Origin of the sequence: Acidovorax sp. Leaf78, assembly GCF_001422735.1 — a bacterium.
GTDB lineage: Bacteria > Pseudomonadota > Gammaproteobacteria > Burkholderiales > Burkholderiaceae_C > Acidovorax.
On the sequence record NZ_LMLZ01000020.1, the window covers coordinates 540095 to 595627 of the forward strand.

The window sequence follows — 55533 nt, forward strand, 5'->3', positions numbered from 1 at the left end:
CCAAGCCATCTCCGCAGTCAAAGCGATTGCCATCGCCCAGGCGCAAGGCCAGCGCATCTACACGATCAACCAAAGCAACGCGGCTACAGCTTTGCCCAAGCTGCCGGTGGGTGGTACGGTGGGGCAGGAGATTCGATCAGCGGTGCTGGCGGGTAAGGAGGTGACGTTTCATGAGCGACAAATCAATGCGCACGGGTTCACGGGTTATGGGTATGTCATAACGGACCCTCAGACCGGGTCCGGGGCTTATCTAATTGAGGGGAAAGGAAGTGGAGGATGGTTCTCGCTAGTATTTAATGCTGCGACGGCATTAATTGTAATAATTGGAATTGCTGGATTTTTTGCTCTTGCTGGAATAATTGCTCCGATTGCATTTTTGTCATATTTTACTCTTGCCTTGGCTATGTTGGCTATAGCGTCTGTATACCTTGCAGGAGATGATTTTGATTCGTTTAATTGTGGCGGTTTGGCAAGCTGTAATATTCCAAATGTTATTCAAATAATTGTTGCGACTGTTGGTATGGTTGTTTTGTTGTCCTCGTCTTCGCCTCTGGGCGTTATCTTAGGTCTGTGGGTTGCATATGTTTATTTTAGAGGTGGGTATTTTAAATGAATTATAATTTCGGTGCGCTTTTTTATATTTTGAGTATTTTTATTTTTATTTTTATTTTTAGAATAATAGCCAAAAGAAGTTTGAAATCCACGATTGAATTAAGAGATGACGGATTTTTTTATAAAAACTCATTCATAGAAGCAACGGGGCTTTATTCAGGAATAAAAAAAATCTCTTTGAATAAGAATTTTTTCGGCGCTGATTTGCGTATTGAAGGTGCTATTGAGGTGCGTCAAAAATTCTTCGGAGCTAGCGCGAGAAGAGTAATTCAAATATCTGATTTAAGTGAGAAGATTGCGAGAAAAGTTTTTGCGGATATTAATTGTAAGATTATGGAGCGTGAGAGGTTTCAGTCCGAAGGAGGTTGAGCTCGGAGTTAACCGCTACAAAAATTTTGGCCAGAGCAGTTGACGAAGCTGCCATTGCCGCCCCCATTCCACAAATCAGTTCCCGGTCAGCAAGCCCAACAAGCTGTACAGAATCGTCGCCACGGAATCACGTTCCAGAGGCTAAACATGGACATCGGGCATCTGCAGCATGCCCGGTGGGTCAAAAACGACGACCCCAATGCCGCCATCAACAACAAACCGGAGCTGACCGCCAACGGCAAGACCGCAGCGCAGAATCGGTGGATCGCGTACAACAAACTGCGCGGGCAGTACAGCAGCGCCATGGAACACGCGGTGCCAGAGCAGTTCTGGGTGGACAAAACGCAATGCCGGTANCGGTGGATCGCGTACAACAAACTGCGCGGGCAGTACAGCAGCGCCATGGAACACGCGGTGCCAGAGCAGTTCTGGGTGGACAAAACGCAATGCCGGTACGACAACGAGCAAGGGGAGGTGCAGAACCCTGCGAAGCAGGAGTGCGCCCAAGCCATCTCCGCAGTCAAAGCGATTGCCATCGCCCAGGCGCAAGGCCAGCGCATCTACACGATCAACCAAAGCAACGCAGGCACGGCAGTGTCAAAGCCACCGGTAGGCCGCACAGTGGCACAGGAGATCCAGTGCGCAGTGCTGGCGAATAAGGCTTTGGTCAATGTCTACCGAGAGGCCGAGCCTTGTAGAAGGTCAATGGAAGGTCTTTGGCTTGGTTCAGCATTTGACGTTTGATCTTGCCCACCACGTGCATCTCGCACGGCTTGCAGTCAAAGCGCAGGGTGAGTTTTTCCTTGCCGTTGATCAGCATCAGCGGCTCGGCCTTGATGGTGCCCTGCACGCCCGTCACGCCCTTGGCCTGCTTGGGGCACAGGCTCATCGAAAAGCGCACGCAGTGCTTGGTGATCATGAGGCTGACTTCGCCTTCCTCCTCGTGCGCCTCGTAGGCTGCATCGATCACCTTCACGCCGTGGCGCACGTAAAAATCGTGCGCCTTCTGGTTGAACACGTTGCCCAGGAACGAGAGCGTGTCGTCGGGGTAGGGCACGGGCGGCTCCACCGGCACCGCGCGCTGCAGGCGCGCAAAGTTGCGGGCGCGGCAGTCTTCCAGGTCGGCCAGCGCGTCGCGGCGCAGCGCGTTGAGCACCGACGCGGGCACGAACCAGGGCTGGGACAGCTGCAGCGCGATGTCGTGCACCGCAAAGATGGTGGCGCCGAAGCGGCCCAGTTGCTCGCGCAGGCTGGCTTCGGCCTTGGCGGCATCGGTGGCGCGCTGGTGGGGTTGCTCTACGTCAGCGCAGCCCACGTTGCCGTCCTCGTCGGTCAGCATCAGGCTGAAGCCGGCCGGCGTCTCGCTCAGGTGCGCCCAAAGGCCGATGCGGCGGTCGCTCGACTTTTTCTCCAGCGTGCGCACCCAGTCCATGTCGCGGTTGCGGTTGACCTCGGTGCCCTTGCGCAGGTCCTTGAAGCCGTCCATCGGGTCCTTGGGGTACACGCGCCACTGGCCCAAGCTGCGCGCAGACACGGGCTCGGCCACGTTGATGGCCATGCCAACTAGTTCCTTGTGCAGGTCGTAGTAGCACAGGCCGTCGCCGTTGTGCAGCACGGTGGCGGGGTCGCTCACCTCCAGCTCGACGAAGTCCGGGCCCACCTTGGTCACCCAGCCGATGGCCTGGCCAGGGTTCTTGGGGGTGTCGAAGGCGCCGATGTCTTCCTTGCGGCCGGTCACGAAATAGTCGGTGAACTCGCGGTTGAAGTTCTGCAGCGGGTCGGGCGTGAAGGTGAAGGTGGTGGAGCCGCTGGACGAGCGCGACAGTGGCCTGCCCGCGCTTTCGCGCTCTTCCAGAATCTCGTCGATCAGCGTGCGGTAGTGGGCGGTGATGTTCTTCACATAGCCCATGTCCTTGTAGCGCCCCTCGATCTTGAAGCTGCGCACCCCGGCGTCGATGAGCGCGCGCAGGTTGTCGCTCTGGTTGTTGTCCTTCATGGAGAGCACGTGCTTGTCGTGCGCGATGAAGCGGCCCTGCGCGTCGGTCACCTGATAGGGGAGGCGGCAGGCCTGGCTGCAGTCGCCCCGGTTGGCGCTGCGGCCGGTCTGCGCATGGCTGATGTTGCACTGGCCGCTGTAAGCCACGCACAGCGCGCCGTGGATGAAGAACTCGATGTTGGCGCGGCCCGGCGCATCCACCGGCCCCAGCGCCTTGTGCACCGCGGCGATCTGCTGCACCGTGAGCTCGCGCGCCAGCACGATCTGCGACAGGCCCGCGTCCTGCAGAAAGCGCGCCTTCTCGGGCGTGCGGATGTCCGTCTGGGTGCTGGCATGCAGCTGGATGGGTGGCATGTCGTCCATCGCCAGCAGGGCCATGTCCTGGATGATGAGCGCGTCGGCACCGGCCTCGTACACCTGCCAGGCCATCTGCCGCGCGGCGCCGAGCTCGTCGTCGCGCAGGATGGTGTTCAGGGTGATGAAGATGCGGCTGTTGAAGCGGTGCGCGTGGCGTACCAGGCGCTCGACGTCCCGGATGTCGTTGCCCGCGCCGGCCCGTGCGCCGAAGGCCGGGCCGCCGATGTAGACGGCATCGGCGCCGTGGTTGATGGCTTCGATGCCGATGTCGGCGTCGCGCGCGGGCGAGAGCAGTTCAAGCTGGTGGGGCAGGAGAGACATGGGGCGTGATTATCCCAGCCATGCAGCGATATGGAGCATCCGGATGCGCATGTCCGACTGCGGCGTTGCCACTATTAGCCCGCTTAATGACCCGCCAAGTTGCTATGTTTACATAGCATTTATGCGCCAACAGCGTCTCAGGTGGCTAGGATGCGGGGCCGCGCTGTGCCCCAAGGTGGTGCATGGTGCCGGGCTTGACCCTTAGCCACCATTCTATTTCTGGAGACTTCCAACGTGTTTCGCCGTGCTTCCCGCCCCTTCGTGCAATTGACCATCGCCGCAGCCTGCGCTGCGGCTGCCCAAGCGGCTCTCGCCCAGGACGTCCAGACCGTCAAGATCGCCCACGCAGGCCCCGTGTCGGGCGGCATCGCCCACATCGGCAAGGACACCGAAAACGGCGTGCGCCTGGCCATCGACGACCTGAACGCGCAGAACCTGGTCATTGGCGGCAAGAAGATCAAGTTCGAGCTGGCGGCCGAAGACGACGCGGGCGACCCGCGCCAGGCCACCGCCGTGGCGCAAAAGCTTTGCGACCAGAAGGTGGCGGGCGTGGTGGGGCACCTGCAGTCGGGCACGTCCATCCCTGCAGCCGCCATCTACGACAAGTGCGGCGTGCCGCACATCACGGCGGCGGCCACCAACCCGGACCTGACCAAGCCCGGCTACAAGACCACCTACCGCCTGATCGCCAACGACAGCGCGCTGGGCGCGGCGCTGGCGATCTTCTCCGCCGACCACTTGAAGCTCAAGTCCGTGGCCATCATCGACGACCGCACGGCGTACGGCCAGGGCGTGGCCTCGGTGTTCAAGGCCACCGCGCTGCAAAAGGGCCTGAAGGTGGTGGGCGAGGAGTTCACCAACGACAAGTCCACCGACTTCATGGCCATCCTCACCTCCATCAAGAACAAGAAGCCCGATGCGATCTTCTACGGCGGCCTGGATGCGCAGGCCGGCCCCATGCTGCGCCAGATGGAGCAGTTGGGCTTGGGGCAGGTCAAGTTCTTCGGCGGCGACGCGCTGTGCACCGAAAAGCTGCCCGAGCTGTCGGGCAAGAGCCCCGCGCTCAAGAACGTGACCTGCGCCACGGGCGGAGCGTCCGTCGACAAGATGCAGGGCGGCGCCGACTGGAAGAAGCGCTACGACGCCAAGTTCCCCGGCCAGTTCCAGATCTACAGCCCCTACGCCTACGACGCCGCCATGGTGCTGGCCGACGCGATGAAGCGCGCCAACTCGGTGGACCCCAAGGTGTACATCCCCTTCATCGGCAAGACCGAGTACAAGGGCGTGACCGCCAACATCGCCTTCACCGCCAAGGGCGAGCTGACCACGCCTGCCGTGACGCTGTACACGTACAAGGACGGCAACCGGGTTGCGCTGAACTGAAGCTCTGCGTGGCGGTGAGCGCTTCCCCACCGGGTGGCGCTCTCGCCGCAGCCGCCGCCTTCGCCGAATGCGCCGCTGCCGACGGTTGGCGGGGCATCCCGGTTTACAGTGCAGGCCTGCACAGCATCAGGAGCACAGGCATGCGGGGATTGTTCGGTTTGGTCGGGTTGGTCGTGGTGCTGGGCATCGTCGGTATCGTGGCCAAGAAACAGCTGTCGGCCACGCGCGCGCCGGCCGCTGCGCTGCAGCAGGCGCCTGCGCCGGGCACCGGGGCGTCGGCCCCCGTGATCAACCCCACGGGCAATGTGCGCGAGCAAAGCCAGCAGGTGCAGCAGCAAGTCCAGCAGCAGCTCGACGACATCATGAAGCAGCGCACCCAAAACCTCCCTGAAGCCGACAAGTGATGCGGACATGACAGCCGCAGCAGTGTCGAGCGACGAAGACGGCATGCGCCTGGCGCTGGCCGAGGCACAGGCCGCCTTCGACGCGGGCGAGGTGCCCGTGGGCGCCGTGGTCGTCAAGGATGGCCAGGTGATTGCCACCGGCCGCAATGCCCCCGTGCAGTCCCACGATCCCACGGCCCACGCAGAGATCGTGGCACTGCGGGCTGCGGCGCAGCGCCTGGGCAACTACCGGCTCGACGGCTGCACGCTGTACGTCACGCTGGAGCCCTGCGCCATGTGCAGCGGCGCCATGCTGCATGCGCGCTTGGCGCGGGTTGTGTACGGCGCTACGGAGCCCAAGACTGGCGCCGCAGGCTCGGTGCTGGACCTGTTCGCACACACCGCCATCAACCACCAGACCGGCGTGCAGGGCGGGGTGTTGGCGGCCGAATGCAGCGCGCTGCTCACCGGGTTTTTCGGCGCCCGGCGCAACCAGCAACGTGCCGACGCACGGGCCCGCCACCCCTTGCGCGACGACGCGCTGCGCACGCCCGATGCCGCCTTTGCCGACCTGCCGGACTACCCGTGGGCACCCCGGTACGTCAGCGACCTGCCCAGCCTGTCGGGCCTGCGCATGCACTACCTGGACGAAGGCCCGGCGGATGCGCCGCGCACCTGGCTGTGCCTGCACGGCAATCCGGCCTGGAGCTACCTGTACCGGCGCATGCTGCCGGTGTTTGTGGCCGCGGGCGACCGCGTGGTAGCGCCCGACCTGATCGGCTTTGGCAAGAGCGACAAGCCCAAGAAAGAGTCCGTGCACCAGTTCGAATGGCACCGCCAGGTGCTGCTGGAGCTGATCGAGCGGCTGGATTTGCGCAACGTGGTGCTGGTGGTGCAGGACTGGGGCGGCATCCTGGGGCTGACGCTGCCCATGGCCTGCCCGGACCGTTTTGCGGGCCTGCTGGTGATGAACACGGTGCTGGGCACAGGCGACGCGCCGCTGCCTGACGGGTTTGTCGACTGGCGCGCGATGTGCCGCGACAAGCCGCTGTATGGCGTGGGGCGGCTGCTGGCGCGCGGCAACCCGCACCTGACGGCCGCCGAATGCGCGGCGTACGACGCGCCGTTTCCGGACAAGGGCTATCGCGCAGCGCTGCGCGCGTTCCCCGAGCGCGTGCCGGACCGGACCGATGCGCCCGGCGCTGCGATGTCTCGCCAGGCGCGTGACTTCTGGCAGCACCAGTGGCAAGGCCAGAGCCTGATGGTCATCGGCGCGCGGGACCCGGTGCTGGGGCCCGCCACCATGCACGGGCTGCACCGCCACATTCGCGGCTGCCCCGCGCCGACGGTGCTGCCTGACGCCGGGCACTTCGTGCAGGAGCAGGGCGGTGCGATCGCCCGGCAGGCTGTGGAATACTTCTCGTTTCCCGGGGCCGGCCGCTCTGCCGGCTGACCTGGCCCCGCACGACCCCTCTTTTTGACGGAGCAGGCCCCTTCACGGCCTGAGCGCTTTGCACGACCACGCACACGATCACCACCACGATCACGACCATTCCGAGTGCAGCCACGACCACGGCCCCCAGCACATCTACATCTACTCGCCCTCCAGCGCCGTGCGCGACAAGGCCGCGTTCAAGCGCGGCATCGCCCGCCTGAAGGCGCTGGGCCATGAGGTGGAGGTGGACGTGGACGCGCTGGCCACGCACACCCGCTTTGCAGGCGACGACGACACGCGCCTGGCCGCCATCCACCGCGCGGCGGCCAGCGGCGCCGATGTGGCGCTGATCTCGCGCGGCGGCTACGGCCTGTCGCGCATCCTGCCGGGCATTCGCTACAAGGCGGTGGCCAAGGCCATCGCGGGCGGCATGCGCTTCGTAGGGGTCAGCGACTTCACGGCGTTCCAGATGGCGTTGCTGGCGAAGACCGGCGCGACCTCATGGGCGGGCCCGTCGCTGGGCGCCGACTTCGGTGTGGTGGGCGAGCCGGACGACATCATGGAAGCCTGCTTCGACGACCTGCTCACCGGCCACGGCGAAGGCACGGGCTGGCGCATGAACAAGGAAAAGCCCAACGCCAACACCGGCAAACCCGCAGTGCCCAACGTGTACGTGAAAAGCGCCACGCTGTGGGGCGGCAACCTGGCCGTGCTGGCCTCGCTGGTGGGCACGCCGTACCTGCCGGCCATCAAGGGCGGCGTGCTGTTCATTGAAGACGTGCACGAGCACCCCTACCGCATCGAGCGCATGCTCACCCAGCTGCTGCACGCCGGGGTGCTGGCCCAGCAAAAAGCCGTGGTGCTGGGGCAGTTCACCAACTTCAAGCTCGCGCCCCACGACAAGGGCTACAAGCTGCAGTCGGTGGTGGACTGGCTGCGCACGCAGATCAAGGCGCCGGTGTTGACCAATCTGCCGTTCGGCCATGTGGAGACCAAGGTGCTGCTGCCTGTGGGCGCCACGGTGTCGCTGTCGGTGGAAGAGCGCGATGCGCTGATCTACTGGGGGCACCAGAGCTGACCCAGCCCGGCGTCTGGCCGCGTCGCGCCTGAGCGGCGCTCAGTGCATGGGCGGCAGATGGGGCGCCTGCGGCGGGCGCGGCGACCGCGGCAGTTGGCCTTGGAACAGGATGGTGAGCTCATCGATGGTCCGCTGCGCGCTGATGTCGCCGCGCAGCAGTAGCAGCGTCTTGAACAGATCGATGCGCAGGTACCACAGCGCCTCGATGTCCGCGGCATAGCGCAGGCGCATGCTCATCCGGGCGACTTCGCACCCTGTCGTGCCCATCAGGCTTTGCAGCATGGCCCGGCGCACGTCCTCCAGGCCCTGGTCGCGCACCCACGCCGTGGACGACGGCTTGTCACGGCCGAGCAGGTCGTGCAGGTTGTTGCGAAGGTTGGGCTTGTTGAACCGCATGGCGGGTGCGCGTGAAGGGTTTATGTAACAGGGCCGGCCAAATTAAGCGGGAGCACCCATCGGCGCAAGGGGAGTGCTCCTTGTTTTGCGTAAAGACAACAAATCAACCCGCTTTATTGCGAACTTTTCCTCCATTCGGGTCACTGGAGGCTGAGCATTCCCACAATGCGCCGGGTGGAGTGCAGGACAGCGGGGGCAACCTGTATCGCGTTGAGCATGGCACGTTGCGTCAAAGCGCCGGGTGGTTTCATCGCCCTACGGCGCCTCGGGCCGCGCAGGTCGCCGCAACCATTGTTGACGCTTTTCCCTGTGCGTCAAAAGAAAGCTTGGTCTAAACTGATTCACATGATGTTACTAATAGGCCAGCGTTCATGAGTGTGCTCTCAACGATGGTCTTCGCAGACATATCGGGCAGTGCGGCGCTGTACGAAGCATTGGGCAACGAGCGGGCCGCCGAGGCGGTGACGCAGGTCACGCAATGGATCAGCACCACCATACAAACCCACGGCGGGCGGGTGGTCAAGTCGCTGGGCGACGGCGTGCTGGGCGTGTTCGGCGATGCGGCCAGCGGTGTGGCGGCCATGGCCACCATGCTGCGCCAGCACAAGCTGCGGCAGGACCGCTGGCCCCAGCCGTTGCGCATGGATATCCGGGTGGGTGTGGCCAGCGGCGAAGTGATCGACGTGGACGGTGACTGCTATGGCGATGCCGTCAACGTCGCGTCGCGCCTGTGCGAGCGCGCCGGCCCCGCCGAGATCTGGGCCACCGAAACCACCGTGCTGCTGGCAGGGGCCGGGCCCGACGTCTGGTACCGCAAGCTGGGCATGATGGAGATCCGCGGCAAGGCCGAGTCGCTCATGCTCTACCACGTGGAATGGCGCGAAGACGAAGCACCCGACTCGCTCACCATGCAGGCCGCGCTGGTCAGCAGCTTTGCGCCGGCCGATTCCATTCTGGGGCAGATCCAGTTTTCGTGGCACGGGGTCGACATGTCCTTCACCTCGTCGGACGCGCCCGTGCATGTGGGGCGGGCCAACCACGCGCAGCTGTGCATCAACGACCCGCGCGTGTCGCGCCTGCATGCCCGCATCGACTGGCGCAACAGCGGGTTCGTGCTGACCGACATGAGCAGCTTCGGCACCTGGGTGCGCTTTGACGGCAGCGATGCCCCGGTGCGCCTTCGGCGCGATGCGTGCATCCTGCACGGCACGGGGCGCATCGCGCTGGGCGTGTCGTTCAACGAGCCCAGCGCGCCGGTCATGAACTTCCAGGTCGCAGGTGCGAACGTCCACCTGGGTTGACGGCCGGGCCACTCTTTCGGCATGCGCGCACCCGCCGCGCCGGCCCCTTCAAGACAGTATCGGAGACAGATCAATATGGCATGGATGAAGCGGACCGCCGTCGGCCTGGTGGCGGTGGCGTTGCTCGCCGGGACCGGCGCAGCGGTGTATGTGCAGCGCAGCTTTGCGGCGCTGGACGGCAAGCTCAGCGTGGCGGGCCTGGCGCAGCCGGTGCAGGTGCAGCGCGATGCGGCCGACGTGACCCATGTGCGGGCCCAGACCCCGCAGGATGCGTGGTTTGCCATGGGCTATGTGCACGCGCAGGAGCGCACCTGGCAGCTCGAGTTCAACCGCCGCGTGATGCACGGCGAGCTGTCCGAAGTGTTCGGCCCCGCCACGCTGGAGACCGACAAGCTCATGCGCTCCCTGGACATCATGGGCGTGGCGCGCCGCCAGTACGCCGGGCTGCCGCTGTACGCCAAGGAGGCGCTGCAGGCCTACAGCCAGGGCATCCACGCCTTTCACAAAAAGCGCCCGCAGGTGCTGCCGCCGGAATTTCTGCTGTTGGGCGCCAAGCCCGGGGGCGACCGGGGTGCCGTGTGGGAGCCTGAAGACAGCGTGGGCTGGGCGCTGATGATGGCGCTGGACCTGGGCGGCAACTGGGGCACCGAGTTCGCGCGCCTGTCTGTTGCCCGCACGCTCGACACCGACAGGCTGTGGCAGCTGATGCCGCCATACCCTGGCGAAAAGCCCGCCGCATCGTCAGACCTGGCAGCGCTGTACCGCCAGCTGGGCGTGTACCGGGCCGCCGGTGCAGGGCCCACCGCGGCCGGGCAGGGCAATGTAGTCACCGCCACCGCAGCCACCAATGCGGCGGCAAGCGGCAATCACCCAGGCCCGCTGTCGCGCCAGATCAGCGCCAGTATGCTGGCCTGGGCCGACGAGCTCACCCGCAACGCAGGCACCAACGAAGGCAAGGGCAGCAACAACTGGGTGATTGCCGGCACGCGCACCGTGAGTGGCAAGCCGCTGCTGGCCAACGACCCGCACCTGGGCCTGTCCGCCCCTGCCATCTGGTACTTCGCGGGGCTGCAGGCACCGGCGGGCAAGGCCGCCGACGGCACGCCGATTGCGCCCATCGACGCCGTGGGTGCCACCTTGCCGGGCCTGCCCTTCGTGGTGCTGGGTCGCACCGACAAGGTCGCCTGGGGCTTTACCAACACCGGCCCCGATGTGCAGGATTTGTACCTGGAGCAGATCAACCCCGCCGACCCCACGCAGTACCGCACGCCCGACGGCTGGGCGCCGTTCACGGTGCGCAACGAGACCATCCGCGTCAAGGGCGAGGCCGATGTGCAGGTGCCGCTGCGCAGCACGCGGCACGGCCCGGTGCTGAGCGACGCGCAGAAGTCGCACGCCGAGGTGCTGGACCTGGGCAAGTACGTGCTGGCGCTGCGCTGGAGCGCCCTGGACGACGACAACCAGACGGTGGTGGCGGGCTTCAAGACCAACCAGTCCAAGAGCGTGGACGAGCTGTTTGCGGGCCTGGAGCACTACCACTCGCCCATGCAGAGCGTGGTGGCGGCCGACGACCAGGGCACCATCCGCTTCAAGGCCGCAGGCCGCGCGCCGCTGCGCGATGCCGCCAACGACATCCGCGGCGTGGCCCCGTCGCCGGGCTGGGATGCGCGCTACGACTGGAAGGGCTGGATACCGTACGACCAGACCCCGCAGGACGACGGCAGCAAGGGATGGATCGCCACGGCCAACCAGCGCGTGACGGCCCCCGGCTACCCGCACTTCCTGACCCAGGACTGGGCCTTGCCCTACCGCTACGACCGCATCGCACAATTGATCGAAGCCACGCCGAGGCACGATGCGGCCAGCATGCAGGCCATTCACCGCGACATCACATCGCTCGCGGCGCGCCGCCTGCTGCCGTACTTGCAGCAGGCACAGTCATCCCATGCATTGGCAGCCGCAGCGCAGAAACAGCTGCTGGGCTTCGATGGCTTGATGGACGCCAACAAGCCGGCCCCGTTGATCTTCGCCGCCTGGACGGACGAGCTGGCCCGCGGCCTCATCGTCCCGCGCATCGGCGAAGACCGCTTCACCGCCACCTATGGCAAGCGCGACTACCGCGCGGCGCTGGAGGGCATCCTGGAGCGCAACGACACCTGGTGGTGCCAGCCCGCGACCTGCGCCGAGCAGTCCGCCGCCGCCCTGGGCCGTGCGCTCGACCGCCTGCAGGCGGACTATGGCGCAGACCCGGCGCAGTGGCGCTGGGGCGCGGCACACCCCGCGCTCAGCGTGCACCGGCCTTTTGGCAACGTGCCGGCCCTGGCCCGCTTCTTCGACGTGAGCGTGCCCTCGCATGGCGATGGCTACACGGTGAACGTGGGCCAGTACAACGCGGGCGAGGCCAGCGGCCCGTTCGTCAACCGCCATGCGGCATCGCTGCGCGCGGTGTACGACCTGGCCGACCTGGAGCAGTCGCGCTTCATCTACCAGACGGGCCAGAGCGGCTTGGTGTTCTCGCCGCGCTACCGCGACATGAGCGCCACCTGGGCGGCCACCGGCTACCGCGTGCTGCAGCGCGAGCCCGCACGCTGGGTGCATACGCTCACGCTGACCCCCGACACCGCTGCGAAGTGACGCGGCCTGCAAGGAAGAATCCATGGGTTTCGTACCGTTGATCGACGTCAGCCGCGGCGGCTTGACCGAGTGCCAGCACTGGGGTGCCGTGGCGGTGGCCAACCGCGATGGCCGGGTGCTGGCGCAGGTGGGAGATCCGTACACCGTCACCTTCACCCGCTCCACCATCAAAGCCTTCCAGGCGCTGCCGTTCATGCAGGCAGGCGGCGCCGCCGCACTGGGCTGGGGCCAGGGCGAGCTGGCGCTGCTGTGCGCCAGCCACAATGGCGAACCGATGCACGTGCAGCAGGCCGAGCGCATGCTGGCCAGCGTGGGCAAGGACTACCACGCACTGCAGTGCGGCTGCCACCGGCCGCTGTTCGCAGAGCTGGGGCTGGGCACGCTGCCCGCAGGCTTCGTGCCCGACGAGCGCCACAACAACTGCAGCGGCAAGCACGCGGGTTTTGTGGCGCACTGCGTGCACCAAGGCTTGCCGCTACAGGGGCACCTGGACCCGGCGCACCCGCTGCAGGTAGCTATTCGCGACCATGTGGGGCAGGCTGTGGGCCTGGCGCCCGACCAAATGCCCATGGGCATAGACGGCTGCTCGGCGCCCAACTACGCCATGCCGCTGGCCCACCTGGCGCGGGGCTATGCGCGGCTGGCAGGCGGCGCGCCGGACACTGACCTGCACGGCAGCCTGATTACGCTCGCCGACGCGATGGTCGCGCGGCCAGAGCTGGGCTCTGGCACCGGGCGGCACGACCTGCAGTTCATGCAGGTGGGGCAGGGCGACTGGGTGTCCAAGACCGGCGCTGACGGCGTGCAGGTGGCGGGCAGCCGCAGCCGCGGCGAGGCCTTTGCGCTCAAGGTCATGGACGGAAACATGGTGGCGCAGGTGGCGGCTGCCGTGGAGGTGATGGACCAGCTCGGCTGGCTGGATGCCAGTCAGCGCGAGGCACTGGCCCCGCGCCGGTCCGCACGCATCTTCAATGCCAAGGGGCTGCCGGTGGGCGAGCGGCGTGCGGTGTTCAAGCTGGAGCCTGCCAGCGCCTGAGCCGGGTGTTTGACAGTGGTTCTGCCGGGGCTGTCGTGCGGGCCACTGCGCTGCGCGCGCCGGAATTTGATTGAAAAATGCCGCTACCGATTGACTAGTAAGCGCTAGCAGCTACAAAAATGGTAGCAAACGGCTCCGTGTCGGGCAGCACATAGATCACGCCCCGCGACTGGCCGAACAGCGGTGCGATGAACTGGTTGTAGAACGCCTCGGGCGCATTCACGCAGCCGTAGCTGATGCGCTTGTCCTGCGCACCCTGGCTGGCCAGGCGCTGGTGGCGGCGCTCGGCGGCGCTCACGCTGCGCACCCGGTGCAGCGACACGGCGGCGTCGTAGTCGATCCAGACGATGTCGTCGCCCTTCAAATTGCGCCCGGGCTCGGTGACGAAGCGCCCAGCGGGCGTGGTGCGCTCTTCGGGGCGGATCTGCGACAGCGGGCGCTGGCCGATGTCCGGCGCCGACCGGTCGCCGAGCGCCGCGCCCAGCAGCACCGGCGAGCTGCCCAGCCACTGCCCCTGTGCCGAAAACACATGGATGCGCGCGGCAGGCTTGTCGATCACGGCAAACGGCAGGCCCTGGTGGTCGGCCGTGTCGGTGGCCCAGCGCACCAGCCGGCGCGCCGTGGCCGAGGCATCATGCGGCAATGGGGCGGCTGCCGCGGGCACGGCTGCCAGCACACCACCAGCCGCCAGGGCATTCAGAGCAAAACGGCGGTTCACAGTCACAAAAAACATGTCTTCATCCAAAAAGCGTGCTCACACGCACAACCGCCGAAACTGGCGCGCACCCGGCCAGTGCACCCGTGGATCTGGCTTCGCCAGTCCACCGGGTGCGTCCCCCTCTGGGGGAAGGCGCCGCCAGGCGACTCAGGGGGGCTTTCTATCCACTGCAATGCCCTCAATAATGCCTGCACCTGTGACTCTTGCGAAGCTTTGTGCTTCGGCCCAACATGTTTGACCGTCTCCGCAAAGCATTCAGCGCCACTGGCAGCTCCTCGGGCGCCCCCGGCCGGCCTGTGACCAACCGAGATGTGTCCCGCTGGGCGGCGGACCAGCGCCTGCCCATCGTCGCCCACGCCACCGACGGGCATTTCGACCTGGGCGGCGACATCCACGGCCACCCCTGGCGGCTCGAGTGCAGCACGCCCACGCGCGACTACGTGCAAGGCCTGGAGCTGCGCGGCCGCGCCGACGTGGGCGCCGACCCTGACGCCGCGGTGATGGTGATCAACCGCCCCCTGCAGGAGGTGCTGGAGCGCACCGCCTACGACGAGATCACCGACACCCTGCAGACGGCCATCAGCACCAGCCTGCCCGAAGAAATGCGATGGCTGTCGATGTACGAGGAAGTGACCTGGCCCGGCCTGCCCGCGTCGTTCCGCGACCATTTCACCGTGGTCGCCGAGCGCATCGAGCAGGCCCAGCGCTGGATCCACGCGCCCGTGGTCTCGCAGCTGCTCAACGCGGTGGAAGGCGAGGGCGGCGCCGAACGCGCCAAATCCCCCATGGTGCTGATGCTCGCGCGCGGCAAGGTCTACCTGCGCCTGGAACACACCCAGCGCAGCCTGGCCGAGATCGCGCACGCCAAGCAACTCCTGCTGGTGGCCGGCCAGGCCGCGCTGCAAAACCTGCCCCCCATGTCGGTGGCGGGGCCGGATGACGAGGCGGGGTTCGGCCGCTGACATCGCACACGCGCTTCAAAACCGAAACGGAAACGGAAACAAAAACGGGGCCTATGGCCCCGTGTTTTTTGGTGCGACACGCCCCCGCCCTCCGAAACTGCCACGCCCCCGGCCAGTGCACTCGTGGAACTGGCTTCGCCAGGCCACCGGGTGCGTCCCCCTCCCGCGCGCAGCGCGAGAGAGGGGGAAAACGCGAAGCGGCTCAGGGGGTGCTTACTTAACTTCCGCGAGTGATCGGCACACCCGCATCGCGGCCATAGGCGCCGTACTTGCCCAGCTCCCACTTGGCGATCGCGTTGCGGTGCACCTCGTCCGGGCCGTCGGCAAAACGCAGCGTGCGTGCACCGGCGTAGGCGTATGCCAGCGGGAAGTCGTCGCTCATGCCGCCGCCGCCGTGCACCTGCATGGCCCAGTCGATGACCTGGCAGGCCATGCTCGGGGCCACCACCTTGATCATCGCGATCTCGGTCTTGGCGACCTTGTTGCCGGCCACGTCCATCAGCCAGGCGGCCTTCAGCGTCAGCAGGCGGGCCATGTCGATCTTGCAGCGGGCTTCGGCAATGCGTTCCTGCGTCACGGTCTGCTGCGCCACGGTCTTGCCGAAGGCCACGCGCGACGAGGCGCGCCTGCACATCAGCTCCAGCGCGCGCTCGGCCAGGCCGATGAGGCGCATGCAGTGGTGAATGCGCCCGGGGCCCAGGCGCCCTTGTGCGATCTCGAAGCCGCGGCCTTCGCCCAGCAGAATGTTGGAGACCGGCACGCGCACGTTCTCGAAGGTCATCTCCACGTGGCCGTGCGGCGCGTCGTCGTAGCCGAACACGTTCAGCGGTCGGATGATGGTGATGCCCTTGGCATCGGCGGGCACCAGCACCATGCTCTGCTGCGAGTGGCGCGGCGCTTCGGGGTCGGTCTTGCCCATGGTGATGAACACCGCGCAGCGCGGGTCGGCCGCGCCGGAAATCCACCACTTGCGGCCGTTGATCACGTACTCGTCGCCGTCGCGGTCGATGCGGGTTTCGATGTTGGTCGCGTCGCTCGAGGCCACGTCGGGCTCGGTCATCGCGAAGGCCGAGCGGATCTTGCCTTCCAGCAGGGGCTTGAGCCAGCGGGCCTTGTTGGCCTCGTCGCCGTAGCGGGCGATGGTCTCCATGTTGCCGGTGTCGGGCGCGGAGCAGTTGAACACCTCGCTCGCCCATGGCACGCGGCCCATGATCTCGGCCAGGGGCGCGTATTCCTGGTTGGTCAGGCCCGCACCGTCGTAGCCCGAGGCTGCGGCGCTGTCCACCGGCAGGAACAGGTTCCACAGACCGGCAGCCTGGGCCTTGGGCTTCAAGTTCTCGATGGTGGACAGGGCCGTCCACCGCTTGCCGGCCGCGGTGTTGGCGATCAGCTCGTTCTTGTACGCCACCTCGTTCGGATAGATGTGGTCATCCATGAACTGGAGCAGCCTGGACTGCAGTTCCTTGGTTTTGGGCGAGTAGTCAAAGTCCATGGGTGTCGTCTCCGTTGGTAATCGTGGGATCGTCAGGGCGGCGTCGGTGCCGCTCTATCGTGTGGGTTTCGGTGCAGCTGGGGTGTGGTCTTCATCCGCGCTGCGCGAACGACCAGGCCAGCTCGGCCATGGGCCGCGCCGTGTCGCCCGAGGCCTTGGCCTGCGCGCTCGATGCGGTGCCGGCCTCCACCCGCTTGGCAATGCCCTGCAGGATGGCCGCGATGCGGAACATGTTGTAGGCCAGGTAGAAGTTCCAGTCGGCGCGCAGTGCGTCGGGCGTGGCGATGCCGGTGCGCTCGCAATAGCGGCGGATGTAGCTGTCTTCGTCGGGGATGCCCAGGGCCGCCAGATCCTGCCCGGCGATGCCGCGGCCCATGGCGGCGGGGATGTGCCAGCTCATGCAGTGGTAGCTGAAGTCCGCCAGCGGATGGCCCAGCGTGGACAGCTCCCAGTCGAGCACCGCGATCACGCGCGCCTCGGTGGGATGGAACATCAGGTTGTCGAGCCGGTAGTCGCCGTGCACGATGGAGACGTGCCCCTCGTCCCGCGCGCTGGCGGGCATGTGGGCGGGCAGCCATTCCATGAGCTTGTCCATCTCGGGGATGGGCTGCGTGACCGAGGCCACGTACTGCTTGCTCCAGCGGCCGATCTGGCGGTCGAAATAATTGCCGGGCTTGCCATAGCCGGCCAGGCCCCGGTCGGCGAACTTCACGCTGTGCAGCGCAGAGATCACGCGGTTCATCTCGTCATAGATCGCGGCGCGCTCGGCAGGCTCCATGCCGGGCAGCGACTGGTCCCACAGCACGCGGCCCTGCATGCATTCCATGACGTAGAAAGCGCGGCCGATGACCGATTCGTCCTCGCACAGCACGAACATGCGGGGCACGGGCACATCGGTGCCGTACAGCCCGCTCATCACCGCAAATTCACGCTCGATGGCGTGGGCCGAGGGCAGCAGCTTGGCCACCGGGCCGGGCTTGGCGCGCATCACGTAGCTGGTGCCGGGCGTGATGAGCTTGTAGGTGGGGTTGGACTGCCCGCCCTTGAACATCTCCACCGTCAGGGGGCCGGCAAAGCCCTCCATGTGCTGTGCCAGCCAGGCCGTCAGCGTGTCGATGTCGAACGCGTGCTGGTCGGAGACGGGCCGGGTGCCCACGAAATGGTCGAAATTGCTCATGGGTGGGCGAGGGGTGTGTTGTCGTTCTTCAGTTGTCGGTTTCGGCAATGCGCATCAGCGCATCCCGGTCGCGCACCACCAGGCCGCCCGGCTCGATGCGGATGGCATCCTCGCGCTCCATGGCCTTGAGCTCCTGGTTCACCCGCTGGCGCGACGCACCCAGCAGCTGCGCCAGTTCTTCCTGCGCCAGCTGCAGGCCGATGCGCATCTCGCTGCCGTCCGACAGGCTGGGCACGCCGTAGCTGCGCACCAGGTGCACCAGCTGCTTGGCCAGGCGCGAGCGCAGGGGCAGGGTGTTGAGGTCTTCCACCAGCCCGAACAGCTGCCGTATGCGCCGTGCATGCAGGCGCAGCATGGCTTCGTACAGCTCGGTGTGCGCCGCGAGGATCTTCTTGAAGTCGGCCTTGGCCACGCACAGGATCGTGGTGTCCCCATGTGCATAGGCATCGTGCGTGCGCCGGTCCCCGTCGAAGATCGCCACGTCGCCGAACCAGATGCCCGGCTCCACATAGGTCAGCGTGATCTGCTTGCCTGATATGGAGGTGGAGCTCACCCGCACCGCACCGCGCGCGCAGGCAATCCACTCCTCGGGCGGGTCGCCGCGGGCGGCGATGAGGCCGCCGTCCTTGAAGCGTTTGACGTATGCACATCGCAGGATGTCGTGGCGTAGCGAAGGTGAAAGGGATGAAAACCAGCGACCTGAGTTGATCGCTTCACGTTCTTCGATAGTAAGAATCGGGTCGTCCATGGCCTGTCTTTTGCGTGACTAGAAACAGGACCATTGTCGCGTGAGGGACCTTCGCGCTGCGTCAGGGTTGTCACCTGCGCGTCTGCACGTGCGCGCAGAAAAAAACCCCTGGGTGCCGATGGGGCACGCAGGGGCTTGTGGAGTGCTTGGCACGCGGCGCGGACACCGCCGCGGCGCAGGGCGCGCGGTCACTCGTATCGCGGCGCGCGCTTTTCCAAAAAGGCGGTGATGCCTTCGCCGCCGTTGAGGTGGTGCAGGTTCTTCACGAAGTGGTCGCGCTCGTGGCCCAGGTGCTGGGTCAGGCTGGCACCGGGCGCGTCGTTGAGCAGCTCCTTGATGCTGGCGAGCGCGTTGGGTGCCTTGCCATTGAGTTGCTCGGCCAGCGCCAGCGCCGCATCGAGCGCCGCCCCGGGCTCGGCCACATGGTTGACCACGCCCAGCGCGTGCAGGCGTTCGGCGCCGATGCGGTCGCCGCCCATCAGGATCTCGGTGGCCGCCTGCCGGGGCAGGGCCTGCGACAGGCTCCAGCTTGCACCTCCATCGGGCGACAGCGCCACGTTGCTGTACGCCATCACGAACACCGCGTTGCGCGCCGACACGATGAAGTCGCAGGCCAGGGCCAGCGAAAAGCCCGCACCGGCCGCCGCGCCCTCAACCGCTGCGATCACGGGCTTGGGGTAGGTGCGGATGGTCTCGATCCAGTTGTGCAGGCCTTCGATGCTCTGGGCCTGTACCTCGGGTGGCTGCTGGCGGTTGGCCAGCAGGCGCTGCAGGTTGCCGCCGGAGCAGAACATGCCGTCCGAGCCGGTGATGATCACGCTGCGGATGTCGGCGCTGCCTTCGGCCACGCTCAGCGCCTCGATGCCCGCCGCGTACATCGACGGGTCGATGGCGTTGCGCCGTTCGGGATTGCTGAGGGTCAGGATCAGGGTCTGGCCCTGGCTGGTGCTCTTGAGTTCTGCGGGCATGTGCGTGACCTGGTGGACAGTGGGGGCGGTGGCTGTAACGACTGCTGAGGCATCCGGTCAGAACCGGAGTGCCTCATTCCTCTACGTGCGTGAGGCTCAGGCCGATGGCGCCGCGCCGGCGCAGCCAGGGGCTGGGGCGGTAGCGGGTGTCGCCGTACACCGTTTGCATGTTGAACAGCACCTCGAGGATGTTGGTCGGGCCCCAGCGGTCGCCCATGGCCAGCGGGCCCAGCGGGTAGCCCAGGCCCAGGGTCACGGCGGTTTCCAGGTCCTTGGGCGAGCAGATGCCCTGCTGGCAGATGTCGGCCGCGATGTTCACGATGGTGGCCACCACGCGCTGTGTGACAAAGCCGCCACTGTCGCGGATCACGCTCACGGCCTTGCCGTCGCGGGCGAACAGGGCGTGCGCCGCGTTGCGCATGTCGACGCGCGTGGCCGGGTTGGTGGCGAGCACGCGGCGCTTGGTGGCGGCGTCCTCCACCAGCATGTCGATGCCGATGGTGCGGGCCGGGTCCAGCCGCTCGACCACGGCGACGGTGGTCACGTCAAAGCCCAGCGGCGCGACCAGTGTGAGGGCGTGGGGCGAAGGCGACTGGCCGGTTTCGATGTTCGCGCCCAGATCCTTGAGCAACTGGTACAGCTCGGCACGCCGCGCGGCGCGGGGAGACACCCACACGGGGGGCATGTCGGCCACTACGGGCACGGGGGGCTCGGCGGGCACCTGGGCCGCGCCGTCTGCGTACTTGTAGAACCCTTCGCCCACCTTCTTGCCGACCATGCCCCCGGCCAGGCGCTGCGCGGTGATCACGCTGGGCCGAAAGCGTGGCTCGTCGTAGTACTGGCGGTAGATGGATTCCATCACCGGGTGCGACACGTCCAGCGCCGTCAGGTCCATCAGCTCGAAGGGCCCGAGCTTGAAGCCCACCTGGTCGCGCAGGATGCGGTCGATGGTGGCGAAGTCGGTCACGCCTTCGCCCACGATGCGCAGCGCCTCGGTGCCAAAGCCGCGCCCGGCGTGGTTGACGATGAAGCCCGGCGTGTCCTGCGCCTGCACCGGGGTGTGGCCCATCTGCTTGGCATAGGCCGCAAGCGCGGTGCACACTGCCGCATCGGTCTTGAGCCCGGCGATCACCTCGACCACCTTCATGAGCGGCACGGGGTTGAAGAAATGAAAGCCCGCCAGGCGCTCGGGCCGCTGCAGGCCCGCGGCAATCGCGGTGACGGACAGCGAGGATGTGTTGGTGGCCAGCACCGCGTCGCTGCGCACCACGGCTTCGAGCTCGGCAAACAGCGTCTTCTTGACATCCAGGCGCTCCACGATGGCTTCGACCACCAGATCGCAGCCCGCCAGGTCGGCCACCGCCTGCACCGGGTGCAGCCGCGCGGCCAGGGCCGTGGCCTCGTCGGCCTCGATGCGGCCCTTGGCCACCAGCTTGGCCCACTGCTCCTGCAGCGCGGCCTGGGCCGCCTGGGCTGCGCCGGGGTTGGCGTCCAGCAGAAATACCTGGCTGCCGGCCTGCGCGGCGATCTGTGCAACGCCCCGACCCATGGCGCCGGTGCCTACGATTCCGATGTTGGGAAACTGAATTTTCATAGCGCCATTATGGCTCTGGCGTTGAGCGGGACTTATGTGCAAGAATGGGCCGCACCATAAATAGAACTTATTGTGAAAATCCGTAACACCGTACTTGGAGCCGGGCTGTGGGTGGTTGCTGCGGGCGCCGGTGCACTCTCGCTTGGCGGCAGCAGAGGCACAGTGGTGTTGGGTGCGCCCCTCGATGTGTCGTTCGACGTGCAGCCGGACCCCGGCGCTGATGTCGCATCGTCGTGCGTGTCGGCCCAGGTGAAGGCCGGCGACACCCCCATCGGCGACGCCAGGGTTCGCATCACGCCGCTGCCCGAGATGCGCGGCCGCTCGCCAGCCGTGCGTGTGCAGGCCAGTGTGGCCATCGATGAGCCTGTGCTCACCGTCACGCTGTCTGCAGGCTGCAGCAGCAAGATCACCCGGACCTACACCTTTCTCTCCGAGCTGCCGGCCACCGTGGCGCGATCGACAAGCCCGGTCGATGTGGCCAGGCTGTCGTCCGCGCCCCTGAGCTCGTCGGACGCAGCACGCGCCGCAGCGGGTGCCAACGCTGCCGCAGCGCCCGGCGCTGGTACTGCAGCACAACGTGCATCCGCAGGCTCTGCACCCGATGCAGCGCCCAATACGACGCTAAATGCGGCGCCCAATGCTGCAGCCGGTACACCCCCCACCCGCGCCGCAGCGGCCAGCCGGCCTGTGGCGCCGCGTGCTGCCGCCAACCCCGCGCCGGCCCGCAGCGTGCCGTCGCGCCAGCCTGCCGCTGCAGCGCCCAAGGCCGCCGAGCGCTCACGCCTGGTCGTGGAGCCGCTGGACCTCTGGCTCGACCGCCCCGTGGCGTTGCGCACGTCCCCCGAGCTGCTGGTCACGCCGTCGGACCAACCCTCTGCACAACGGGCCCAGGCCGCCGCCGTGTGGAAGGCGCTGAACGCGCAACCCGAAGACATCAACCAGGACGCGGACCGCCTGAAGGCGGTGGAGGCCGACATGGCCGCGCTGCGTGCCCAGGCCAGCCGCGACCGCGCCAGTGCCGCGCAGGTGCAGCAGCAACTGGAGCAGGCCCAGGAAGAGCGCTTCCCGGCGATGGTGGTGTATGTACTGGGCGGCCTGCTGGCCGCCGCGCTGCTGCTGGTGGCATGGGTGCTGGTGCGGCTGCGCACCAACTCCGAAAAGGCCATCCGCGACTGGCGCGATTCCGTCGCAGCGCTGGGCGGGCGCGACCCGGCACTTGCCGCCCGTGAAGCGGTGCTGGGCCTCACGCCCCATCCGGGCGATACCTGGTTGCCACCGGACACCACGCCCGGTGCCGCGCAGCAGGCGGGCCCTGCCGCGGCACCGCCTGCGCGCGGGCCCAAGCTGAGTTCTGGCGCCGCGCCGCTGGTGCCGTCGTTCGTGGACACCAATCCAGCACCCACTGCCACGGCGCCGACGCTGGCTAGAACATCGGGCGTCGCCCCTGCCATCGCACCCGCCGTGGCCACGGGCGCAGCCCCCGCGGTGGCTCCTGCGACTGCCAGCAAGACCGCATTGCACATCGTCAGCCCCGAAGAGCTGTTCGACATTCAGCAGCAGGCCGAGTTTTTCATCTCCGTGGGCGAGCACCACCAGGCCATCGAGGTGCTCAAGAAGCACATCGCAGAGCGCGGCGACGTCTCGCCGCTGGCTTACCTGGAGCTGCTGCGGCTGTACCACACGCTGAGCCGGGTGGAAGAGTTCGCGCAGCTGCGAAAGCAGTTCATGCAGTCGTTCAATGCGCAGGTGCCGGAGTTCACCGGCTTTCACCGCACGGGGCGCATGCTGTACCACTACACCGATGCGCTCGCCGAGATCGAGGCGGAGTGGACGTCCCCTTCCGTGATGGCGCTGCTGGAGAAGTTTTTGTTCCGGCGCGATGGCGTAGGCGCCATCGAGCCCTTCGACATGGCCGCCTACGACGAGCTGCTGCTGTTGCTGGCCATCGCGCAGACCACCCCGGCTTCTGCACGGGGCGATGCGGCGTCGCCACGCCAGCGCACCACGCCGCTGGCACCAGACCGCATGGACTCGGTGGTGATGCCCGAGCCGCCTGCACAGCCTGCCGCCAAGCGCGACGACCTGCCGCTCGATTCGCTGGCGGCCAGCCTGGAGTTTGAATTTGACGAGTCGCTGCGCACGCCGCGCGCCGTGCAGCCACCAGAGCCGCCAGCGGCCACGCGTCCCCCCGTGGTGGCGCCCGGCGTCGCGGTGGACACACGGGGCGCGCCGCTGGACCTGGACTTGTCCGAGCCTCCCCACCTCACCCTCAGCGACTTGCCGGCCGTGCCGGTCACTCCCCCTCCGCCATCGGGCGGGGCCGTCGGCTTTGGCATGGGCAACGACCTGATGGAACTGCGGCTGGAGCTGGAGCACAAGGAAAACTACCCCAAGGGCCGTCCCTGAGCCTGAGGGGCTGACGGTGCGGGGCTGAAGGCTCGCTGGCCTGTGCTGGGTGCAGCGCACACCGGGCTGGAGCGCGCTACTGGGCATAGGTTCAGCGGCCCAGCAGTTCAGCAGCTTGGTAATCTATCCATGCCGCTCCAGCGGGCGATATACCCAACGCCGCCGCGGGCCGCAGCCCGCAGGGCCCTCTGGTTCAGGCGGCGCCGCCTGCCACCTGCATCGCGCGCATCAGCGCTGTGGCTTCGGCCTCCGGGTCGGGCGCATTGACCAGCGCTCTCACCACCGCGATCGACCCCACGCCGGTCGCCAGGACCTCCGCGAACTGACCGGCGCCAATGCCGCCGATGGCCACCTGCGGGTAGTGGCGCAGCAGCCGCGCGTACACGCCCAGGCGGCCCACGCCCTGGGGCGCGGTGGCCATCTTCTTGAGCGTGGTGGGGAACACGGCGCCCATGGCGATGTAGCTCGGGCCCACGGCATCCGCGCGCACCATTTCGGCATAGCCATGGGTGCTCACGCCCAGGCGCAGGCCGGACGCGCGCAGGGCCTGCAGGTCGGCCGCGCTGAGCGCATCCAGGTCTTCCTGGCCCAGGTGGATGCCGTAGGCACCCGCGGCGATGGCCGCCTGCCAGTGGTCGTTGATGAACAGCAGCGCGGACGTGCCCAGCACGGCCTGCACGGCGGCCCGCACTTCGCGGTCGATGGCCGCCGCGTCGTCGGACTTGAAGCGCAGTTGCACCGTGGGCACGCCCGCGCGGGCCATGCGGCCCACCCAGTCGGCGTCGGGCAGCACGGCGTACAGGCCCAGGTGCTGCGGGCAGGGGGCGAATGCCTGCGCGCGCGGCACGGGCTGCAGGTCAAAGTCCTCGGGCGCGTCGGGCCAGATTTCGGGCTGCACGGCGCCGGTGCGCTCGGTGCGGGCCTGCCAGGCCTGCGCCACGCATTCGGCGTCGTGGGCAATGAAACCCAGCGTGCTGCAGGCCTGCAGTGCCGCCAGATAGGCCGGGTCCTGCCGGGTGGGGGCAGGCGCCGCCTGGGGCGCAAAGCCCGCGAAGGTGGCGGCGTGGTGCGCAACGATCTGTTGCGCCAGGGCTTTCGTATCAAGCATCTTGAGCATGGTGCCAAAAAGGGGTGCCCAGCACGGGCGTGCTGGGCTGGGCGGCATCCTGCGCCGACATGGCGCCGGCCCGGCGCGCGGTGCGCCCGGCGTTCACCGCGTCGGCAAACGCGCCGGCCATGGCCACCGGGTCTTGCGCCAGGGCGACGGCGGTGTTCAGCAGCACGCCGTCGTAGCCCCATTCCATCACTTGGCAGGCGTGCGACGGCAGGCCCAGCCCGGCGTCCACCAGCATGGGCACGTTCAGCCGCTCGCGCAGCGTCTGCAGCGCATACGGGTTGACGGGGCCGCGCCCGGTGCCGATGGGCGCGGCCCAGGGCATGACGGCCTGGCAGCCCACGTCCACCAGGCGCTGGCACAGCACCAGGTCTTCGGTGCAGTAGGGCAGCACCTGAAAACCTTCCTTGATGAGGTGTTCGGCCACGCCCACCAGGTTGAGCGTGTCGGGCTGCAGGGTGTAGTCGTCGCCGATCAGCTCCAGCTTGATCCACGGCGTGTCGAACACCTCGCGCGCCATCTGCGCGGTGGTGATGGCCTCTTGCGCGCTGTGGCAGCCGGCGGTGTTGGGCAGCACCGGCACGTTGAGCTTGCGCAGCAGCTCCCAGAAGCTGTTGCCGCTCTCGGCCGGGTTGCTGCCCTGGCGGCGCAGCGACGCCGTGACCATGGCCGGCTGCGCGCGCTGCACGGCGGCCTCCAGCACGGCGGGCGAGGGGTAGCGGGAGGTGCCCAGCAGCAGCCGGCTGGCAAACTGCTGGCCGTACAGCACCAGGGGGTCGTGGGGCGTCGGGGTGGTCATGTCTGTACTATGAATTTGATAGCTGTTGGCGCTTGCTGGATCAGCGGTAGGGGCCGATTTTGCTCGAATTTGAGGGTGGATCAGCCCCCCGTCACGGGCGAGATGACCTCCACCCGGTCGCCCGGCTGCAGCGTGTGGGCGGCATAACGTGTGTTGGGCACAAAGGTGGTGTTCACCGCCACGGCGAACGGGGGCCGCGCGGCGATGGCGGCCACGGCGTCGGCCACGGTGGCGCCCTCGGGCAGGTCGTGCGGGGTCTGGTTGATGGAGATGTTCATGCGATGGCGCGGGCTGCTGATTCTGTGGCGCCGGCCGGGCCCTGTGGGGTGGGCTCCAGGTCCAGCGTCAGGTCAAAACGTTGCGAAAGCTGCGATTGTCCCGCGTTCAGCACCTCCAGCGTCACATCCAGCAGGGCGGGCGCGATCATGAAGCCGTGGCGGTACAGGCCGTTGATCTCCAGCACGCCGGGACGCGGCTGGCGGATAGCGGGCAGGTTGTCGGGCAAGGTGGGGCGGCACTGCGTGGCCAACTCCAGAATACGGCCTTCGCCAAAACCCGGGTGCACGGCGTAGGCGGCAGACAGCAGCTCCAGCGTGGAGCGCACGCTGGCAGGCGACAGGTCGTCAGACTCGATCTCGGTGGCGCCGATGACGAACAGGTGGTCTTCCTTCGGCGCGATGTAGATGGGGTAGCGCGGGTGCACGAGCCGCGTGGGGCGCTGCAGCGTCACGTCGGGGGCGTGGATGCGCGCCACTTCGCCGCGAACGCCGCGCAGCGCGGCCCACTGGGGCCGGGCGCCCAGGCCGCGGCAGTCGAGCACCCAGTCGGGCTGGCCCGGCTGGCCGGGGGCAAAGGCGTCGGGCGAGCGGGGTGCGTGCCAGTGGGTGCGCACTGCCAGCCGCTGCATCTCCACCACCAGGGCGGCGAGCAGCTGGCGGTTGTCCAGCTGGCCTTCGCCGGGCAGGTACAGGCCCTGCGCAAACCGGTGGGCCAGCGTGGGCTCGGCCTGGGCCAGGCCGGTGGCATCGAGCTTTTGCAGGCTGGGCAGCTCCGGCACGGTGCGCTGGTTGGTCTCCAGCTGGCGCGTCAGGCGCTGGGCCTCGGCGGCATCCTGACGGTGCCAGACGATGAGGGTGCCCGCCTGCTGGAAGAACACCGGCTCGGCCAGCGGCGCCAGCAGCTGAGGCCAGCGGGTGAGGGCGTGGTGGCCCATGCGCACCACGCCGGGCTCGGTGATGGCCGATTCGGCCAGGGGCGCCAGCATGGCCGCCGCCACGGTGGCGGCCGAGCCTTCGGCGGCCGGGCCGCCGGCGTCGTAGATGTCGACACGGTGCCCCTGGCGGGCCAGCTCCACGGCCAGAAGACGGCCCATGAGGCCTGCGCCCAGGATGGCAAAGGAAGAGGGTGACAGGGGCATAGGCGATTCGTGTGTCCGTGGGCTGCAGGCCAGGCGCGACGACAGTGCGAGCCAGGGTGCAAGGACAAAACGGGGCTGTGCCGTTGGTGGAAACTCCCCACGCCAGCATGACCTGGATCGGGTAGCGGGGCGGTTGCATGCCGGTGGCGATGCGGGGCCCCAGGGTATTTCTCAGTCCCCTTGCCGGCCATGCATCCATGACCGGGCGGGACACCCCTGTTTCGTCCGGAAAAATCAATTACAGCACATCCCTCTGCCGCGCCTTTTTGATGTGGCGCATAGGCCATAATTTTTGCCATGACATCTTCGACTCAGGCGCCCCCCGCGGCGCGGCGCTACGCACGCGTGCTTTCCATTGCCGGCTCGGACAGCGGCGGCGGGGCGGGCATCCAGGCCGACCTCAAGACCTTCAGCGCCCTGGGCTGCTACGGCATGACGGCGATCACCGCCATCACCGCGCAGAACACCTGCGGCGTCACCGGCATCCACGGCATTCCGCCCGAGATGCTCAAGGCCCAGATCGACGCGGTGGTGCAGGACATCGGCGTGGATGCGGTCAAGATCGGCATGCTGCATTCGCCCGAGGTGGTGCGCGTGGTGGCCGACGCCATCCGCACCTACCAGCTGCCGCACGTGGTGCTGGACCCTGTCATGGTGGCCACCAGCGGCGACCGGCTGATCGCGCAGGAGACGGTGGGCGTGCTGGTCCAGGAGCTGTTCCCGCTGGCCGAGGTGATCACCCCCAACCTGGACGAGGCCGGCTGGCTGCTGGGCCGCACGATCGAGGGTGTGGATGCGTTGCAGGGCGCGGTGGATGGCCTGCTGGCGCTGGGCGCGCCCGCCGCGCTGCTCAAGGGCGGGCACTTGCCCGGCGACTGGGTGGTGGACCTGCTGGGCACGCGCGGCGGCGTGGCGCAGCGGCTTGAATCAGCGCGCATCGCCACGCACAACGGCCACGGCACGGGCTGTACGCTGTCGTCCGCCATTGCCGCGCACCTGGCGCTGGGCCTGCCGCTGCAGCAGGCGGTGGAGCGCGCCCGCAGCTACATCCTGGGCGCCATCGCCGCCGGTGCCGACGTGCACACGGGCAAGGGACATGGCCCGCTGAACCACGGTTATGCGCCGGTGCCGCAGGTCGTGGTTTATTGATTCGGCGTTCTTCAACTTGAATCGTTCACGCTGAGCTTGTCGAAGCGCCGCGCAAGGCTTCGACAAGCTCAGCCCGAACGGTTTGTTCAAGTTAAATAAAAGATGCCGCAGCAATGGGGATGGTGCGGGACTGATGTATGGCTTTTAGGCTGCTACCGCTTGTCCATCAAGCGGTAGCAGCTATGAATTTGGTAGCAACGCCAGGGTGAAGGCGTTGCAGGCATCGCCAGGCTCGCAGGTCAGGCAGCGCGCGGCCGTGTGGCCAGCGCCAGCACAAAGCTGAACGCCAGCGCCGGCAGTGCCGACCCGGCCCCGGGCACCACTTGCGGGGCCAGGTGGTACACCGCGATGCCCAGCACCCAGATGGCCACCGGCGCCGCATTCACGCGGCGCGCATTGGCCAGCAGTGCGGGCGCGTTGGCGCCGAATGCCAGGCGCCCCAGGATCACGCCGAACAGCGGCACGAACACCGAACTGAGCAGCAGCAGGAAGGGCTCCAGGCTGTGCATGGGCAGCACCAGCGCGAGGGCGGTGCACACGGCCGCCACGCCCAGGCCCCAGCGGCGCACGCTCCAGCGCGGCAGCAGGCTGTGGGCCGACACCGCGCCCGAGTACGTGTCGCCATAGGCGTTGTCCACCTCGTCGATGAGGATCAGCGACAGTGCGATCAGCCCGCCCTGGGCCAGCAGCAGCGCCTGCACCAGGTCCTTGCTGGGCAGCGTCAACGCCACCAGCACGCCCAGGGTGTAGCACCACATGTTGGCCAGCGCGTAGCCCAGCCAGGTGCCGCGCAGCGCAGCGCCGCCGCTCTTGCCGTGGCGCGCGTAGTCGGCCACCAGCGGCAGCCACGAGATCGGCATCGCGATCACCAGGTCCAGCGCGGGCAGCACGCCCATGCCGCCTTCGCCCTTGCGCGTCCACAGCGCTTCAAAACCCTGGGCCTGCGCCAGCGACAAGAACTGCCACGACAGCCACAGCAGCGACAGCACCACCAGCGGCAGCGCCACGCGGGCGATCACCTTGCGCACCAGCTGCACCATCGATCCGCTGATGAGCAGCATCACCACGCCGCCCCACAGCAGCGTCGCCAGCACGGGCCAGTGCGCTCCGGCCATGGTGCCGGACTGCTGGCCGATGGCCACGGTGGCATCGCGCATCACCACCAGCTCGAACGTGCCCCAGCCCACCAGCTGCACGATGTTCAGGATGATCGGCAGGCTGGCGAACGTGCGGCCGTACACCGCATGCATCAGCCCGGCGCTGGCCAGGCCGCTGTCGCAGCCGAGCTTGGCCACCCAGCCCAGCAGGCCTGCGCCCACGATGGAGCCGCAGACAATGGCGATCAGCGCCTCTTGCGTGCCCAGCGCGGGCATCAGGTACGCGCCCACCTGCATGACCAAAAGGCCCACACCCAGGCTGAACCAGAGCGAGGCATGGTCGTGCCACTGGAAGACGCGGCGGTCGGGGGCAACGGGGGCCAGCGCTTCGTTGGTGGCAGCGGGCGCGGCGGTGTGGACAGGCATGGAGGGCTCCGTAGACAGACAGGCATACAGAGCAGGGGCGGCCCGGGTGGCTGGCGCCCCGCAGCGCAAGGGGTGCAGGGCGTGGCGTCGTCGGACTTGGCTTCCCTGCGCGAGGATGATCTCACGCACACAGCCGTCAGGCGATCGGACGGCGGGTGTGCAACAGGTTCAAAGGGTGTGATCTCAGCCCCGCGCTCGGCGGGACACCCCTAGCATTGCCGCCCGAAGGCAGCGGCGCGATTGTGCCACGCGGAAACGGTCGGTTACGACCGGGGCGGCAAAGGCGAAGGGTGTGGGCGCGGGAGGAAGAATTACCCATCGCACGCGAAGCCCCTCGCAACCATCAGCCCTTCGAAGCATCAGCCCTTGACTTGCGCCCCCGCCAGCAGGGCCTGCAGTGCGGCACGCAGCACGCCCGTGCCTTCCTCCGCACTGAGCAAGCCCGCGCTCACGAAGGCGCCGTTGACCAGCACTGCCAGCTGGGCGGCCAACTGGTCAGGCCGGGGAGCGCCCAGCCGCTCTGCGATCTCATGCAGTCTTTGGCGCAGCGCCTGCATGTGCCGCTGCGATACCAGGCGCGCGGGGTGGTCCTGCTCGGCAAATTCTGCCGCCACGTTGATCTGCGGGCAGCCGCGATAGTTCGAGCGTGCCAGGCGCTCGCCGATCCAGCCCATGTGGGCGTTGAGCTCGCCCGCTGGGTCGTCGCGGAACTGCTCCGCCACACCATCCCAGGTAGCCCAGAAGTCCACATCCTCCCGCTCCAGAAACGCCACGATGAGGTCGTCCTTGGTGGGGAAGTAGCGGTACAGGCTGGTCTTGGCGACCTCGGCCTCCAGCACCACCAGGTCCACCCCCACGGCGCGCACGCCGCGTTCGTAGAACAGCCGGGAGGCCGTGTCCAGGATGCGGCTGCGCACATCGGCGCCGTCGCTGGCGGCCGCCTTGGCAGCGCGCCTGGGCGCTGGGCGGGTGGGAGCGGCTGTGGCGCTTGCGCTGGCGTCCACCGACGGGAAACCCCGGCCGGCAACGGATTCAGACATTTTTGCGTTGGGCATGTTGACAATGATACAGACCTGTCTGTAATATTTAAAGAACAGACAGGTCTGTATCTTTTCGAGCCCAACCTATCGAGGACTGCCCCATGAATTCCACCCAGCCATCCATCGCCGTGTTCGGCGCCGCCGGCCACACCGGCCAGTTCGTGGTGCAAGAGGCGCTGCGGCGCGGCCTGGCCGTTGTCGCAGTGGGCCGGGACGCACGCAAGCTGGCCGACACCATGCCGCCGGGCGTGGCCTGCCGCACCGCAGAGCTGGCCGACCCGTCCAGCCTGGACCGCGCATTTGCCTGCTGCGCTGTCGTCATCAACTGCGCCGGGCCGTTCATGGACACCGCGGCACCGGTCGGTGCCGCCGCGCTGCGCGCAGGCTGTCACTACCTGGACGTGACAGCCGAGCAGGCCAGCACTCAGGCCACTTTGGAAGGTCTGGATGCTCCCGCCCGCGTGGCCGGCCGCGTGGTGGTGCCCGCCGCTGCCTTCTACGGCGGGCTGGCCGACCTGCTGGCCAGCGCGCTGGCCGCACCGGGCCGCATTGAGGCGATCACCGTGGCGGTCGCACTCGACCACTGGTGGCCCACGGCGGGCACGCGCCGCACCGGCGAGCGCAACACCGCGCCCCGGCTGGTGGTCCGGCATGGCCGACTGGCGCCCTTGGTGCCGTCCGCCGACGTGCCGGACTGGACCTTTGCCGAGCCGCTGGGCCGCCAGGCCATGGTCGAGATTCCGTTCAGCGAAGTCATCACCCTGGCCCGCCACCTGCCGGTGGGCGAGATCCGTTCGCTGCTCAACCGCTCTGCACTGCAGGACATCCGCGATGCGGCCACCCCGCCACCCACGGCCACAGACGGCACGGGGCGGTCAGCCCAGCGGTTCGAGCTGGCCGTCCATGTGGTGCAGGGTGGTTTGAGCCGCACGGCAGGAGTGCGCGGCCAGGACATCTATGCGGTGACTGCGCCCATCGTGGTGGAGGTGGCGCAGCGCCTGCTCGGCCCTGCGTACCCACACCGCGGCGCGCTGGCCCTGGCGCAGGCCGTCGATCCGGTGGACGTGCTGCGGTCGCTGCACGCGGCAGGTGCACTGCAGTGGTTTGGAGACGGTACGCCGACCTGACCGGCGATAACCGCAACAACCGCAGTAACGGCGTTCACGGCGCTGCGCCGTGATGGCTGTTCAAGCTCCCGGGGGCCTCACGGGGATCGCGTAGTGCATCACCGACTGCTCGGACGTCGGGTGGTACTGCGCATCGTAGATCTCCAGGTCCGGTCCCAGGGAATGGGCCTGGCCGGACGACATCATCCAGCTGCCGTAGATGTAGTTGACCGTGGCATCGACCTTCTGGGCCGGGCCGCGGTGGGTGAACCGTGCATAGGTCGCTGCTGGAAGCTCCAGCGCAGCCATGCCCGGCGGCACATCGCCGGGGCCTTGGACCTCGGTGCTGGCCAGGTAGCGCAGCTGCTCGCTGTCGGGCGCGGCCGGTGCCACCACGCCGTAGCAGACGCCGGGCACCGCATTGGCTATTTCTTTCAGCCGCGGAATGAACTGTCCCCACAGGGGTGGCAGCTTCTGGCCCAGGTTGTTTTTTTCGGAGTCGATGCCGTAGTAGTCGGTGGGCAGGCCCACCATGCGCATCGCCGGCCGGGCTTCCATCGCGGGTGTCAGCGAGACGTTGTGCCGCAGGTGCGCCAGGTAGCTCGGGTCCAGCATGATCTTGCGCACGAAGAGCGAGCGATTGCCCATCTTGCGGTACTGCGACGGGGTCAGCCGAAAGCAGTCCTTGAACGCACGGGTGAAGCTCTCCTGGGTGTCGTAGCCCGCGGCCAGCGCGATGTCCAGCACGCTCAGGCGGGTGCTGGCCAGTTGCTCCAGCGCCTTGGCAAACCGGCGCGAGCGGATGTAGGTCTTCAAGGTCTCGTGGGTCAGCGCCTTGAAGATGCGCTGGAAGTGCCACTGGCTCAGGCCCGCGGCCCGTGCCACGTCGGCCAGCTCGATGTCGGATTCGAGATGGGCCTCGATGAAGTCGATGCCCTCCTGGAGTTGTCGCAAATGCAGCACGGGAGTCGGGCCTGTGGGTCAAGGGGTTTCGAAGAAGCCGGTCATGGCCACCAGCCGGTTGTCGCCGTTGTAGCGGCCGTAGCTCACCCCTTCGCCGATCACCTGGCCGTTGCCGTCCAGCATGTTCCATTTGGCAATGCTCTGCTGGTGGTGGCTGGCAAAGTAATGGGTCACGAAGTGGCCGCCGGGCACCTGGCGGTGAAAGTCGTCCATGTAGGCTGTCAGCTGCGTCCAGCCCTGCGTAGCGGCCAGCGGGTCGTTATAGGTGCAGGCAGGGTCGAGCGACTGTCCGAACAGCGCGTCGCGCTCGGCGGCCGAGTCGGTCTTCCACGACGCGGTGTAGGTGTCCCAGATGGATTGAAGGGGTTGTGGGCTCATGGTGGTGCTCCGATGGGTGTTGAAGGGAGACGCCATCGTGCCGACCGCCCTCGCGCCAATTGGACATTTTGTGCTTTTTTCTGAGCCTGGAGAGCATGGCGGTGTGCTCGCCATGCCGCTGCAGTCACACAGCCAAAAGCCGCGCAGCGACCCGGTACACGGTGCGCGCGGTAGTTCGTCTGGCAGAGGTTGATTGCGCGCACCGCCGCCGAAGCGGGCTGCGCGCCAGCGGTCTAGGCGTTGGCGGCCGGTGCAACACCCAGCAGCTGGTGAAGCCGTGGGCTGGTGGTCGTGTACTGCAGCGCCACCTTGTCGCCCTTAAGCGCCTCCGCCGCGCCAAAGGCCGCGAGCGTGGCTTCATGAAAGCCGCACAGGATCAGCTTGCGCTTGCCGGGGTAGGTGTTGATGTCGCCCACCGCGTAGATGCCCGGCACGCTGGTGCGAAACGCCTCGGTGTCCACCACCAGCTGCTTGCGGTCCATGGCCAGGCCCCAGTCGGCAATCGGCCCCAGGCGCGGCGAGATGCCCAGCACCGGCACCAGCAGGTCCAGCGCCAGCGCGCGGGTGCTGCCATCGGCATCCACCAGCTTCAGTGCGGCCAGCCGGTCGCCTGTGGCCTTGATGCCGGTGATCTGCGCGGCCTCGACATGGATGCGGCCTGCGTCCCGCAGTTGCTGCAGCCGCTGAAGCAGGGCGTCAGGCGCCTGGAACACATCGCGGCGGTGCAGCAGGCTCACGCGGGTGGCCTGGCCTTGCTCGGCCAGCTCCACTGCACGCGCCACGGCGGGCTCGTCGCCCCCGTGCACCACCACATGCTGCCCGGCCAGCTCGGTGTTGGCAGGCAGGCTTTGGTAGTGCACCTGCGTGCCCACATATTGCTCGATGCCATCGACCTTGAGCGCGCGCGGCACAAAAGCGCCCACGCCCGCCGCGATGAACACGCTGCGGGCCAGCAACTGCGCGCCCTGCGATGTTTCCACCAGTAGCCGCCCGTCGTCCTGTAGAGACAGCGCAGCGACCAGCGTGTTAAGGTGCCAGTGGGTGTTGAAGGGCTCGATCTGCCGCAGCAGCAGCGCCGCCAGCTCGCGCCCGGTGCACACCGGAATGCCCGGAATGTCGTAGATGGGCTTGTCGCCATACAGCTCGACGCACTGGCCGCCCGCATGGGGCAGGGCGTCGATCAGGTGGGCGGTGATGCCCTGCAGGCCCAGCTGGAAGACCTGGAACAGGCCGACGGGGCCCGCACCGATGACGACGGCATCCGTTTCTTGAATCATGCGTATCGCCAAAGACCGGCGCTGGCGCAAAAAACTGACGCTGCCCAAGGCGAGTGCCACCGTGGAACTGGCTTTGCCAGGCCACGGGTGGCGTCCCCCCTCAGGGGGGATGACGCGAAGCGGCTCAGGGGGGAGCTCACTTCACCAATTCGTTGACTTTGCCCGGTTTGCCATTCCATTCGTCGGCGTCGGGCAGGGCGGGCTTGCGCTTGGTGATGCTCTTCCAGCCGTCGGCAAAGGCCAGGTCGGCGTTGATCTTGATGAAGGCGATCTGGTCTGCGGGCAGGTCTTCTTCGGCAAAGATGGCGTTGGCCGGGCACTCGGGGATGCACACGGCGCAGTCGATGCACTCATCGGGATCGATGACGAGCATGTTCGGGCCTTCGCGGAAGCAGTCCACAGGGCACACGTCCACACAATCGGTGTACTTGCACTTGATGCAGTTTTCGGAGACGACGTGGGTCATGACAGTGTTGTGTGGGTCGGTGAAAACCCTCGATTTTAAAAGCTTTCACCGACCTTTGGTTACAGGGCCCCTCTCTTGGGAGGGATGTCTTACGAATTTGCCTTCAAACGCCTGACGTCGTTGGTTCGCCTTGCCGTGCCAAAGCACTGTCTGCGGCTCCCGCCTGGTCATGCGATGGAGGGCCAACCCGTCTCTGGCCTGATGTGGATCAGTTCACCAGCACGGCGCCGGCCGTCTTGTGGCTGGCGGTGTCCACCAGGATCAGGGAACCGAGCACGCGTGCCGTGCCGAACGCAGCCGCCGGGATGGCCTCTTGCAGCAACAAATCCACATGGCCGATGGCGTTGGGGTCGAGCTGCGTGGCGGCTTCTTCGGCCAGTGTGTTGATGTTGAGCTTGTGGACCACGGCTTTCACCTTGGCCTTGACCCAGCGGTGGCCGTGCAGCGCCCAGTACACGCGGCCGGCGACCAGGGGTTCGTCGTCCATCCACGCCACCGTGGTGCGCAACTCACGGCTGGCGGGCCAGGCGGGTGCGGCGGCCGGGGTGTCGCCGAAGTCGTCGTCCGCCGGCGCAGCGGCAGCCGCCGTGGGTGCGGCCAGGATCCAATCGCCGCGCGAGACGTCCACCTCGCGGTCCAGGATGATGCCGGCGCTGGTGCCTGCGGGCACACCGGCAGGGCGGCGGGCATGGTCCAGCACCTGGGCCACGGTGGCGAGCTGACCACTGGGGAAGATCTGCACGGCGGTGCCGGGCGCTACGATGCCAGACGCCACACGGCCCCAGAACACGCGGCGGCCCTGGGATGTGTCCGACGACGAGGACGAGGTTTTTTCGACCCACTGCACCGGGAAGGCCAGGGGCAGGCCAGTGTCGGCGGGCGTGTTGGGCAGCTCTTCCAGCACCTGCAGCAGCGTGGGGCCTTCATAGCCGCACCAGCCGGCGTGGGCGTCCACCACGTTCCAGCCCTTGAGGGCCGACACGGGCACCGTCGCACGCACGGCGATGCCGGCGGCCTGGGCGAACGCGGCCAATGCGCCCTGGATGTGCTTCCAGGCGAGCGCGGGGTCTTCCACTGCGTCGAGCTTGTTCACGGCGAACACCAGCGAATGCACGCGCAGCAGGTGGGCCAGCAGGCTGTGGCGGCGGGTCTGCGGCAGCAGGGCCAGGCCGGCGTTCTTCCAGTCGAGCTTGGTGGCATCGACCAGCACCACGGCCGCGTCGGCGCTGCTGGCGGCCGTGACCATGTTGCGGGTGTACTGCTCGTGGCCGGGTGCGTCGCCGATGATGAACTTGCGCTCTTCGGTGGCGAAGTAGCGGTACGCCACGTCGATGGTGATGCCCTGCTCGCGCTCGGCGGAGAGGCCGTCGGTCAGCAGGGCCAGGTCGGTCTCGCCCTGGCGCTGCACGCCGGCCAGGTGGTCCTGCAGCACGGCCTTGCTGTCCACCAGCAGGCGGCCGATCAGCGTGCTCTTGCCGTCGTCCACCGACCCGCAGGTGATGAACTTCAGGGCGGAAGCATGGTTGTTTGGGGCTGTACCGCTTGCCTGCAAAGCGCTGCTAGCTATCGAATTCATAGTGGTCATCAGAGTACCCGTCTCAAAAATAGCCGTCTTTTTTGCGCTTCTCCATCGAAGCGTCGCTCGTCTTGTCGTCCATGCGCGTGGCGCCACGCTCGCTGACGTCGGCGGCCAGGGTCTCGATCACGATGTCGGCCGCGGTGGCGGCGGTGCTCTCCACCGGTGCGGTGCAGGTGATGTCGCCCACGGTGCGAAAGCGCACGTCGCGCGTCTCCACCACATCGCCATCGCGCGGCGGGGTCAGCTCGGTCACCGGCATCAGGAGGCCCTTGCGGTCCACCACCTGGCGCTTGTGGGTGTAGTAGATGCTGGGCAGCGCAATGCTTTCGCGGTCGATGTACTGCCAGACATCGAGCTCGGTCCAGTTGCTGATCGGGAACACGCGAAAGTGCTCATTGGGCTGCAGGCGGGTGTTGAACAGGGTCCACAGCTCGGGCCGCTGGGCCTTGGGCTGCCATTGGCCGAAGCTGTCGCGGTGCGAGAAGATGCGCTCCTTGGCGCGGGCCTTTTCCTCGTCGCGGCGCGCGCCGCCGATGAGGGCGTCGAAGCGGAATTCCTCGATCGCTTCGAGCAGCGTGACCGACTGGTGCACGTTGCGGCTCTCGCCGGGGTGCGACAGGCGCACGGTGCCGCGCGCCATCGAGTCTTCGACGCTGCGCACGATGAGTTCGGCGCCCAGTTCCTTGGCGCGGAAGTCGCGGAAGTCCGTCACCTCGGGGAAGTTGTGGCCCGTGTCGATCATGAGCAGCGGGTACGGAATGCCGCCGCCGCTGGCCTTGGTGCCAAAGGCTTTCTCGGCGCACTTGAGCATCACCAGCGAGTCCTTGCCGCCCGAGAACAGCAGGGTGGGGCGCTCGAAGGCGGCGGCGACTTCACGCAGGATGAAGATGGTTTCTTCTTCCAGCGCGTCCAGGTGCGAGTTGTTCAGGTGGTAGCTCATGTCGTTGTTCTGCAGCTGCGCGGCATCGGTGCGGGCGTTCATGGTGGGATCGGTGGTGTTTCGTGCGGATGCGCGTTCGAACCATCAGAACCGTTCGGGCTGAGCCCGTCGACAGGCTCAGGACAGGCTTGTTGAAGCTCTGCGCGGCGCTTCGACAAGCTCAGCGTGAACGGTTTCTGGGTATCAGTGAGCTATGTGAAGGCCGCACTCACGGTTGTCTTCGCCCTTGGTCGGGTCCACGTAGTCGAAGTTGTTGGGCAGGCCGTGCTTGACGCAGTACTCGTGCAGCTCTTTGGACGACCAGTGCAGCAGCGGCGCCACCTTGATCAGGCCGTCGGGGTTGATGCTCACTGGGTCCATCTGCGCGCGCACGGCGGTGTCGGTGGCGCGCAGTGCGGTGAACCAGACCTTGGGCGCGGTCTCGCGCAGGGCGCGGGCAAACGGCTCGAGCTTCACTTCTTCGGTGAACGCAGCGTGGCGCGGGTCGTCCAATGCTGGCGTTGGGCCCTCCACGGCCTCGCGGTGCGCGCGCGAGCGCAGCGGCAGGTAGATCTTGAGGTTCAGGCCCAGCTGCTTTGTCACCTCGTCGGCAAAGCGGTAGGTGGCGTCGGTGTTGTAGCCGTTGTCCATCCAGACCACCGGCACAACAGGGTTCACCGCGGACACCATGTGCAGGATCACCGCCTCGAACGGGCGGAAGTTGGTGGTGACGATGGGGCTTTGGCCCAAGCCCAGTGCCCAGGCGACGAGGCCTTCGGCGTTGCGGCCCAGGTCGGCATTGACGCGTGCGAGATCGAATTGGCTCATGGTGGGGTGCTCGTGGGTGTGCGTAGCAGCGCTGCGGCCTGGCTCAGGCGGCAGCCTTGTCGGCAAAGATGGGCTGCGGGTGCACCGCGTCGCCCTGGTAGAAGCCAGGGAACATCTCGAACTGGCGCTGCGCGTCGGCCGGGTCCACGCCATCGCGCAGCACGGCCGACGAAAAGCCCGTGCGCTGCATCTGCACCAGCTGGTCGATCAGCACGTCGCCCGTGGCGCGGATGTCGCCCGCAAAGCCGCGGCGGCGGCGCAGCAGGAAAGCCTGGCTGAACGCGCGGCCATCGGTGAAGTTGGGGAAATGCAGGTCCACGCGCTCGACGCCGTCGAGCGGCAGCGCCAGTGCGTCGGCATCGTTGGCCAGCGCCACGGTGCGGGCATCGCCCTCTGCGGGCGGCTGGTGGTCTTGGGAGGCAAGAATTTTCATGGGTCTTATCAGGGCTTGGCGTCTGGCGTTCAGGCCGTGGCCAGCTCTTCCTTGGCGGGGTGGCGGGCAGTCTTGGCGGCTTCCTTGAAGGGGTCGAGGCCGGTGCGGCGCACGGTGTTCTGGAAGGTCTCGCCGCTTTCACGCAGGCTGCGGTAGGTGGTCAGCACGGCTTCAATCACGTCTGGCACTTCGGCAGCCGAGAACGACGGGCCGATCACCTTGCCGGCCACCGCGGCGCCCGACAGGTCCGAGCCGTCCGAGCCGCCGAGCGTGACCTGGTACCACTCCTTGCCGTCCTTGTCGACGCCCAGGATGCCGATGTGGCCGCTGTGGTGGTGGCCGCAGCTGTTGATGCAGCCGCTGATGTGCAGGTCGATCTCGCCGATGTCGTCGAGCTCGTCCAGGTCCTGGTAGCGCTGTGTGATGGCCTCGGCAATCGGCAGCGAGCGGGCGTTGGCCAGCGCGCAGAAGTCGCCGCCAGGGCAGGCGATCATGTCGGTGAGCAGCTGCACGTTGGCGCTGGCCAAGCCAAGGGCCTTGGCTTCTTCCCACAGGTCGAACAGGCGGCTGGCGTGCACCCACGGCAGCACCACGTTCTGGTCGTGCGTCACGCGGGCTTCACCGGAGGAGTACTTGTCCACCAGGTCGGCCACGGCGATCAGCTGTTCGCTGGTCGCGTCGCCGGGCGACTGGCCGGGGCGCTTGAAGGACAGCGTCACGGCGCGCAGCTGCGGGTTCTGGTGCGCATGCACGTTGCGCTGCAGCCAGCGGCCAAAGGCCACGTGCTCGGCGGCCTGGGCCGTGAGCGATGCCTGCAGCACCGCGGGGTCCACGTCGGCGATGTCGGCCAGCGGGGGCGCCACGAAGCACGCGGCCACGCGGTCGAACTCGGCCTGGGGCACGGTGTGCGGGCCACCGTCGATCTCCACGATCTGGCGGTACTCTTCTTCCACATCGTCGATGTACTGCTGGCCTTCGGACTTGACCAGGATCTTGATGCGGGCCTTGTACTTGTTGTCGCGGCGGCCGTGCTCGTTGTACACGCGCACGATGGCCTCGATGTAATTCATGATCTGGTTCCAGGGCAGGAACTCGCGGATCACCGTGCCGATGACCGGCGTGCGGCCCATGCCGCCGCCCACGAAGACCTTGAAGCCGATCTCGCCCGCATCGTTCTTGATGAGGTGCAGGCCCACGTCGTGCCAGCCGGTGGCGGCGCGGTCGTCCTTGGCGCCGCTGATGGCGATCTTGAACTTGCGCGGCAGGAACGCGAACTCGGGGTGCAGCGTGGTCCACTGGCGGATGATTTCCGCGTAGGGGCGCGGGTCCACGATCTCGTCCACGGCCACGCCGGCCAGCGCGTCGGTGGTGGTGTTGCGGATGCAGTTGCCGCTGGTCTGGATGCCGTGCATGTCCACGGTGGCCAGCAGGTCCATCACGTCAGCGCTCTTGGACAGCGGGATCCAGTTGAACTGCACGTTGGTGCGCGTGGTGAAGTGGGCGCAGTTCTTGGGCAGGAAGGTGGTGCCCAGCAGGCCCTGGCCTTCCATGGCGGCCTTGAACACGGCCGCTTCGGGCTCGTCGTACTCGCGGGCGATGGTGGCCAGCACGCGCAGCTGGCGGCTGGCGATCTCGCCGTAGGGCACGGCCACGCGCAGCATGGGGGCGTAGCGCTGCACGTACCAGCCGTTTTGCAGGCGCAGGGGGCGGAAGTCGTCCTCGGCCAGTTTGCCGGCCTGCCAGCGGTTGAGCTGGTCGCGGAACTGGTGCGCGCGCTGCTCTACAAACTTCTTGTCGAAAGGGGTGTATTGGTACATCGTGGACCCATCAGATCATTATTAATTTGGCGCCCGCCCAGGCCAGCAGCACGGACAGCGCGGAGCGAATCAGGCGTTCAGGCGTGCGGGTGACCAGGCGCGAGCCCAGCCAGATGCCCGGCAACGAGCCAGCCAGCAATTGTGCAAGCAAAGGCCAGTCCACCGAGCCCAGCGTGGCATGGCCCAGGCCCGCCACCAGCGTCAGCGGCACCGCGTAGGCGATGTCGGCGCCGATCACCCGGGGCAGGGGCAGCAGCGGGTAGACCAGCAGCAGCACCGTGACGCCGATGGCGCCTGCGCCCACGGACGTGAAGGTGACCATGGTGCCGATCACGGCGCCCAGCAGCACGGGCAGGGACCAGTGGCGGGGGCGGGTGGCATGCTCGGCACCGGCCACACGCTTGGCATGGTCGGCAGCCTGGCGTTCGCGCGAGAAGGCCACCACCTTGTACAGCGTGGCCGCGGCGGTCAGCAGCAGCGCAAAGCCCAGCGTCGTGGTCATGATGCGCTGCGCCGTGCCGCTGGCGGGGCCCAGGATCTGCAGCGCCCACAGCGACAGCAGCGCGGCCGGGATGCTGCCCGCGCACAGCTGGCCCACCACACGCCAGGGCACGAGGCGCTGGCGCGCCATGCTGACCGTGCCGCCCATCTTGGTGAAGGCGGCGAACAGCAGGTCGGTACCGATGGCCAGGTGCGGCTTCACGCCGAAGAAAAAGATCAGCACAGGCGTCATCAGCGAGCCACCGCCCACGCCGGTCAGGCCGACGATCAGCCCCACCGCAAACCCCGCAAAAACAAACGCCAATTCATGCATGGCAGCGAATGTAGAGGCCTCGCTTATGAAAACAAACTATTGTTTTTGACTTCCAGTATGTCGTTTTTCGTATAAGCAAGGATTGGTGCGGGATGTAGCGGGGTCGCTGTGCTGACTCGGCAGGGTGGCCGTCGCCCCATCACAGCCGCTCGCTGCCCAAGGCTTTGGCCAGTTTGGCGTCTAGCGGCAAGGGTTCGCCCTGCAGCCTGGCGGCCAGCAGCTCTGCGCACAGCAGCGCCAGCGTGAGGCCGCGGGCGCCCATGGCGGTGCAGACCCAGACGCCGGGCAGGGCGGCGTGGTCGACCGGGCCGACGATCGGCAGGCGGTCGCCGGCGGTGCAGCGTACTCCCGCCCAGGACTGGATCGCGGCGGGAGTTTGCGTCGTGCTGACGGCTGCGGCGTGGCGCTCGTCGGGGGGCAGTACGGTATCGAACGCAGGCTGTAGCTGCTGCGCCACCGCCGGCAGCAGCGTCTGCAGCTTGGCCCAGTTGGTGGCATGCGCGGCCTGCTGGTCGGCGTGCGACGGCGGCAGGGCGCTCACACCGCGCTCGAAGGTGGAGCCCATCACCCAGGCGGTGGGGCGGGGCCCGCCCTCGCCCGCGCCGCTGGTGCCGTCAGACTTGTCATCGCTGTGGGGAAACCGGGGCACGATGTTGCCGTGGCCATTGACCGGGAAGGGCACCGTAGGCGCATCTGCGCCGTCTGCCGCCGCAGCCCACGACACCTGGCCGCGCACCCGTTGCAGGGGCCAGTGTGTCGGCAGCAGGTGCGGACTGCCGGACCCTGCCGCCACGATGACGACAGGCGCTTCTGCCAGCACCGTACCGTGTTCGTCCAGGGCCTGCCAGTAGCCGGTAGCGACAGGGGAAGAAGTCTGGGCCGCTGTGTCAGTGGCCGAGTCTTCGTGCTGTGGGGCTGGTCCGTCCGCAGGAGCATGTTCCACACGCCGTAATTGCGCCACTTTGCACTGCCCCCGCCAAGCGATGCCCGGCTGCGCCATCAGCACCGCCACCAGGCGGGGCGGCCGCACCCAGCCGCCCTGGTGGTGCCAGCACGCGGTGGTGGACGCAGGCAGGCCCGCAGCCTGCAGGGTTTCGGCACTGGCAACCTCGCTCCAGTCGGCACCAGACCCCTCGGCCCAGTCGGCCGCCAGGCCCGGCGTGCCATCGGTGCGGTGCTCCAGCACGCCGCAGGGCGACCAGTCCACGCCCTCCCTCAGCAGCCAGCCAGCCTGCTGCAAGGTGGTGCGCACGCCGCTGCGCGACAGCCGCGACAACACGCTGTCGTCGGGCGACACGTGAGATGCGAACACGCCCGCAGGCAGGCCCGACGCGCCCGCCGCGGGGGCGTCGGCCTGGTCGAGCACCTGCACCTGCCAGCCACGGCGCGCCAGGCTGGCGGCGGTGGCCGCACCGGCCAGGCCACCGCCGATCACGATGCACCGGCCGGGCGGCTGCGGGGCGAGCCCTGCGCCCTGGTACCAGTCCTTGTTGGATGTGCGGGGCTCCCAACGCGGGTCGTACACCGCGTGCAGGTTGTCGCGCTTGGGCGGCACTCCCGGTACGCGCGTCACGTCGAAGCCGCACTGCGCCAGCGCATCGCGCACGGCGCGCGCAATGGTCCAGGTGGCCAGCCGCGTGCCCCGCCGGCAGCAGCGCGCCACGGCTTTGAGGGTGTGCGGGTCCCAGATCTCGGGGTTGCGCTGCGGGCTGAAGCCGTCCAGATAGACCGCGTCCACCGTCAGGCTCTGCGCGCGCAGCATGGCCTGCGTGTCGCCCACATACAGGGTGAGCAGCACACGGCCCTCGTCAAAGCGCAGCCGGTGCACGCCCGGCAGCAGGCCCCACCATTGGCGGTGCAGTTCTTCGGCCAGCGGCGCCAGGTCGGCGTGGGCCGTGGTGGCGCGCAGCAGGTCGGCCGCGCTCACGGGCCAGGCCTCGGTCGACACGAAATGCAGCAGGGTGGGGCGAGCAGGGTCGGCCCGCCAGGCGGCCCAGGTCACCAGGAAGTTCAGCCCAAAGCCGAACCCGGTTTCCAGAATGCGCCATTGCGGCTGCCCCGCCCACGCCGCCGGCAGGCCACAGCCGTGCAAAAACACGTGGCGGGCCTGGTCCAGGCCGCCTTTTTCACTGTGATAACGGTCGCCGAAGCGGGGGCTGTAGGGCGTGCCGTCCGGCAGCCAGTTCACAGGCTCAGAGATGAAGCACCCCCTGAGTCGCTTCGCGCCTTCCCCCTCTCTCACGCGTCGCGCGGGAGGGGTACGCAGCCAGCGGCCTGGCAAAGCCAGTTCCGCGGCTACCTCGCCTGGGCAGCGCCAGTTTTACAAGCTGCAGGTGGCTGGCAGCGCTAAGGAAAACTGACATGAAGGCTTATTCGCTGGGGGCACGTAGCCGGCCGCGGCGTCTGCGCCGCCGCCAAAAAAATGATTTTGGCAAAACCAATTTTTGCAGCGCTGCATTTCGCTGAGCTTCATTCCGCGCTGGGCGGGACGTAGCCCGCCGCGGCGTCTGCGCCACCGCCAAAAAAATGGTTTTCCATCTGCCGCGCCAGGTATTGGCGGGCGCGGGCGTCGGCCAGGTTCAGGCGGTTTTCGTTGACCAGCATGGTCTGGTGCTTGAGCCAGCCGGCCCAGGCTTCCTTGCTCACGCTCTCCCAGATGCGCTTGCCCAGCTCGCCAGGGTAGGGCGGAAAGTCGAGGCCCTCGGCTTCCTTGTTGAGCTTGATGCATTGGACGGTGCGTGCCATGGGGTTTCCTTGTGTATGAACGTGGGGCGAGTCGTGCCTTGGGGTGGTGCGGCTCAGATGATTTGGATATAAAGAACTGAAATCTCAGTAGTTCCAGTTTTGTAGAGGGGCTTTCAGAATGCGCTTCATCGGTGATTTGCACCGTTCAGCATTCCAAAAAAGAGGCCTCCCAATGAACTTTCGCCGCGACTTTATCAAGTTTCCCTTCGCCGCCGCCCTGGTGGGCAGCTTGGCCCTGACGGCATTGCCGTCGTTTGCGCAGTCCGTGACGCTGCTCAACGTGTCGTACGACCCCACCCGCGAGCTGTATGTCGACTTCAACCAGGCATTCGCCAAGCACTGGAAAGCCAAGACCGGCCAGGACGTGACCGTCAAGCAAAGCCACGGTGGCTCGGGCAAGCAGGCGCGCTCCATCATCGACGGGCTGGACGCCGACGTGGCCACCCTGGCGCTGGCTGGCGACACCGACGCGCTGCACACCAACGGCGGCTGGATCCCCAAGGACTGGCAAAAGCGCCTGCCCCACAACAGCTCGCCCTACACCTCCACCATCGTGCTGGTGGTGCGCCAGGGCAACCCCAAGGGCATCAAGGACTGGGATGACCTCGTCAAGCCCGGCATCAGCGTGATCACGCCCAACCCCAAGACCTCGGGCGGCGCCCGCTGGAACTACCTGGCCGCCTGGGAATTCGCCAAGCGCAAGTACGGCGGCGACGCCAAGGCCAAGGACTTCGTGGCCAAGCTGTACGGCAACGTGCCCGTGCTGGACACCGGCGCGCGCGGCTCCACCATCACGTTTGCCCAGCGCAACCAGGGCGACGTGCTGATCGCCTGGGAGAACGAGGCCTACCTGCTGGAAAAGGAATTCGGCACCAAGTTCGACGTGATCGCGCCCTCGATCTCCATCCTGGCCGAGCCCGCCGTGACGGTGGTAGACAAGAACGTGGACAAGAAGGGCACACGCGCCGTGGCCGAAGCCTACCTGCAGTACCTGTACACCGAAGAAGGCCAGGACATCGCCGGCAAGCACTTCTACCGCCCCGCTGTGTCCGACAAGGCCAAGGCCAAGTACGCCAAGCAGTTCCCCAAGCTGAACCTGTTCACCATCAACGACGCGTTCGGTGGCTGGGACAAGGCGGCCAAGGAGCACTTTGCCGACAACGCCAGCTTCGACCAGATCTACACCAAGAAGTAAGTTCACCCCGAAGCGGCCTTTGGCCGCCTCCCCTCAAGGGGCGCCACCCGTGGCCCGGCGAAGCCGGATCCACGGTGGCGCTGGCCAAGTCACGCCCTCTGGAAACACATTTCATGTCCGCTCTTCTCATCGCCGGCAGCCCCTCCGAGCGTTCCCGCTCCGCCGCTCTGCTGGACGCTGTCGCCCAGCGCCTGTCGGTGCGCGGCGCGCTGGTGGACCGTATCCACATCCGCGACCTGTCGCCCCAGGCGCTGCTGCTGGCCGACTTCGGCCATCCCACGGTGGTGGGCGCAGTGGACCAGGTAGCCCAGGCCAGCGTGCTGGTGGTGGCCACGCCGGTCTACAAGGCTGCTTACAGCGGCGTGCTCAAGGTCTTTCTGGACCTGCTGCCGCAGACGGCGCTCAAGGGCAAGATCGTGTTGCCCCTGGCCACTGGCGGCAGCCCGCACCACATGCTGGCGCTGGACTATGCGCTGCGCCCCGTGCTGCAGTCGCTGGGTGCCAAGAGCATCCTGCCGGGCATCTACGCCACCGATGCCCAGGTCACGCTGACGCCCGAAGGCGCCTACCACGTGAACGAAGACATCGCCACGCGGCTGGACGAGGCCGTCAACGTGCTGGTCACGGAAACCCTGCGCCCCTCGCCCGCCCAGGCCACGCGGTTTGCGCCGGTGCACTTCTCCCAGGTGCGATGTAGCGTCTGACGGGCACCGCCCGCCGTGCGCGCCCCCACCGTGGGGTGCCGCAGCACGGCCGGGCTCCCGCATTTCTCGTTTCCCCCTTTTTTTGACAGGCCCGCTGCCCCGAGCGGTGGGCAGGGCGGAGCACTGCCCGGGTTCAGACGCCACCTTTTTCCATGATTCAAAGGACATTCACCATGAGCACACTGACACGCGACGGCGCAGCCAGTTCAGACCGCGCGCAACATGCCCAGCCCGCCGGCGGCCTGGCCGCCCTGCGCAACATGTTCATCGGCTTTGTGGTCTTCACGGCCTTCGTGCTGATCGCCGCCTTCCTGCTGGCACAGCCGGTGCAGGCCCAGACCAAGGGGGAGTTGCGCATCGGCTACCAGAAGGCCGCCAGCCTCTTCGTGCTGCAAAAGGCCACGGGCACGTTGGAGAAGAAGCTTGCGCCCCTGGGCTTCGGCGTGAAGTGGGTGGAGTTTCCGGCGGGGCCCCAACTGCTTGAAGGCCTGAACGTGGGCGCCGTGGACGTCGGCTATGTGGGCGAGGCACCGCCCATCTTCGGCCAGGCCGCAGGCGCCAAGTTCGTCTACTTCGGGCACGACCCCGCCGCGCCGCGCGCCGAGGCCATCCTCGTCACCAAGGAATCGCCCATCAAGTCGGTGGCCGACCTCAAGGGCAAGAAGGTCGCGCTCAACAAGGGCAGCAACGTGCACTACCTGCTGGTCAAGCAGCTGGAGAAGAACGGCCTCAAGTTCACCGACATCACGCCCGTGTACCTGGCCCCGGCCGACGGCCGCGCAGCGTTCGAAAGCAAGAACGTGGACGCCTGGGTGATCTGGGACCCGTTCCAGGCCGCGGCGGAAAGAGCCACCGGCGCCCGCGTGCTGGCCGACGGCACGGGCGGCGTGGTCAACAACTACCAGTACTACCTGGGCGCGCGCGACTTCGTCACCAAGAACCCCAAGGTCATCGCAGCGCTGTTCGAAGACTCGGTGGCGCAAGGCATCTGGCTCAAGAAGAACCTGCGCCAGGCCGCAGAGCTGATCGCGCCGCTGCAAGGTCTGCCGGTGGACGTGGTCGAGCTGGCGCTGCAGCGCTATGAATTCAACGTCAAGCCCATCACGCCTGCGGTGGCGGCCGACCAGCAAAAGATCGCCGACACGTTCTTCGAGCTGAAGCTGATCCCCAAAGCCATCAAGGTGAGCGATGCCGTGGTGCTCGGCGCGCAGCCCTGATGCCCGGCCCGTTGCACACGCATTGATTTTTAGAAGAACACCATGACCACTTCGATCTCTTTGTCCCGCCGCCGCCTCGTCCAGGGTGCGGCCAGCGCTGTGGCGCTGCCGGCTTTCGGCGCGTTGGCGCAAACAACCCCGGCGCGTGAGTTCCGCATCGGCCACCAGAAGGGCTTCCTGAGCCTGCTCAAGGGCCGCGGCACGCTGGAAAAGCGCCTGACCCCACTGGGTGTCTCCATCAAATGGACCGAGTTCACCGCCGGCCCCGTGCAGCTCGAAGCACTGAACGTCGGCTCCATCGACTTCGGCGACGTGGGCGAAGCCCCTCCGATTTTTGCGCAGGCTGCAGGCGCCCCGCTGGCCTATGTGGCCGCCACCGTGCCCCGCCCCAAGGCCGAGAGCGTGCTGCTGCCCAAGGGCTCGCCGATCCAGACCGTGGCCGACCTCAAGGGCAAGAAGATCGCGCTCAACAAGGGCAGCAACGTGCACTACTTCCTGGTCAAGCTGCTGGAGAAGCACGGCCTGAAGTACAGCGACGTGAACGTGGCCTTCCTGCCGCCTGCCGATGCGCGCGCCGCTTTTGAAAAAGGCTCTGTGGACGCCTGGGTGATCTGGGACCCATTCGCCGCCGCTGCCGAAAAGACGCTGGACGCCCGCCTGCTGGCCGACGCCACGGGCGTGGTGGGCAACCGCGCGTATTACTTCTCGTCGCTGCAGTACGCCGACAAGAACACCGATGTGCTGCGCATTGCCATCGAAGAGATCAACAAGATCGACATCTGGGCGAAGGTCAACCGCGACCTGCTGGCGGCCGAGCTGGCCCCGCTGTTCGGCATCCCCAAGGCCGTGCTCGATTTGTCCACGTCGCGTGCCGAATACGGCACCGGCCCGGTGACCCCCGAGATCCTGGCCGAGCAGCAAAAGATTGCCGACACCTTCTTCAACCTGAAGCTGATCCCCAAACGCATCCAGGTGCGCGATGTGGCGCGCTCGCCGTGGTAGGGGGCGGGGTGCACCCCCTGAGTCGCTTCGCGCCTTCCCCCTCTCTCGCTGCGCGGGAGGGGGACGCACCCGGTGGCCTGGCAGAGCCAGATCCACGGGTGCACTGGCCTCGGCAGCGCCAGTTTTAACGGCCGTGCGTCACACAGTCGCCGCAATTGAAACCAAGGAGCCCTGACATGCCCACCGCTTCCGCAAACCCTGTCCACGACGCAGCGCGCCGCGTGCTGCGCACCACGGCCAACGCCTGGCGCCTGAAGGCACCGGCGCGCAGGCCGGTCCGTACGCGCAGGCGTGTGCAGGCCGATGTGGCGGCGGGCGGCATGCGGGCTTGTCCATTGCGTTTCGGCTTTTCGCTGGCGGGCTACGGCCTGGCCTTCTCTTACTGATCCCCTCACGGCACACGTTCAAGGCACGCGACGATATGAAAATCTTCTGGTTCATCCCTACCCACGGCGACAGCCGTTACCTTGGCACGGCCAAGGGCGCACGCCAGCTCAGCCTCGAATACCTGCAGCAGGTGGCAGTGGCCGCCGACAGCCTGGGCTACGAAGGCGTGCTCATCCCCACCGGCCGTTCGTGCGAAGACCCGTGGGTGATCGCGTCGAGCCTGCTGGCGGTCACCAAAAAGCTCAAGTTCCTGGTCGCCGTGCGCCCCGGCCTGCACCAGCCCGCGTTGGCCGCCCGCATGGCCGCCACGTTTGACCGGCTCTCCGGCGGGCGCCTGCTGGTCAATCTGGTGACGGGTGGCGACCGGGCCGAGCTGGAAGGCGACGGCGTGTTCCTGGACCACGCCACGCGCTACGAGCAGTCGGCCGAGTTCATCCGCATCTGGCGCGAGATCCTCACGCGCAGCCACCGGGGCGAAAGCTTCGACTACGAAGGCAAGCACCTGTCGGTCAAGGGCGCCAAGCTGCTCTTCCCGCCGCTGCAGGAGCCGCACCCGCCGGTGTACTTCGGCGGCTCGTCCGACGCAGCGCACGACCTGGCGGCCGAGCAGGTCGAAACCTACCTCACCTGGGGCGAGCCCCCGGCCGAGGTCGCCAAGAAGGTGGCCGACGTGCGCGCCCGCGCTGCCAAGCACGGCCGTACCGTGAAGTTCGGCATCCGCCTGCACGTCATCGTGCGCGAGACCGATGCACAGGCCTGGGCCGCAGCCGAAGAACTCATCAGCCATGTGGACGACGAAACCGTGGCGCGCGCCCAGTCCGTGTTCGCACGCATGGACTCCGAAGGCCAGCGCCGCATGGCCGCGCTGCATGCCGGGGGCGTGAAGCGCAGCCGCGCAGACCTGGAGATCAGCCCCAACCTGTGGGCGGGCGTGGGCCTGGTGCGCGGTGGCGCGGGCACGGCCCTGGTGGGCGACCCTGAGACCGTGGCCGCGCGCATCAAGGAATACGCAGACCTGGGGCTCGACCACTTCGTGCTGTCGGGCTACCCCCACCTCGAAGAGGCCTACCGCTTTGCCGAGCTGGTGTTCCCGCTGCTGCCGCTGGCCGTGCGCGAGAAGCTCACCGGCGGCAACCCGCTGGGTCCTTTCGGCGAAACCGTGGCCAACGACTTCGTGCCACGCGCTTCGCAAAGCTGACCGCACCGACGAGGAGCCACGCCATGAGCATCCAGTCCATCAACCACGTGCAGCTGGCCTTTCCGGCCGGTGCCGAGGCGCCCATCCGGCGCTTTTACGCCAGCCTGCTGGGCCTGCCCGAGGTGCGCCTGCAGGCGGGCAACACGCTGCGCTTTGCCGCGGGCACCCAGCGCATCGACCTGGTGCCCACCGAGCACTGGCAGCCCGCGCCCGCGGTGTCGCACCTGGCATTCGAAGTGCAGGACCTGCCGGCCCTGCGCCACCGCCTGCTGCAGGCCGACCTTCCGCTGGTGGAGAACCGCGCGCTGCCCGGCTATCTGCGCTTTTACGTCAAGGACCCGGCCGGTAACCAGCTGGAGTTTCTAGAGCCCGATCACGAACAGGAAATCACCCCATGACCCCAACCCAGACCGTCCGCGAGCTGCAGGTATCGCCTGTGGCCGATTCCGTCGATCTGCCGATCGACAAGCCCGTGCTGCCTGCAGCGCTGTCCCGCTTCCTGTCCGGCCTGCTGCAGCGCCTGCTGCCCTGGGCCGTGCCCGTGGGGCTCATCGTGCTGTGGCAGATCGCCTCGTCGCAAGGCTGGCTGTCCACCCGCGTACTGCCAGCGCCGCTCGAGGTCATCAAGGCTGCCTGGACGCTCACCGTGTCGGGCGAGCTGTGGACCCACGTCAAGGTGAGCGCCGGCCGTGCGCTGGCGGGCCTGGCCATTGGCGGCGGGCTGGGCCTGCTGCTGGGCTTGCTCACCGGCTCGGTGCGCTTGTTCGAGACCTTGCTCGACTCCACCATCCAGATGGTGCGCAACATCCCTGCGCTCGCGCTGATTCCGCTGGTGATCCTGTGGTTCGGCATCGACGAGTCGGCCAAGCTGTTTCTCATCAGCGTGTCGGTGTTCTTTCCGATCTACCTCAACACCTTCCACGGCATCCGCAATGTGGACCCCGGGTTGATCGAGATGGGGCGCACCTACGGCCTGAGCCGCTGGCAGCTGTACAAGCAGATCATCCTGCCTGGCGCGCTCTCCAGCATCCTGGTGGGCCTGCGCTTCTCGCTGGGTCTGATGTGGGTGATCCTGATCGTGGCCGAGACCATCTCCGCGCAGGCGGGCATCGGCTACCTCACGATGAACGCCCGCGAGTTCCTGCAGACCGACATCGTGCTGGTCGGCATCCTGCTGTACGCGCTGCTGGGCAAGTTGGCCGACCTGTTCGCCAAGGGCCTGGAGCGCTACTGGCTGCGCTGGCATCCCGGCTACCAGACGCCGTAAGGCGCACTGCAGCCCGACCCTCCATTCCAAGAATTGCGGACCACATGACCACCCCTTTCCACATTCATCGTCGCACCGTGCTCGGTGCCATCGCCGGGCTGGCGAGCGGCCTGGCCGCCGCGCAGGGCAAGCCTGAAACATTACGCATCGGCTTGCAAAAGTCGTCCACCCTCACCACCATCCTGCGCACGCGCGGCACGCTGGAGCAGTTGCTTGCGCCGCTCAACGTCAAGGTCACGTGGCACGAGTTCACCAGCGGCCTGCCGCTGCTCGAAGCGCTGAACCTGGGCAACATCGATGTGAGCGCCGACGTGGCCGACACCGTGCCGGTGTTCGCCCAGGCAGCGGGCGCCAACCTCACCTTCGTGGCGCAGGAGTCTCCATCGCCATCGGCCCAGGCCATCGTGGTGCGCGCCGATTCGCCCATCAAGACGGTGGCCGACCTCAAGGGCAAGAAGATCGGTTTTGCCAAGGCCGCCGGTGTGCACTTCTTGCTGATTGCCGCGCTGGAAAAGTCCGGCTTGTCGTTCAAGGACATCGAGCCTGCGTACCTGACCCCCGCCGATGGCCGCGCCGCCTTCGAGCGCGGCGCCATCGATGCCTGGGTGGTGTGGGACCCGTTCCTCGCCGCCGTGCAAAAGCAGTCCGCCGTGCGCGTGCTGGCCGATGGGCGCGACCTGGCCTCCTACCAGCGCTACTACCTGGCGGGCACCCCGTTTGCCCAGGCGCGGCCCGACGTGCTGCGCGTGTTCTTCAACGAGCTGCAAAAGGCCGGCGTGTGGGTCAAGCAAAGCCCCAAGGACGCAGCGGCGCTGCTGGCGCCCGTGTGGGGGCTGGATGCAGGCGTGATCGAGTTGGCCAACAGCCGCCGCAGCTACGAGGTGCGTGCCGTGGTGCCCGCGGCGCTGACCGAACAACAACGCATCGCCGATGCCTTCTTTGCCGAAAAGCTGCTGCCCAAGCGCGTGAATGCGCTGGACGTGCCGCTGTTCAAGACCGGAGCCTGACACCATGACCCAGACGACCAACACCCCCGCCGCACAAGGCGTGCGCCTGGAAGTGCGCGGCGTGGACAAGCGCTACGGCACCCGCGACGTGCTCAAGAAGACCGAACTCGTCATCGAGCCCGGCCAGTTCGTGGCCATCGTGGGCCGCAGCGGCTGCGGCAAGAGCACGCTGCTGCGCCTGGTGGCGGGACTCGAATCCGTCTCGGGCGGCGCGATCCGCCTGGACGGCAAAGATGTCGCTGGCCTGAGCGACGACACCCGCATCATGTTCCAGGACTCGCGCCTCTTGCCCTGGAAGCGCGTGGCCGACAACGTGGCCCTGGGCCTGCCGCCCGCGCGTCGCGGCGCCGCCGCCGATGTGCTGGCCCGCGTGGGCCTGGGCGACCGTTTGACCGAGTGGCCCGCGCGCCTGTCCGGCGGCCAGCGCCAGCGCGTGGCCCTGGCCCGTGCCCTGGTGCACAACCCGCGCCTGCTGCTGCTGGACGAACCCCTGGGCGCGCTCGATGCGCTGACCCGCATCGAGATGCACCGCCTCATCGAAGGCCTGTGGCGCAGCAGCGGCTTCACCGCACTGCTGGTGACCCACGATGTGCAGGAGGCCGTGGCCCTGGCCGACCGCGTGATCCTGATCGAGGACGGCCAGATCGCACTGGACCAGCGCATCGACCTGCCGCGTCCCCGGTCGCACGGTGACGCCGCCTTTGCGGCGATCGAAAAACGCATCCTGGACCGCGTGCTGCAAAAGCCCGACGGCGAGCCGGCGCACGAAGCGCCGTGGCCCGGCGTGCCTGCGCATGGTCTGCGCTGGGCGGTGTAGCCGTTGCTACGGCCTGCTGCCTTTCGCTGCTTGCTTTCTGTCTTCTGTCATTCCTTTCTTCGCCCTACAGCCCCATCAAGGAGAACCCCATGTCCATCCAAGCCATCAACGTCCGCAACCAGTTCAAAGGCAAAGTCCGCGAGATCGTGCGCGGCGATGTCGTCTCCGAGGTCGATGTCGAAACGCCCTGGGGCATCGTCACCTCGGTCATCACCACCCGCTCGGTGGACGAGCTGGCTCTGATCGTGGGCTCCGACGTGGTGGCGCTGGTCAAGTCGACCGAGGTGTCCATCGCCAAACTGTGAGTGGATGAGAGAGATATAAGCCTCTACCGCTTGCTGGTAGGGCGCAAGGCGCTATAAAAAATGTAGTGTTTGTAGATGGGCTATGCAGCGACGCTCACGGCGGCCTTTCGCTCCTCAGGCCCTTTCGAAGGGCCTGAGTCTTTGGTGGCGAGGGGGGGGCAGGGTGGCTCGGGTGGAGTGGGCCTCGCAGAAGCAGCGGCGCAGACGGCCGGATTGCGACACATGGCGATATATCGTATGATGCGCATCATGCCAAAATCCACGCCCAATTCCAGAGCTGCTGCCAAGGAGGCCACGCACGAGCGCATCGTGTCGGTCGCCTCGCGGGCGATCCGGCGCGAGGGCTACCACGGCACGGGCGTGGCGGACATCATGAAAGAGGCGGGCCTGACGCACGGCGCCTTTTATGCGCACTTCGACTCCCGCGAGGCCATGCTGGCCGAGGCCGCTGCCAAGGCATGCACCGAATCCGCAGCGCTGGCGGCCGGCGCCGCGGCCGGCGAGCCGTCGCCCCGCGCGCTGGCCGCCATGCTCTCGGCCTACTTGTCGCGCCAACATGTCGAGAGTGTCGAGATGGGCTGCCCCCTGGCGGCCCTGGGCTCGGAGACATCGCGCCAGGCACCCGAGGTGCGCCGCGTGGCCACCCGGCATATCAAGGAAATGGTCGACCTCATCGGGCGCCAGTCGCCGCAGTGGGGCCAGCCCGCAGCCCACGAACAGGCGCTCGTCACCATGGCCACGATGGTGGGTGCGCTGGTGCTGTCCCGCGCGGTGGACGAGCCCGCGCTGTCGGACAGCCTGCGCGAGGCCGCGCTCAAGCACCTGATGCAGCTGACGAACTCGACGCACGCTGCAGACGCTGCACCTGCCACGCCGCCAGGCGCGCCCGGCTGACTTTCCCAGCGGCGCGCTTTTTTTTGCCTTTACATATGATGATCATCATGCGAATTTGCTTGCGATCTGCACCGCCTAGCGCTGTGTCCTTTACCCAGGAAGCCCCATGAAAGCCTTTGTCCTCGACCGCTACGCCAAGCAGGGCCCACTGCGGCACGCCGATGTCCCCGCGCCGGACCTGCGCGACGACGAGGTGCTGGTGGCGGTGCATGCCGCCGGCGTGAACCTGCTCGACGCCAAGATCCGCAGCGGCGAGTTCAAGCTCATCCTGCCGTACGCCATGCCGCTGGTGCTAGGGCACGACGTGGCGGGCGTGGTGGTGCGGGTGGGGCCGCGCGTGCAGCAGTTCCAGCCGGGCGACGAGGTCTATGCCCGGGCAGACGATTTCCGCATCGGCACCTTTGCAGAACTCATCGCCGTCAAGGCATCGTCGCTGGCCCGCAAGCCCCGCGGCCTGACGATGGAAGAGGCCGCATCGATCCCGCTGGTGGGCCTGACGGCCTGGCAGGCGCTGGTGGAGAAGGCGCAACTGAAAAAAGGCCAAAAGGTCTTCATCCAGGCGGGCTCGGGCGGCGTGGGCACCTTTGCCATCCAGCTGGCCAAGCACCTGGGCGCCACCGTCGCCACCACAGCCAGCGCGGGCAATGCGGCGCTGGTCCGCAGCCTGGGCGCCGACGTCGTCATCGACTACAAGACGCAGGACTTCGAAGAGGTGCTGCGCGACTACGACGTCGTGCTGCACAGCCAGGACGGCAAGGCGCTGGCGAAGTCGCTGCGCGTGCTCAAGCCCGGCGGCCAGGTCGTCTCGATCTCCGGCCCGCCCGACCCGGCATTCGGCCAGGCCATTCGCGCCCCCGGCTTTGTGCGGCTGGTGATGCGCCTGCTGAGCGCCGGCACCCGGCGGCGCGCCAAGGCGCTGGGCGTGGGCTACTCGTTCCTCTTCATGCGGGCGCACGGCGCGCAGCTGCAGGAGATCACGCGCCTTGTCGAAGCGGGCGCCATCCGCCCGGTGGTCGACAAAGTCTTTCCGTTCAGCGCCACCAACGACGCCCTGGCCTATGTGGAAGCGGGCCGTGCCAAGGGCAAGGTCGTCATCCACGTGGTGTGAGCCAGCAGGCCGCTGCACATCCTTTTTCTCACGCCGTCAGTCCCCACCCAACCTTCCATCCGTTCCACCTGTCCCTCTGGAGATTTTCATGAAGATCGAAAACGCTGTCGTCCTCATCACCGGTGCCAACCGCGGCATCGGCTTGGCATTTGCCCGCGAGCTGCTCGCCCGCGGCGCACGCAAGGTCTACGCCGGTGCGCGCGACCCCGCCACCGTCGCGCCCCAGCCTGGGGTGCAGGCCCTGCGCCTGGACGTCAACAACCCCGCCGACGTGGCCGCTGCGGCCGCCGCCGCGCCCGATGTGACGCTGGTCATCAACAACGCCGGCATCGCCCAGCCCGGCGGCTTCATGGACGCCGACAGCGAAGAGGTGGCCCGCCGCATCTTCGACACCAACTTCTTTGCCGTGCTGCGCGTGAGCAAGGCCTTTGCACCCATCCTCGCAACCAACGGCGGCGGCGCGCTGCTCAACGTGCTGTCGGTGGCGTCGTGGGTCAATGGCGGCGAGCTGGCGGCGTATTCGGCCAGCAAGTCCGCCGCCTGGTCGCTGACCAACGCGCTGCGCCACGAACTGGCGGCGCAAAAGACGCAGGTGCTGGGCTTGCACATGGCCTATGTCGATACCGACCTGACGCGCGGCTTCGACGTCCCCAAGTCGAGCCCCGAGCAGATCGTGCAGCGCGCGCTGGACGGCCTGGC

The 55533-nt window shown here is 67.3% G+C and carries 52 protein-coding genes, 1 pseudogene and 1 riboswitch (1 of these 54 running past the window's edge); of the genes and pseudogenes, 27 read left to right on the plus strand and 26 right to left on the minus strand.

What is annotated here, in order from left to right:
- Both ASF16_RS26195 and ASF16_RS26200 read left to right on the plus strand, forming a co-directional pair.
- Positions 1 to 613: pseudogene (locus ASF16_RS26195) on the plus strand (hypothetical protein); the annotation flags it as partial.
- The gene (locus ASF16_RS26200; RefSeq protein ID WP_156372075.1) at positions 610 to 981 is read left to right on the plus strand and encodes a hypothetical protein; all 372 of its coding nucleotides are present in this window, start codon (positions 610 to 612) and stop codon (positions 979 to 981) included. The pseudogene ASF16_RS26195 and the gene ASF16_RS26200, both read left to right, overlap by 4 nt.
- Before the next feature lie 667 nt (positions 982 to 1648).
- Here ASF16_RS26200 and ASF16_RS14005 read toward each other — a convergent pair.
- Positions 1649 to 3655: a U32 family peptidase gene (locus ASF16_RS14005; protein ID WP_056168069.1), complete on the minus strand. Its 2007-nt coding sequence runs from the start codon at positions 3653 to 3655 to the stop codon at positions 1649 to 1651.
- A 234-nt stretch (positions 3656 to 3889) separates the two neighbouring features.
- Between ASF16_RS14005 and ASF16_RS14010 the strand changes: the two genes are divergently transcribed.
- The 4 genes from ASF16_RS14010 to ASF16_RS14025 all read left to right on the plus strand — a co-directional run bounded on the left by ASF16_RS14010 (position 3890) and on the right by ASF16_RS14025 (position 7934).
- The gene (locus tag ASF16_RS14010; protein WP_369817154.1) at positions 3890 to 5038 is read left to right on the plus strand and encodes a branched-chain amino acid ABC transporter substrate-binding protein; all 1149 of its coding nucleotides are present in this window, start codon (positions 3890 to 3892) and stop codon (positions 5036 to 5038) included.
- A gap of 140 nt (positions 5039 to 5178) precedes the next feature.
- Entirely contained in the window at positions 5179 to 5442 is a 264-nt protein-coding gene (locus ASF16_RS14015; RefSeq protein WP_056168072.1) for a hypothetical protein, read from the plus strand.
- Positions 5443 to 5449: 7 nt separating this feature from the next.
- A complete protein-coding gene (gene tadA / locus ASF16_RS14020) occupies positions 5450 to 6874 on the plus strand; it encodes a tRNA adenosine(34) deaminase TadA (protein WP_056168075.1) in 1425 nt (474 codons plus the stop codon).
- 58 nt (positions 6875 to 6932) lie between these two features.
- The gene (locus ASF16_RS14025) at positions 6933 to 7934 is read left to right on the plus strand and encodes an LD-carboxypeptidase (protein WP_056168078.1); all 1002 of its coding nucleotides are present in this window, start codon (positions 6933 to 6935) and stop codon (positions 7932 to 7934) included.
- A gap of 39 nt (positions 7935 to 7973) precedes the next feature.
- Here ASF16_RS14025 and ASF16_RS14030 read toward each other — a convergent pair whose 3' ends face one another.
- The gene (locus tag ASF16_RS14030) at positions 7974 to 8330 is read right to left on the minus strand and encodes a hypothetical protein (RefSeq protein ID WP_056168081.1); all 357 of its coding nucleotides are present in this window, start codon (positions 8328 to 8330) and stop codon (positions 7974 to 7976) included.
- A 371-nt stretch (positions 8331 to 8701) separates the two neighbouring features.
- Between ASF16_RS14030 and ASF16_RS14035 the strand changes: the two genes are divergently transcribed.
- The 3 genes from ASF16_RS14035 to ASF16_RS14045 all read left to right on the plus strand — a co-directional run bounded on the left by ASF16_RS14035 (position 8702) and on the right by ASF16_RS14045 (position 13301).
- The gene (locus ASF16_RS14035) at positions 8702 to 9631 is read left to right on the plus strand and encodes an adenylate/guanylate cyclase domain-containing protein (RefSeq protein WP_235507374.1); all 930 of its coding nucleotides are present in this window, start codon (positions 8702 to 8704) and stop codon (positions 9629 to 9631) included.
- A 75-nt stretch (positions 9632 to 9706) separates the two neighbouring features.
- Positions 9707 to 12265: a penicillin acylase family protein gene (locus ASF16_RS14040; protein ID WP_056168085.1), complete on the plus strand. Its 2559-nt coding sequence runs from the start codon at positions 9707 to 9709 to the stop codon at positions 12263 to 12265.
- Positions 12266 to 12287: 22 nt separating this feature from the next.
- A complete protein-coding gene (locus ASF16_RS14045; protein ID WP_056168088.1) occupies positions 12288 to 13301 on the plus strand; it encodes an asparaginase in 1014 nt (337 codons plus the stop codon).
- Between the two features lie 94 nt (positions 13302 to 13395).
- Here ASF16_RS14045 and ASF16_RS14050 read toward each other — a convergent pair whose 3' ends face one another.
- Positions 13396 to 14034: a hypothetical protein gene (locus tag ASF16_RS14050; protein WP_056168091.1), complete on the minus strand. Its 639-nt coding sequence runs from the start codon at positions 14032 to 14034 to the stop codon at positions 13396 to 13398.
- Positions 14035 to 14249: 215 nt separating this feature from the next.
- Between ASF16_RS14050 and ASF16_RS14055 the strand changes: the two genes are divergently transcribed.
- Positions 14250 to 14981, plus strand: coding sequence for a hypothetical protein (locus ASF16_RS14055; protein WP_056168095.1), 732 nt, complete (start codon positions 14250 to 14252; stop codon positions 14979 to 14981).
- Positions 14982 to 15198: 217 nt separating this feature from the next.
- Here the strand turns inward: ASF16_RS14055 and ASF16_RS14060 are convergent, their stop codons facing one another.
- From ASF16_RS14060 to ASF16_RS14080, 5 genes are all read right to left on the minus strand, one after another.
- Positions 15199 to 16473, minus strand: a complete 1275-nt coding sequence (locus ASF16_RS14060; protein ID WP_056168097.1) for an acyl-CoA dehydrogenase family protein — start codon at positions 16471 to 16473, stop codon at positions 15199 to 15201.
- A gap of 91 nt (positions 16474 to 16564) precedes the next feature.
- A complete protein-coding gene (locus ASF16_RS14065) occupies positions 16565 to 17650 on the minus strand; it encodes a phosphotransferase (RefSeq protein WP_056168100.1) in 1086 nt (361 codons plus the stop codon).
- Between the two features lie 28 nt (positions 17651 to 17678).
- Complete coding sequence (locus tag ASF16_RS14070; RefSeq protein WP_056168102.1) at positions 17679 to 18398, minus strand: Crp/Fnr family transcriptional regulator; 720 nt, start codon at positions 18396 to 18398, stop codon at positions 17679 to 17681.
- Between the two features lie 188 nt (positions 18399 to 18586).
- Positions 18587 to 19366, minus strand: a complete 780-nt coding sequence (locus ASF16_RS14075; protein WP_056168105.1) for an oxepin-CoA hydrolase, alternative type — start codon at positions 19364 to 19366, stop codon at positions 18587 to 18589.
- A gap of 73 nt (positions 19367 to 19439) precedes the next feature.
- Entirely contained in the window at positions 19440 to 20960 is a 1521-nt protein-coding gene (locus ASF16_RS14080) for a 3-hydroxyacyl-CoA dehydrogenase (protein WP_056168108.1), read from the minus strand.
- Between the two features lie 165 nt (positions 20961 to 21125).
- Here ASF16_RS14080 and ASF16_RS14085 point away from each other — a divergent pair, with 165 nt between their 5' ends.
- Positions 21126 to 23366 carry a hypothetical protein gene (locus ASF16_RS14085; protein WP_235507375.1) on the plus strand — a complete coding sequence of 747 codons (2241 nt, stop codon included), beginning with the start codon at positions 21126 to 21128 and terminating at the stop codon, positions 23364 to 23366.
- 193 nt (positions 23367 to 23559) lie between these two features.
- Here ASF16_RS14085 and ASF16_RS14090 read toward each other — a convergent pair whose 3' ends face one another.
- The 4 genes from ASF16_RS14090 to ASF16_RS14105 all read right to left on the minus strand — a co-directional run bounded on the left by ASF16_RS14090 (position 23560) and on the right by ASF16_RS14105 (position 26696).
- Positions 23560 to 24474, minus strand: coding sequence for a thiamine phosphate synthase (locus ASF16_RS14090; protein ID WP_082516977.1), 915 nt, complete (start codon positions 24472 to 24474; stop codon positions 23560 to 23562).
- Positions 24467 to 25279, minus strand: a complete 813-nt coding sequence (locus tag ASF16_RS14095; RefSeq protein WP_056168114.1) for a thiazole synthase — start codon at positions 25277 to 25279, stop codon at positions 24467 to 24469. Before ASF16_RS14095 ends, ASF16_RS14090 begins: the two co-directional genes overlap by 8 nt.
- Positions 25280 to 25359: 80 nt before the next feature.
- The gene (gene thiS / locus ASF16_RS14100) at positions 25360 to 25557 is read right to left on the minus strand and encodes a sulfur carrier protein ThiS (RefSeq protein ID WP_056168117.1); all 198 of its coding nucleotides are present in this window, start codon (positions 25555 to 25557) and stop codon (positions 25360 to 25362) included.
- Positions 25554 to 26696, minus strand: coding sequence for an FAD-dependent oxidoreductase (locus ASF16_RS14105; protein ID WP_056168123.1), 1143 nt, complete (start codon positions 26694 to 26696; stop codon positions 25554 to 25556). Before ASF16_RS14105 ends, thiS begins: the two co-directional genes overlap by 4 nt.
- Before the next feature lie 77 nt (positions 26697 to 26773).
- Positions 26774 to 26924: riboswitch (TPP riboswitch) on the minus strand.
- 69 nt (positions 26925 to 26993) lie between these two features.
- On the opposite strand from ASF16_RS14105, the gene thiD reads away from it, so the two are divergent.
- Positions 26994 to 27845, plus strand: a complete 852-nt coding sequence (gene thiD / locus ASF16_RS14110; protein ID WP_056168125.1) for a bifunctional hydroxymethylpyrimidine kinase/phosphomethylpyrimidine kinase — start codon at positions 26994 to 26996, stop codon at positions 27843 to 27845.
- A 239-nt stretch (positions 27846 to 28084) separates the two neighbouring features.
- Here thiD and ASF16_RS14115 read toward each other — a convergent pair whose 3' ends face one another.
- Together ASF16_RS14115 and ASF16_RS14120 are read right to left on the minus strand one after the other, a co-directional pair.
- On the minus strand, positions 28085 to 29368 hold the full coding sequence (locus ASF16_RS14115) for a cytosine permease (RefSeq protein ID WP_056168129.1): 1284 nt from the start codon (positions 29366 to 29368) through the stop codon (positions 28085 to 28087).
- A gap of 359 nt (positions 29369 to 29727) precedes the next feature.
- A complete protein-coding gene (locus tag ASF16_RS14120; RefSeq protein ID WP_082516978.1) occupies positions 29728 to 30408 on the minus strand; it encodes a TetR/AcrR family transcriptional regulator in 681 nt (226 codons plus the stop codon).
- Between the two features lie 101 nt (positions 30409 to 30509).
- On the opposite strand from ASF16_RS14120, the gene ASF16_RS14125 reads away from it, so the two are divergent.
- Positions 30510 to 31535: an NAD(P)H-binding protein gene (locus ASF16_RS14125; protein WP_056168131.1), complete on the plus strand. Its 1026-nt coding sequence runs from the start codon at positions 30510 to 30512 to the stop codon at positions 31533 to 31535.
- A gap of 60 nt (positions 31536 to 31595) precedes the next feature.
- Here ASF16_RS14125 and ASF16_RS14130 read toward each other — a convergent pair whose 3' ends face one another.
- The 12 genes from ASF16_RS14130 to ASF16_RS14185 form a co-directional block, all read right to left on the minus strand.
- Positions 31596 to 32477, minus strand: a complete 882-nt coding sequence (locus tag ASF16_RS14130) for a GyrI-like domain-containing protein (protein ID WP_056168135.1) — start codon at positions 32475 to 32477, stop codon at positions 31596 to 31598.
- An 18-nt stretch (positions 32478 to 32495) separates the two neighbouring features.
- On the minus strand, positions 32496 to 32855 hold the full coding sequence (locus ASF16_RS14135; RefSeq protein ID WP_056168138.1) for a hypothetical protein: 360 nt from the start codon (positions 32853 to 32855) through the stop codon (positions 32496 to 32498).
- A 233-nt stretch (positions 32856 to 33088) separates the two neighbouring features.
- Positions 33089 to 34132, minus strand: coding sequence for an NAD(P)/FAD-dependent oxidoreductase (locus ASF16_RS14140; RefSeq protein WP_056168141.1), 1044 nt, complete (start codon positions 34130 to 34132; stop codon positions 33089 to 33091).
- Positions 34133 to 34268: 136 nt separating this feature from the next.
- Complete coding sequence (gene fdxA / locus ASF16_RS14145) at positions 34269 to 34598, minus strand: ferredoxin FdxA (protein ID WP_056168144.1); 330 nt, start codon at positions 34596 to 34598, stop codon at positions 34269 to 34271.
- Between the two features lie 208 nt (positions 34599 to 34806).
- Complete coding sequence (locus tag ASF16_RS14150; RefSeq protein WP_056168146.1) at positions 34807 to 36183, minus strand: GTP-binding protein; 1377 nt, start codon at positions 36181 to 36183, stop codon at positions 34807 to 34809.
- A gap of 13 nt (positions 36184 to 36196) precedes the next feature.
- Positions 36197 to 37159 carry a sulfate adenylyltransferase subunit CysD gene (cysD, locus tag ASF16_RS14155; RefSeq protein WP_056168149.1) on the minus strand — a complete coding sequence of 321 codons (963 nt, stop codon included), beginning with the start codon at positions 37157 to 37159 and terminating at the stop codon, positions 36197 to 36199.
- Positions 37160 to 37300: 141 nt separating this feature from the next.
- The gene (locus tag ASF16_RS14160; RefSeq protein ID WP_056168151.1) at positions 37301 to 37924 is read right to left on the minus strand and encodes a phosphoadenosine phosphosulfate reductase family protein; all 624 of its coding nucleotides are present in this window, start codon (positions 37922 to 37924) and stop codon (positions 37301 to 37303) included.
- 43 nt (positions 37925 to 37967) lie between these two features.
- A complete protein-coding gene (locus ASF16_RS14165; protein ID WP_056168156.1) occupies positions 37968 to 38357 on the minus strand; it encodes a DUF934 domain-containing protein in 390 nt (129 codons plus the stop codon).
- Between the two features lie 29 nt (positions 38358 to 38386).
- The gene (locus ASF16_RS14170) at positions 38387 to 40174 is read right to left on the minus strand and encodes a nitrite/sulfite reductase (RefSeq protein ID WP_056168159.1); all 1788 of its coding nucleotides are present in this window, start codon (positions 40172 to 40174) and stop codon (positions 38387 to 38389) included.
- Positions 40175 to 40184: 10 nt separating this feature from the next.
- Positions 40185 to 40988 carry a sulfite exporter TauE/SafE family protein gene (locus ASF16_RS14175; protein ID WP_056168162.1) on the minus strand — a complete coding sequence of 268 codons (804 nt, stop codon included), beginning with the start codon at positions 40986 to 40988 and terminating at the stop codon, positions 40185 to 40187.
- Positions 40989 to 41127: 139 nt separating this feature from the next.
- Entirely contained in the window at positions 41128 to 43188 is a 2061-nt protein-coding gene (mnmC, locus tag ASF16_RS14180; protein ID WP_056169225.1) for an FAD-dependent 5-carboxymethylaminomethyl-2-thiouridine(34) oxidoreductase MnmC, read from the minus strand.
- 269 nt (positions 43189 to 43457) lie between these two features.
- A complete protein-coding gene (locus ASF16_RS14185) occupies positions 43458 to 43733 on the minus strand; it encodes an oxidative damage protection protein (protein WP_056168164.1) in 276 nt (91 codons plus the stop codon).
- Between the two features lie 172 nt (positions 43734 to 43905).
- Here ASF16_RS14185 and ASF16_RS14190 point away from each other — a divergent pair, with 172 nt between their 5' ends.
- The 14 genes from ASF16_RS14190 to ASF16_RS14255 all read left to right on the plus strand — a co-directional run.
- Positions 43906 to 44928 carry a sulfate ABC transporter substrate-binding protein gene (locus tag ASF16_RS14190; RefSeq protein ID WP_056168167.1) on the plus strand — a complete coding sequence of 341 codons (1023 nt, stop codon included), beginning with the start codon at positions 43906 to 43908 and terminating at the stop codon, positions 44926 to 44928.
- Between the two features lie 113 nt (positions 44929 to 45041).
- The gene (gene ssuE / locus ASF16_RS14195) at positions 45042 to 45632 is read left to right on the plus strand and encodes an NADPH-dependent FMN reductase (protein WP_056168169.1); all 591 of its coding nucleotides are present in this window, start codon (positions 45042 to 45044) and stop codon (positions 45630 to 45632) included.
- Positions 45633 to 45892: 260 nt separating this feature from the next.
- On the plus strand, positions 45893 to 46849 hold the full coding sequence (locus ASF16_RS14200; RefSeq protein ID WP_082516979.1) for a sulfonate ABC transporter substrate-binding protein: 957 nt from the start codon (positions 45893 to 45895) through the stop codon (positions 46847 to 46849).
- 42 nt (positions 46850 to 46891) lie between these two features.
- Complete coding sequence (locus ASF16_RS14205; RefSeq protein ID WP_056168171.1) at positions 46892 to 47851, plus strand: sulfonate ABC transporter substrate-binding protein; 960 nt, start codon at positions 46892 to 46894, stop codon at positions 47849 to 47851.
- 176 nt (positions 47852 to 48027) lie between these two features.
- Complete coding sequence (locus ASF16_RS14210; RefSeq protein ID WP_056168174.1) at positions 48028 to 48237, plus strand: hypothetical protein; 210 nt, start codon at positions 48028 to 48030, stop codon at positions 48235 to 48237.
- Between the two features lie 35 nt (positions 48238 to 48272).
- Positions 48273 to 49436, plus strand: a complete 1164-nt coding sequence (ssuD, locus tag ASF16_RS14215) for an FMNH2-dependent alkanesulfonate monooxygenase (RefSeq protein ID WP_056168176.1) — start codon at positions 48273 to 48275, stop codon at positions 49434 to 49436.
- Between the two features lie 23 nt (positions 49437 to 49459).
- On the plus strand, positions 49460 to 49834 hold the full coding sequence (locus ASF16_RS14220) for a VOC family protein (protein WP_056168179.1): 375 nt from the start codon (positions 49460 to 49462) through the stop codon (positions 49832 to 49834).
- Positions 49831 to 50703 (plus strand): aliphatic sulfonate ABC transporter permease SsuC, encoded by an 873-nt coding sequence (gene ssuC / locus ASF16_RS14225; RefSeq protein WP_056168182.1) that lies wholly within the window; start codon positions 49831 to 49833, stop codon positions 50701 to 50703. Before ASF16_RS14220 ends, ssuC begins: the two co-directional genes overlap by 4 nt.
- Positions 50704 to 50747: 44 nt before the next feature.
- Positions 50748 to 51710, plus strand: a complete 963-nt coding sequence (locus ASF16_RS14230; RefSeq protein WP_056168185.1) for an aliphatic sulfonate ABC transporter substrate-binding protein — start codon at positions 50748 to 50750, stop codon at positions 51708 to 51710.
- A 4-nt stretch (positions 51711 to 51714) separates the two neighbouring features.
- Positions 51715 to 52527 (plus strand): ATP-binding cassette domain-containing protein, encoded by an 813-nt coding sequence (locus ASF16_RS14235; RefSeq protein WP_056168188.1) that lies wholly within the window; start codon positions 51715 to 51717, stop codon positions 52525 to 52527.
- 89 nt (positions 52528 to 52616) lie between these two features.
- Positions 52617 to 52832, plus strand: a complete 216-nt coding sequence (locus tag ASF16_RS14240) for a molybdopterin-binding protein (RefSeq protein ID WP_056168190.1) — start codon at positions 52617 to 52619, stop codon at positions 52830 to 52832.
- Between the two features lie 237 nt (positions 52833 to 53069).
- Positions 53070 to 53726, plus strand: a complete 657-nt coding sequence (locus tag ASF16_RS14245) for a TetR/AcrR family transcriptional regulator (protein WP_082516922.1) — start codon at positions 53070 to 53072, stop codon at positions 53724 to 53726.
- A 106-nt stretch (positions 53727 to 53832) separates the two neighbouring features.
- Positions 53833 to 54834 carry an NADP-dependent oxidoreductase gene (locus tag ASF16_RS14250; protein WP_056168193.1) on the plus strand — a complete coding sequence of 334 codons (1002 nt, stop codon included), beginning with the start codon at positions 53833 to 53835 and terminating at the stop codon, positions 54832 to 54834.
- A gap of 88 nt (positions 54835 to 54922) precedes the next feature.
- Positions 54923 to 55533, plus strand: the 5' portion of a protein-coding gene (locus tag ASF16_RS14255) for an SDR family oxidoreductase (RefSeq protein WP_056168194.1). 97 nt of this gene lie beyond the right edge of the window; 611 of the gene's 708 nt are visible here — the first part of the coding sequence; it begins with the start codon at positions 54923 to 54925; its stop codon lies beyond the right edge, outside the window.

Bases quoted from the DNA above. Each gene is read 5' to 3' on its own strand.
- ASF16_RS26200 (WP_156372075.1), top strand. From the start codon at position 610: ATGAATTATAATTTCGGTGCGCTTTTTTATATTTTGAGTATTTTTATT.
- ASF16_RS14005 (WP_056168069.1), bottom strand. From the start codon at position 3,655: ATGTCTCTCCTGCCCCACCAGCTTGAACTGCTCTCGCCCGCGCGCGAC.
- ASF16_RS14015 (WP_056168072.1), top strand. From the start codon at position 5,179: ATGCGGGGATTGTTCGGTTTGGTCGGGTTGGTCGTGGTGCTGGGCATC.
- tadA (WP_056168075.1), top strand. From the start codon at position 5,450: ATGACAGCCGCAGCAGTGTCGAGCGACGAAGACGGCATGCGCCTGGCG.
- ASF16_RS14030 (WP_056168081.1), bottom strand. From the start codon at position 8,330: ATGCGGTTCAACAAGCCCAACCTTCGCAACAACCTGCACGACCTGCTC.
- ASF16_RS14035 (WP_235507374.1), top strand. From the start codon at position 8,702: ATGAGTGTGCTCTCAACGATGGTCTTCGCAGACATATCGGGCAGTGCG.
- ASF16_RS14040 (WP_056168085.1), top strand. From the start codon at position 9,707: ATGGCATGGATGAAGCGGACCGCCGTCGGCCTGGTGGCGGTGGCGTTG.
- ASF16_RS14045 (WP_056168088.1), top strand. From the start codon at position 12,288: ATGGGTTTCGTACCGTTGATCGACGTCAGCCGCGGCGGCTTGACCGAG.
- ASF16_RS14050 (WP_056168091.1), bottom strand. From the start codon at position 14,034: ATGTTTTTTGTGACTGTGAACCGCCGTTTTGCTCTGAATGCCCTGGCG.
- ASF16_RS14055 (WP_056168095.1), top strand. From the start codon at position 14,250: ATGTTTGACCGTCTCCGCAAAGCATTCAGCGCCACTGGCAGCTCCTCG.
- ASF16_RS14060 (WP_056168097.1), bottom strand. From the start codon at position 16,473: ATGGACTTTGACTACTCGCCCAAAACCAAGGAACTGCAGTCCAGGCTG.
- ASF16_RS14065 (WP_056168100.1), bottom strand. From the start codon at position 17,650: ATGAGCAATTTCGACCATTTCGTGGGCACCCGGCCCGTCTCCGACCAG.
- ASF16_RS14070 (WP_056168102.1), bottom strand. From the start codon at position 18,398: ATGGACGACCCGATTCTTACTATCGAAGAACGTGAAGCGATCAACTCA.
- ASF16_RS14075 (WP_056168105.1), bottom strand. From the start codon at position 19,366: ATGCCCGCAGAACTCAAGAGCACCAGCCAGGGCCAGACCCTGATCCTG.
- ASF16_RS14080 (WP_056168108.1), bottom strand. From the start codon at position 20,960: ATGAAAATTCAGTTTCCCAACATCGGAATCGTAGGCACCGGCGCCATG.
- ASF16_RS14090 (WP_082516977.1), bottom strand. From the start codon at position 24,474: ATGCTTGATACGAAAGCCCTGGCGCAACAGATCGTTGCGCACCACGCC.
- ASF16_RS14095 (WP_056168114.1), bottom strand. From the start codon at position 25,279: ATGACCACCCCGACGCCCCACGACCCCCTGGTGCTGTACGGCCAGCAG.
- thiS (WP_056168117.1), bottom strand. From the start codon at position 25,557: ATGAACATCTCCATCAACCAGACCCCGCACGACCTGCCCGAGGGCGCC.
- ASF16_RS14105 (WP_056168123.1), bottom strand. From the start codon at position 26,696: ATGCCCCTGTCACCCTCTTCCTTTGCCATCCTGGGCGCAGGCCTCATG.
- thiD (WP_056168125.1), top strand. From the start codon at position 26,994: ATGACATCTTCGACTCAGGCGCCCCCCGCGGCGCGGCGCTACGCACGC.
- ASF16_RS14115 (WP_056168129.1), bottom strand. From the start codon at position 29,368: ATGCCTGTCCACACCGCCGCGCCCGCTGCCACCAACGAAGCGCTGGCC.
- ASF16_RS14120 (WP_082516978.1), bottom strand. From the start codon at position 30,408: ATGTCTGAATCCGTTGCCGGCCGGGGTTTCCCGTCGGTGGACGCCAGC.
- ASF16_RS14125 (WP_056168131.1), top strand. From the start codon at position 30,510: ATGAATTCCACCCAGCCATCCATCGCCGTGTTCGGCGCCGCCGGCCAC.
- ASF16_RS14135 (WP_056168138.1), bottom strand. From the start codon at position 32,855: ATGAGCCCACAACCCCTTCAATCCATCTGGGACACCTACACCGCGTCG.
- ASF16_RS14140 (WP_056168141.1), bottom strand. From the start codon at position 34,132: ATGATTCAAGAAACGGATGCCGTCGTCATCGGTGCGGGCCCCGTCGGC.
- fdxA (WP_056168144.1), bottom strand. From the start codon at position 34,598: ATGACCCACGTCGTCTCCGAAAACTGCATCAAGTGCAAGTACACCGAT.
- ASF16_RS14150 (WP_056168146.1), bottom strand. From the start codon at position 36,183: ATGACCACTATGAATTCGATAGCTAGCAGCGCTTTGCAGGCAAGCGGT.
- cysD (WP_056168149.1), bottom strand. From the start codon at position 37,159: ATGAACGCCCGCACCGATGCCGCGCAGCTGCAGAACAACGACATGAGC.
- ASF16_RS14160 (WP_056168151.1), bottom strand. From the start codon at position 37,924: ATGAGCCAATTCGATCTCGCACGCGTCAATGCCGACCTGGGCCGCAAC.
- ASF16_RS14165 (WP_056168156.1), bottom strand. From the start codon at position 38,357: ATGAAAATTCTTGCCTCCCAAGACCACCAGCCGCCCGCAGAGGGCGAT.
- ASF16_RS14170 (WP_056168159.1), bottom strand. From the start codon at position 40,174: ATGTACCAATACACCCCTTTCGACAAGAAGTTTGTAGAGCAGCGCGCG.
- ASF16_RS14175 (WP_056168162.1), bottom strand. From the start codon at position 40,988: ATGCATGAATTGGCGTTTGTTTTTGCGGGGTTTGCGGTGGGGCTGATC.
- ASF16_RS14185 (WP_056168164.1), bottom strand. From the start codon at position 43,733: ATGGCACGCACCGTCCAATGCATCAAGCTCAACAAGGAAGCCGAGGGC.
- ASF16_RS14190 (WP_056168167.1), top strand. From the start codon at position 43,906: ATGAACTTTCGCCGCGACTTTATCAAGTTTCCCTTCGCCGCCGCCCTG.
- ssuE (WP_056168169.1), top strand. From the start codon at position 45,042: ATGTCCGCTCTTCTCATCGCCGGCAGCCCCTCCGAGCGTTCCCGCTCC.
- ASF16_RS14200 (WP_082516979.1), top strand. From the start codon at position 45,893: ATGTTCATCGGCTTTGTGGTCTTCACGGCCTTCGTGCTGATCGCCGCC.
- ASF16_RS14205 (WP_056168171.1), top strand. From the start codon at position 46,892: ATGACCACTTCGATCTCTTTGTCCCGCCGCCGCCTCGTCCAGGGTGCG.
- ASF16_RS14210 (WP_056168174.1), top strand. From the start codon at position 48,028: ATGCCCACCGCTTCCGCAAACCCTGTCCACGACGCAGCGCGCCGCGTG.
- ssuD (WP_056168176.1), top strand. From the start codon at position 48,273: ATGAAAATCTTCTGGTTCATCCCTACCCACGGCGACAGCCGTTACCTT.
- ASF16_RS14220 (WP_056168179.1), top strand. From the start codon at position 49,460: ATGAGCATCCAGTCCATCAACCACGTGCAGCTGGCCTTTCCGGCCGGT.
- ssuC (WP_056168182.1), top strand. From the start codon at position 49,831: ATGACCCCAACCCAGACCGTCCGCGAGCTGCAGGTATCGCCTGTGGCC.
- ASF16_RS14230 (WP_056168185.1), top strand. From the start codon at position 50,748: ATGACCACCCCTTTCCACATTCATCGTCGCACCGTGCTCGGTGCCATC.
- ASF16_RS14235 (WP_056168188.1), top strand. From the start codon at position 51,715: ATGACCCAGACGACCAACACCCCCGCCGCACAAGGCGTGCGCCTGGAA.
- ASF16_RS14240 (WP_056168190.1), top strand. From the start codon at position 52,617: ATGTCCATCCAAGCCATCAACGTCCGCAACCAGTTCAAAGGCAAAGTC.
- ASF16_RS14245 (WP_082516922.1), top strand. From the start codon at position 53,070: ATGATGCGCATCATGCCAAAATCCACGCCCAATTCCAGAGCTGCTGCC.
- ASF16_RS14250 (WP_056168193.1), top strand. From the start codon at position 53,833: ATGAAAGCCTTTGTCCTCGACCGCTACGCCAAGCAGGGCCCACTGCGG.